Raw genomic sequence first — 41872 nt, 5'->3', positions numbered from 1 at the left:
TTCAGGGAGATTCTTCTTGTGGATAGGGGGAACATTACGGGGAGGCGGATTGTAGCTTGTCAAAGAGTTATCCACAATTTGAGGCCATCCCTGGCTGGAGATGATTTGGCGCATGCGCGAGAGTGCTGGGAGCGCGGCACCGACGCGTGCTAACAAGGCAACGCCTGTGTGGGTAGTGACCGGTGTGCCCTGAAAAAAGAGCCCGCGAATAGCCGCTGTCACCAAAAGGCATTGCCAGCGGCCAACAAGCCTGCGATAATTTTGGGTTTCCCTGAATGTGTTCAGGGTGATTTGACCCGGCCCGCCGTTTTTTCTGCCCCGAGAGTCTGCCGCAGGCGCTGTTTTCACGGCGCGCAATGGGCAGTCTGCAGGGAGCCAGGAGCAGCAGCCCGGAACTGAACCTCAAGGAATAGCACCATGAAACGTACTTATCAGCCCTCCAAGACGCGCCGCGCGCGCACCCACGGTTTCCTCGTCCGCATGAAGACCCGCGGTGGCCGTGCCGTTATCAACGCACGCCGCGCCAAGGGCCGCAAGCGCCTGGCCGTCTAAGGCCGTTACGGTCTACGGCCTGCTCCCCGGTTTGTACCGTCAGGTTCCAAACGGGGTGCTTGCATGCAACGGCTGAAAACCCGTCCACAGTTCCAGGCCGCCATGGCTGGGGGCACCGTCTCACGGACAGCGCACTTTGCGTTGCACCGTTTGGCGCTGGACGTTGACGATGGCGCTGGTGCCAGCCACCACAAAGCACCGACAGGGCCCGACTCCTTGCCTGCAACGCAAGGGGCGCAGGCCCTGTTTGCCGTGCCTGCCGTGTGGCTGGGTGCCATGGTGCCCAAGCGCTGGGCGCGTCGCGCCGTGACGCGCAACAGCATCAAGCGGCAGATTTACACGGTGGGCGCCACCTTTGAAATGCAGCTTTCGCAGGCGGCCCACGTGGTGCGCCTGCGCACGGCGTTTGACCGCAAGCAGTTTGTGAGCGCCACCTCGGACCAACTCAAGCTCGCGGTGCGGGCAGAGTTGCTGCAGCTTTTTGGCCATGCCACACGTCGATCCGGCGCCAGTGCTCCCAGGCCTGCCTTGCAACCGGCCGCCGAAGGGAATACGCCATGATCGTGCAACGCCTGCTGATGGGTGTCGTCAAAGGTTATCGGCTTTTTCTAAGCCCCTGGCTGGGCTCGGCCTGCCGGTTTGAACCCACGTGTTCGGCTTATTCGTTGCAAGCGCTGGAGCAGCATGGTGCTGCTGCAGGCAGTTATCTCACGGTGCGCAGGCTGGTACGCTGCCACCCCTGGTGTGACGGGGGCCAAGACCCAGTCCCGAATCACTTGCCGCGTAGCGCGCGGCTGTTTTCTCGGCTCTCCGATTCCAACACCCAACCATCCTCACCAAAGAAGTCTTCATGAACGACATTCGCCGCACCATCTTGTGGGTGATTTTTGGCTTTTCCATGGTTCTGCTGTGGGACAAGTGGCAATTGCATAACGGCAACAAAGCCACCTTTTTCCCGTCGGCTCCTGCAGTCACCGAGCCGGTGGCTACGGGCGCAGCGCCCAGCACTGCAGGCGCCGCCAGCGTGCCCTCTGCATCGGGTGCGCCCGTTGGAGCCGTGGCCCAAGGCCCCGCTGCCGTGCCAGGTCAGCCTGTGTCTGCAGCCCCGGTGGCGCGTGAGCGCGTCGAGGTGAAGACCGATCTGTACCGCCTGACCTTCGACAGCGAAGGCGGCTCGCTGATCCATGCGGAGTTGCTCAAGCACGCCGACATGACCGACAAGTCGCGCAACTTCCTGTTGCTTGACGAGAGTGCACAGCGCGTCTATGTGGCACAGACCGGGCTGGTCGGTGGCACGTTCCCCACGCACAAGACGGTGATGGCCGTGGTTCCCGGGCCCCGCGAACTCAAGGATGGGCAGGACGAGATCAGCGTGCGTTTCGAGTCCCCTGACCAGGGTGGCGTGAAACTGGTCAAGACCTGGACCATCAAGCGTGGTGCCTACGATATCGCCGTCAAGCACGAGGTCGTGAACACGGGCGCCGCAGCGGTTTCGCCGCAGCTTTACCTGCAGCTGGTACGGGATGGCAACAAGCCGCCCGGAGAGTCGTCGTTTTATTCCACCTTCACGGGCCCTGCGGTTTATACCGAAGCCAAGAAGTACCAGAAGGTCGAGTTCAAGGACGTCGAGAGTGGCAAGGTCGACATTCCCAAGGATTCGCCCAATGGTTATGTGGCGATGGTCCAGCATTACTTTGCCACTGCCTGGTTGCTGGCCGATGGCGTGCACCGCGAGCCCTTTGTTCGCAAGGTAGACAACAACCTGTATTCGGTGGGCATGCTCACGCCGCTGGGGGCCATTGAACCCGGTGCCACCAAGACGGTGGACGCGCGCCTGTTTGCCGGGCCGCAGGTCGAGACCATGATGGAGAAGCTGACCCCCGGTCTGGAACTCGTCAAGGACTACGGCTGGCTCACCATTTTGTCCAAGCCGCTGTACTGGTTGCTGGACCAACTGCACAAGATTCTGGGCAACTGGGGCTGGTCCATCGTGGGCCTGGTGATGCTGCTCAAGATCATGTTCTATTGGCTCAATGCAAAGGCTTACGCCAGCATGGCCAAGATGAAGGCCATCAATCCCAAGATCACGGAGATGCGTGAGCGGCTGAAGGACAAGCCGCAGCAGATGCAGCAGGAGATGATGCGCATCTACCGCGAAGAGAAGGTCAACCCCATGGGTGGTTGCTTCCCTATCGTGATCCAGATCCCGGTGTTCATCGCGCTGTACTGGGTGCTGCTGTCGAGTGTGGAAATGCGCAATGCGCCCTGGATCGGCTGGATTCACGATTTGTCGGCACCGGATCCATTCTTCATCCTGCCCCTGCTGATGACGGCCAGCTCGCTGTTGCAAACCGCCCTGAACCCCGCACCGCCAGACCCGACGCAGGCCAAGATGATGTGGTTCATGCCGCTGATTTTCAGCGTGATGTTCTTCTTCTTCCCGGCCGGCCTGGTGCTGTACTGGCTGACCAACAACCTGTTGTCGATTGCCCAGCAGTGGCTCATCAATACCCGCATGGGCGTGCCGCCGCAGTTCAATCTGCCCAAGTTCAAGTGATTTTCGGTCACTGAACCAGTCCCTCAAAGGCCGCGCAAGCGGCCTTTTTTCTGCCCTCCCTGTAAAGTGCCTGCCCATGCTTTCCCGCCACCACGACCCCATCGTTGCCATTGCCACTGCCCCGGGGCGTGGCGCCGTCGGTATCGTGCGGGTGTCCGGGCGCGCGTTGGGTGGCATCGTGCAGGCGGTGTGTGGCCGGTCTTTGAAGCCACGCGAGGCCACTTACCTGCCCTTTCGTGACGTGCAGGGCCAGGCCATCGACCAGGGGCTGGCGCTGTACTTTCCCGGCCCGCACAGCTACACCGGCGAAGACGTGCTGGAGCTGCAGGCCCATGGCGGGCCGGTGGTGCTGCAGTTGCTGCTGTCACGCTGCCTGGAGGCAGGCGCTGCCATCGACCTGGCCACTGGCCAGGCGTGCCTGCCAGGCCTGCGCGTGGCGCAGCCCGGTGAGTTCACCGAGCGCGCTTTCCTCAACGACAAAATCGATCTGACGCAGGCTGAGGCCATCGCCGACCTCATCGACGCCAGCACCGAAGCGGCAGCCCGCAGTGCGAGTCGCTCGCTGACAGGGGCGTTTTCCAACGAGATCCACGGCCTGCGCGATGCGCTCATTCATTTGCGCATGCTGGTGGAGGCGACGCTGGATTTTCCTGAGGAAGAAATTGACTTCCTGCGCAAGGCAGACGCGCACGGGCAGCTCTCGAATCTGCAGCTGGCCCTGGCGTCTGTCATGCAGCGTGCCCGCCAGGGTGCGTTGCTGCGTGAGGGGATCAAGGTGGTGATTGCGGGGCAGCCCAATGCGGGGAAAAGCTCGCTGCTCAATGCGCTGGCGGGCGCCGAGTTGGCCATCGTGACCCCGGTTGCCGGCACCACCCGCGACAAGGTGCAGCAGACCATTCAGATCGAGGGCGTGCCCTTGCACATCATTGACACCGCCGGGCTGCGTGACAGCGATGACGAGGTGGAACGCATCGGAATCGCCCGGGCCTGGGACGAGATTGCCGCCGCCGACGCGGTGTTGTTCTTGCATGACCTCGCGCGCGCGAATGCTACTGAATATATAGCTGCTGACGCTTATGTAGCAAGCGTAATAGGCCAAAAACTACCTAAATCCATTCCGGTGATTGACGTCTGGAACAAGGTGGACTGTGCAGCAGGCAGCCCGCCACCAGCGGTCGCCATGGCGGGCAGGGCGGAGGAGCGCCCGGCGGTACGTTTGTCTGCCCGCACGGGAGAGGGTTTGGAGGGGCTGCGGCGGATACTGCTCCAGGTGGCAGGTTGGCAATCAGCGCCGGAGGGTATCTATATTGCCCGTGCCCGGCATGTGCAGGCGTTGCAGGCGGTGTCGGCGCATCTGCAGCAAGCAGCCGACCAGCTCCAGGCGAAGGGCCCTGCGCTGGATTTGCTTGCCGAAGAATTGCGGCTGGCCCAGAACGCCTTGAGCGCCATCACCGGAGAGTTCACGTCCGACGATCTGCTGGGTGTCATCTTCTCGAGCTTTTGTATCGGCAAATAACGGCTTTGCAGTGGCTTTGGCCGCGTTTATGTTGTAAACGGACGTAAACGTCGCTTGTGCCCGATCTGTAACAAGGTTATTTTCGCCAGATCATGAATGTTCCAATGCCCGTAGCCTCCAAGGTCAACCTCCAAGGTTTGATCGACGCCATCGCCCAGACCACCGCCGACGACAGCATGACCAATCCGCTGAGCCCGGCACAGTGGGAGGTGTTGTCGTCTTACCTGTTGCCCGTGGTGCTGCCTGCGGGGCAGGTGCTTTTTACCCAGGGGGCCATCGATCGCACGCTGTATATGGTGGAAAGTGGCAGCCTGAGCGTGCATTACCAGGATGAAAAGGAACGTTTGCGCATGGCCATCGTGGGCGCGGGTTCGGTGCTGGGTGAGGGTTCGTTCTTTTCACACCGTGCCCGCAGCGCGACCGTGCAGGCCAGCGCCCCCAGCAAGTTGTGGAGTCTGACAGCGATCCGTTTCACCGAGTTGACCAACCGCCAGCCCGCCATCGCCTTGGGTTTGGCCATGGCCGCCGGGGCCGTATTGGCCAAGCGCCTGGGCAACCGCCGCCGCCGCGTTGCGGCCACCTGACACACGCAGGGGTTCAAATGCCCCTGTGGGCTTGTTCGGAGCGGCATCCGGGGTACTGCGCGGTACACTCAATTTGGATTTTTTCCAGGTGCTCCCGAAGAAAGCAAGCCATGTCCCTGTTCAGCTGGTTCACCCGTAAACCCGCCCCTGCCAAGCCCAGATCGCCAGCCGAACCGTCGGGCCTGCTCAACGCTGACGCCACGGTTCCCTTTCAACCGGGCCGCCAAGGCAAACCGCTGGTGCAGCCGCTGGCACCAGAGCACGCCGCCAACCGTAAAAACGAACGCATGGAGCGGCGCGAACTGCTTTACACTGTGGTGCGCGACGCCATGGTGCGCGCTGGCGTGCTGTCGGCCAGCTACAAGTTCAAGGTGCTCTCGCTGGATCAGCGGGGCCGCCAGTTTTTGGTGATGATGGATTTGGCGCGCGAATATGGCGGTGAAACCGTCCGCTTGAGTGAAATTGAGGCGCTGATCGCCCAGACCGCCAAAACCCGCTACGACATTCTGGTGACGTCCGTCTATTGGCGCATCAACGACCACGTGGCGGTGGGCATTCCTCAAAAAGGCGTGGCGCCTCAGGGTGCGGCGCTGCCGGCCCAGGCATCGGCGGCCTTCGTCAGGCGCCCTCCTCTAGGGACGCCTGTGGCACCGGCGGCCTCGGGGGCTCGGTTGGCCTCCCCTGCCCCTTCGACCTTGCCTTCTGCACGCCCAGCAGCGCCTGTGCCCACAGCGGCGGCAGTCACGCCCAGCCGCCCTGCCGCAGCAGCGCCTATGGCGCCTGCGCCATTGCGCGCACCTTCGGTGGCCGCAGTCTCTGCTGTTGAGGCATCACAACGCCAGGGCGCGCGCTACGAACCCATCGAAGCGGACGAAGTGGCCGCATTCAAGCGTGCGCTTGCCAATGCGGCTGGCTCGTCTACTGCCCCGGTTGCAGCGGCAAAACCCGGTGTTCCTGTGCGCTCGGGGCCATTGTTGTCGCCCACGCCTTCCCCTACGGGATTTGAAGACACGGAGATGCCGGGCTCGGACGGGCCGGCGCCCGACCTGAGCAGCACGCAGTACGGCGAGTTGAATTAGCGCGCCGTTCGGATGGGACGGGGTAAGCCTGGGCCGCCTTGAGGCGTCATGTGGCCCTTCCGGCGCACTGCCGGCTTTTCAGTGGCCTTCAAAATCCACCAGCGTGTAGAGCGGCAAACCCGATTCGCGCAGGCGCTGTGAACCGCCGAGCTCTGGCAGATCCACGATGGCTGCACCTTCGGTGACCGTGGCCCCGAGTTTTTCGAGCAATTTTTTCCCCGCCATCATCGTGCCGCCGGTGGCGATCAGGTCGTCAATCAGCAGCACGCGGTCGCCCGCCTTGACGGCGTCGGTGTGCAGTTCCACGGTGGCGCTGCCATATTCCAGTTCGTAGGTTTCCTCCACCGTCGTAAAGGGCAGCTTGCCCTTTTTGCGGATCGGCACAAAACCTACATTCAGCTCATACGCCACCACAGCCCCCAGGATGAAGCCGCGGGCATCCAGGCCCGCCACCACGTCGGGGCGCAGCGCCTTGTCCATGTAACGGTGCACAAAAGCGTCGATCAGCACGCGAAAGACCTTGGGGTCCTGAAGCAGCGGGGTGATGTCCCGGAACTGAACCCCCGGGGCGGGCCAGCCTGGCACGGTGCGGATGTGTTGGCGCAGGTATTCGTTGACGCTGAGTGATTGCAAGGGCTGGGGCATGGGCGGGATGGGAAAGGAGGCGGTTGGGGCACCGCCTGGCCACCTGCAAGGCGGCACTGCGGGTACGCCTTGTGCGGGCGAAATGCAGGAGTGTAAACAGCCTTCCCCCAGACAGCGGCTCACACGCATACGGCCGTGAGCCAGCCCCATAATGAATCGCTGTTGTCACCAGCAAGCGCTTTTCAGACGGCTCTCGGCCATACTCCTCAAAGACCGGTTATGTCCATCTCAGTCCTGCTCATCGAAAGCGATAGCCACCACGCACAAGCGGTGGTGGATGCGCTGGTAGACCCCTGGTCGCAATGGCGGGTGGATGTGGCGTCGTCGCTGGCACAGGCCCGCGAGCAGTTCGCCCGTAGCCGCCCCGACATCGTCCTGGCAGCACAACGCACCGTGGACGGGTCGGTATTTGGCCTGTTGGATGTGCTCGATGGCGTGCCGGTCATGATCATTGTGCGTTCTGGCGCCGAAACCCACGCCGCCCAGGCCATGCGCAACGGCTTCAATGACTATGCGGTGCAAGACCCCGCGCTGGACTATCTGCACGCCTTGCCCGCGCAAATCGACGCGGTGCTTGAGCGCCACTCCCATGCCCGCGCGCGGGTCACCGCCGAGGCCATGCTCGCCCGGCATCATCGCCTGCTGCAGGCGATCTCTCGCGCGCAAGCCATGTTCATTGCCAGTTCGGTGCCGCGCGCCACCTTCGAGGCGCTGCTGGACGAGTTGATGTCGCTCACGCAGAGCGCGTTTGGCCTGGTGGGCCAGGTGCAGCGGGCTGCGGACGGGCACGCCTACCTGCGCGTGCACGCCATGACCGACATCAGTTGGGACGAAACGTCGCGCGCCCTCTACGCCCGGCACGCCGACGAAGGCATGGTGTTTGACAACCCGCGGTCCCTGGTCGGTGCCGCGCTGGCTTCTGGCGAGCCGGTGATCAGCAACGACGCCAGCCATGATGAACGCGGTGTAGGTGTCCCCCCGGGCCATCCGCCGCTGCGGACCTACCTGGGATTGCCGATCCACGCAGGGGGCGAGCTGGTGGCGATGGTCGGGCTGGCCAATCGTCCAGAAGGCTACACCGAGGCGGAAGTGCAGTTTCTACAACCGCTGCTGAACACCGTGGGGCAACTGGAGCTGGCCCGCCGCGCAGAGCTGGCCCGCCGTGCGGTCGAGGCCGAGCTGGCCCGCACCAGCGCCCTTTTGGCCGACAAGACGCGTGCGCTCGAAGGCACATTGGCCAGCATGTCGCAAGGCATCAGCAATGTGGATGCGCAAGGGCGGATTCGTGTTTACAACCAGCGGTATCTGGAGCTGCTGGACCTGCCCGAAGCATTGCTGGCTACACAGCCCAAGGTGGAGGAGGTGGTCCGGCTCCAGACCGAGCGCGGCGATTTTGGTCCTGAGTTTCAATTCCTGGACCATGCCGCGCGGCCCTATGTGGCGTCCGAATATGCCGCCCATGGTGACCATCTCGACATGCCCGACGTCTACGTGCGGCGAACGCCTGGCGGTCGGTATATCGAGGTGCGCACGCGGCTGCTGGAGGAAGGCGGGCGGGTTCGCACCTTCACCGACGTCACCAATTACCTGACCACCCTCGAAGCCTTGCGCGCGAGTGAGTCCCGGTGGCGCAGCCTCACGCAGCTGTCGTCTGATTGGTACTGGGAGCAAGATGCCCAGTTTCGCTTTGTACGGCTGGACGGCAATCGCCACGACGCTGCGGGCGGGCCGCGTGACGAGATGCCTTATGGGGTGACACTTTGGGAGCTTCCCGGCACCTTTGTGGCCGAGGGCCAGTGGAGGGCACACCGCAGTGCGGTGACAGCGCACGAGGTGTTTCACGATTTTGAAATGAAGCGAACAGGCCGCGCGGGACAACCTTACTGGGTGTCGATCAGTGGGCAGCCGATCTTTGATGCGGAAGGCCGGTTCACAGGTTACCGGGGGGTGGCGCGCGACATCACTGAACGCAAGCAGGCCGAGGCCGAGATCCAGCGGCTGGCGTTCTATGACGAGCTCACGGGCCTGCCCAACCGGCGCTTGTTGATGGACCGGCTGGCGTGCGCTGCGACGCTGAGCGCCCGCGATGGCTCGCATGGCGCGCTGCTGTTTCTCGATCTGGACAACTTCAAAGGCATCAACGACACCTTGGGCCATGAGTGGGGTGACCAGCTTTTGGTGCAGGTTGGCGCCCGCATCAGCGCCAGCGTGCGGGCCACCGACACGGTCGCACGCCTTGGTGGTGATGAATTTGTGGTGGCGCTGCAGGGGCTCCACAGGCTGCAGACCGAGGCCGCCGCAGAGGCCGAGGCCGTAGCTCAGAAAGTGCTGACAGCGCTCAACAGCCCTTATCAGGTGAATGGCTGCGAAATACACAGCACGCCCAGCATCGGCATCACGCTGTTCAGCGATGCGCTGCAGCCGGTGCAGGAATGGCTCAAGCGCGCCGACCTGGCCATGTACCAGGCCAAGGCGCAGGGGCGCAACAGGTTGTGTTTCTTCGACCCCGCCATGCAGGTGGCCGCATCGGCGCGCCTGGCGCTCGAGGGTGACATTCGCCAGGGGCTGCTGCGTGAGGAGTTCCTGCTCCATTACCAGCCGGTGGTGGACGAATCAGGCCTTGTCATGGGCGCCGAGGCGCTGGTGCGGTGGCTCCATCCGCAGCGCGGCATGGTGTCTCCCGCCGATTTCATCCCGCTGGCAGAGCAGACGGGGTTGATCCTCGTCCTGGGACAGCAGGTGCTGTCCATGGCCTGCAGGCAACTGGCGCAATGGGCGGGTGATGCGGCCACATCGTGGTGGAGCCTGGCCGTGAACGTGAGCGCGCAGGAGTTTCGCCAGCCCGACTTTGTGCAAAAGGTGCTTGCTGCGCTGCAGGATTCGGGGGCTGATCCTGGCAGGCTCACGCTGGAGCTCACCGAAAGCCTGCTGCTTCAGGATGTGGAGGACAGCATTCTGAAAATGCAGGCCCTGCGCAAGCTCGGCGTAGGCTTCTCGCTGGACGACTTTGGCACCGGCTACTCGTCGCTGAGTTACCTCAAGCGCCTGCCGCTGGACCAGCTCAAGATTGACCAGAGTTTTGTGCGTGACGTGTTGACCGACCCGCACGATGCCACCATTGCCTGCACCATCATCACGCTGGCCCACAGCCTGGGGTTGGAGGTGGTTGCCGAAGGGGTGGAGACGGACGGCCAGCGTTTGTTCCTGCTGCGCAACGGCTGCCGGAAGTTCCAGGGCTACCTGTTTGGTCGGCCTGGGCTGGTGGAGTTGCTCTGATTGCTATTAAAAATATAGCTGTTTGCGCTTTATGTATAAGCGCTAGAGGCCGATTTCATTGAAATTTTGACGCTGACCTTTGCGCTTTTGCGCTTTTGCGCCTTTGCGCCTTTGCAAAGGCGCGCCCCAGGCAAGAGATGCCCAACAAGGGCCGTGCCAATGCGCCTTCGGGGTGCGCCTTGGGGGAGACGCCCTGCTACCCCCGCAGCAGTTTGTCTTCTGCCAGCGCCAGCGCAGCCGGGTGGCCCGACAACACCAGGGTGTCGCCTTCGGCCAGCATGGCGTCATCCACGGGGGCGGTCATGTGGCCATTGCCCCGGCGCAGGTTCACCACCTGCACGCCCATGGCGGGCAGCGCCAGTTGGCCCAGACGGCGTCCCAGCGATGTGGCGCCGGGTGGCAGGTTCAGGGTGGACAGGCGCTCCTGGTCGCGTTCGTTGACGGTGTCGTCATCTGCGCCATGGAAGTATCCGCGCAGCAGGTTGTAGCGCGCATCGCGCTGGTCCTGCACCAGTCGAATCACCCTGCGCATGGGAACCCCCACCAGTGCCAGCGCGTGGCTTGCCAGCATCAACGAGCCTTCAATGGCTTCGGGTACGACTTCGGTGGCACCCGCCTCCTGCAATTTGTCAAGGTACAGGTCGTCTTGTGTGCGCACCACCACGGGCACGTGGGGCGCGTGCGAGCGCGCATTGGCCAGCACCTTCAAGGCGGCGGGCACGTCGATGTAGGTGATGGCCACGGCGCTGGCGCGCACCAGCCCGGCAGCCATCAAGGCCTGCAGCCGGGTGGCGTCGCCGTACACCACCGAATCGCCGGCCGCCGCCGCTTGGCGCACGCGGTCAGGGTCCAGGTCCAGCGCCATGTAAGGAATATGTTCGTGCTCGAGCATGCGCGCCAGGTTCTGGCCGCATCGGCCATAGCCGCAAATGATCACGTGCTTGTTGGTGTTGATCGATTTGCGGGCAATCGTGGTCATCTGCAACGATTGCTGCAGCCAGTCGCTGGCCACCAGCTTCATCACGATCCGGTTGCTGTACATGATGAGAAACGGTGTGGCCAGCATCGACAGCACCATGGCTGCCAGGATGGGGTTCATCAGCGCAGGCTGTACGAGGCCGTTGTTTTGCGTGAGGGACAGCAGCACAAAGCCAAACTCGCCAGCCTGGGCCAGGTAAAGCCCGGAGCGCAACGCAATGCCCGTGGTGGCACCCATGCCCCGCGCGAGGGCCAAAATGATGACGAGCTTGATCAGCAAGGGCACGGTCAGCAGCAGCAGCACGAGGGCCCAGCGGTCCACCAGGATGTGCCAGTCCAGCATCATGCCGATGGTGATGAAAAACAATCCGAGCAACACATCGTGAAAAGGACGGATGTCGGTGCCCACCTGGTGGCGGTACTCGGTCTCAGACACCAGCACCCCGGCGATGAATGCGCCGAGCGCCAGGCTCAATCCCGCCAGCTCGGTCAGCCAGGCCAGGCCGAGCGTGATCAGCAACAGGTTCAGCATGAAGAGCTCATCGCTCTTGCGCCGCGCCACCTGCGTCAGCCACCAGCGCATGAACCGCTGCCCCCCCGAGAGCAGCAGTCCCACCAGCACCGTGGCCTTGAGCAGCGCCCAACCCAAAGAGGGCAGCAACTGGTCAGGCGAAGAGCCCAGGGCCGGGATCAGCACCAGCAAAGGCACCACGGCCAAGTCCTGAAACAGCAAGATGCCCATGACCCGACGGCCATGTTCACTTTCGAGTTCGGCCCGCTCGGCCATGAGCTTGACCACGATGGCCGTGCTGCTCATCGTCATCACGCCCGAGAGCGCCAGCGCTGTCTGCCAGCCCATGTCCCACACGCCACCCACCCAACGCGCCAGAGCCAAGGCCAGGGCCGACACCACCACCATGGTCAGCACCACCTGCATCAACCCCAGGCCGAACACCTGACGGCGCATGGCCCGTAGCTTGGACAGGCTGAATTCGAGGCCGATGGCAAACATCAGAAACACGACACCAAATTCACCCAGGTGCCGCACACCTTCGGAGTTTTGTGCCAGCGCCAGCGCGTGGGGTCCGATAAGCACCCCTGCCGCCAGATAACCCAACATCGGGGGCAGCTTGAGACTGCGGCATGCCACCACGCCCAGCACTGCGGCCAAAAGGTAAAGCAAGGTAAGTGCGAGAGACGACATAGGTTTGATGCTATCCGACGCTTTGGCAAGGGGGATGGGTTTTTGCACTGCAGCATGTTGGATCCGGGTCTCTGCAAGGCTGGGGCACGCCGGGCCCGCGCAGAGGCGTCCGGTCGATAGAATCCACGCATGACCTCTGCCGCGCTGCCCCCTTTTGACGCCGATAAAGCCTTGCGCCTTGCCCGCGAAACCTTTGAGATCGAGGCCGCGGCGCTGACGGGTTTGGCCGCCCGGATCGATGGCGTGTTTGCCCAGGCCGTGCAAGCGGTGCTGTTGGCACGGGGCCGGGTGGTGGTGATGGGGATGGGCAAGAGCGGTCATGTGGGGCGCAAGATCGCCGCCACACTCGCATCCACCGGTACGCCGGCTTTTTTTGTCCACCCTGCCGAGGCCAGCCATGGCGACCTGGGCATGGTCACTGGGGATGACCTGGTGCTGGGCATCTCCAACAGCGGCGAAAGCGGCGAGCTCACAGCCATCTTGCCGGTGCTCAAGCGCTTGGGCGCGCCGCTGATTGCCATGACGGGCGGCCTGCAGTCCACGCTGGCACGCCATGCCGATCTGGTGCTCGACTGCAGCGTGGCACGCGAAGCCTGTCCCCTGAATCTGGCACCTACCGCCAGCACGACCGCTCAACTGGCCATGGGTGATGCCCTGGCCGTGGCGCTGCTTGATGCGCGGGGCTTTCGGCCCGAAGACTTCGCGCGCTCTCACCCGGGCGGGGCCCTGGGGCGCAAATTGCTCACCCATGTGAGCGATGTCATGCGCACGGGGGCGGAGATTCCCCGGGTGGCGCCCGACGCATCGTTCAGCGACCTCATGCGCGAAATGAGCACCAAGGGCCTGGGTGCGTCGGCCATCGTCGACGCTGCAGGGCAGGTGCTGGGCATTTTTACGGACGGCGATCTGCGCCGGCGCATTGAGGCGGGCGCCGATCTTCGCGGCACCACGGCAGGCCAGGTGATGCATGCCAATCCGCGCCGTATCACCCCGGAAGCCCTTGCGGTGGACGCCGCCGAGATGATGGAAGCCCATGGCATCACCAGCGTGCTGGTGGTGGACGACAGCGGGTTCCTGTCTGGCGTGGTGCATATCGGTGACCTCATGCGTGCCAAGGTGATCTGATGGCTGCCGGTTGTATCTCCCCAGGCGCTGGCGCTGCGCCTGCCTTGCAGATTGCGCCCGAGCTACTGCTGCGCGCCCAGGACGTGCGCGTGGCGTTCTTTGATGTCGATGGCGTGCTGACGGATGGCGGCCTGTACTTCAGCGAATCTGGCGAGACCCTCAAGCGGTTCAACACCCTGGACGGACACGGCCTCAAGCTGTTGCAAAAGGCGGGCATTACCCCCGCAGTGATCACGGGCCGTGATTCCGCGCCTTTGCGGCTGCGCCTGAAGGCCCTGGGGGTGGAGCACGCGGTTTTTGGCACCGAAGACAAACGCCCGGCCGCAGAACAGATACTCCAGACCTTGGGTCTGGAGTGGGCCCAGGCCGCCGCGATGGGCGACGACTGGCCCGATCTGCCGGTCATGCGCCGCAGCGCCTTTGCGTGTGCGCCTGCGAACGCCCAGGTCGAAGTACGCCATGCAGCCCACTTCGTGACACAAGCGCGGGGCGGCGACGGTGCGGCGCGCGAGCTATGCGATCTGCTGCTGGTGGCCACGGGCCGTTATGCCGCTTTCCTGGCGGACTACACCCCATGACCCGCATGATGTCGAGGCCTGGGTGCCGTCGTGCCACGGTGGGCTTTTCGGGAGTTGCCGCTTGAACCGCATGCTCCGCCACGGCTGGGATCAGCTGTCAATCTATCTGCCGGTCGTCCTGATGGGGCTGCTTGCGCTGGGCACATGGTGGTTGGTGCGCAACGCGCCGATGCCCCAGCTGCCGGTGGTCGAGCGCCAGCAGGGGCACCAGCCCGACTATTACATGAAGTCTTTTTCGGTCAAGACGTTCGACGCCACAGGTCGCCTTCAAAGTGAAGTGCAGGGCGACGTAGCCCGGCATTACATCGACACAGACACGCTGGAGATTGACAAGGTACACATGCGCTCGGTCAGCCTCGACGGCCGCGTTACCGTGGCCACGGCCAACCGGGGCCTGAGCAATGCGGATGGCTCAGAGGTGCAATTGTTTGGCAATGCCATCGTCACCCGCGAGTCTGTACCCGCCAAGCCCGGTGCGCCTGGCCTGCCCCGGCTTGAGTTTCGCGGTGAATTCCTGCACGCATTCACCAAAACAGAGCGTGTGCTGTCCAATCAGCCGGTGGACCTGGCGCGGGGTAATGACCGCTTCACGGCCGACACCATGACTTACGACAACCTCGACCAAGTGCTGCAGCTGCGCGGTCGCGTGCGCGGCATCCTCATGCCGCGCAGCACCCAATGACCTTGGGGCAGGCTGCCCATCTGTGGCCGAACAACCCTGTGCTGCACGCCCTATGACCACACCGCTTGTTTTCATCACCGGCGCATCCAGCGGCATCGGCCAGGCGCTTGCCTTGCGGTTTTACCGGGCGGGCTATCGTCTGGCCTTGGTTGCGCGCCGCACCTCAGAAGTAAAAACATGGGCAGAGGCACAAGGTATAAGCGCTACCAGCTATGAAATTTATAGTGCAGATGTCTCGATAACCGACAGCATCGTTGCCGCTGGCCACGCGTGTTTGGCGCGCCAGGGTCTTCCCGATGTGGTGATCGCCAATGCCGGTATCAGCGTTGGCATGGACACGGCCGTGCGGGACGATATCGAGGTGATGGCCCGAACCTTTGCCACCAACAACATCGGCATGGCGGCCACGTTCCAGCCGTTTGTGGAGGAGATGGCCAAACGCCGCAGTGGCACGCTGGTCGGAATCGGCAGTGTGGCCGGCATCCGTGGTCTGCCAGGACATGGTGCTTATTGCGCCAGCAAGGCCGCCGTTGTCAGCTATTGCGAAAGCCTGCGCGGTGAGATGCGGCCCTTTGATGTGCGTGTGGTGACCCTCTTGCCAGGCTATATCGACACGCCACTGACACGCCATAACCGTTACAGCATGCCGTTTCTGATGCAGGCGGTTGATTTTGCGGACCGTGCCTTTACCGCCATCACCGCCGGGGTGAGCTACCGTGTCATTCCCTGGCAAATGGGTGTGGTCGCCAAGCTGCTTCGCCTGGCTCCCAACGCCGTGTTCGACAAATTACTTGCGGGCCGGCCGCGCAAACGCCGACAGACCGACCAGCCTTGAGTTCTTGCGACGGAGACTGTGGCACCGAGCCAATGCGTCCGTCGGTGAAAAATCATGCCCCTGGATCATCGCAACACCCACCATGCATGACCGGGCAGCCACAGAGATTGATCACGCGACGCCCTGTGATGTGGTCGGGCAGTGCGCTGCGCGCGTGAAGAGTGGGGTGACGCGCTGAAATAGCAGCGCACAGCCCATGAAAAAAGCCCCCGAAGGGGCTTTTTTTGTCGAACATTCGTGGGTTGCGTGCGAACGAGGCTCAGTAGCCACCGTTGCCACCACCGTAACCGCCGCCGCTGCGGCCACCGCCGCCACCGCCATTGCGGGAACCCGAACCGTAAGGGCTGCGGAAACCGCCTTCGCTGCGGCCACCGCCGCCTCCATAACCACCGCCGCCGCCTTCGCGGCCACCACCACCCCCGTATCCACCGCCGCCACCTTCACGGCTGCCGCCCCCGTAGCCCCCACCGCCGCCACTGCGACCACCGCCGCCATAGCCGCCGCCACCCCCGCCACCGAATCCACCACTGCGGGGCGGGCGCGGTTCCATCGGGCGGGCTTCGTTGACTACGATGCCACGGCCTCCCAGGGGCTGGCCGTTCATGCCGTTGATCGCGGCCAGCGCTTCTGCATCACTCCCCATTTCCACGAAGCCAAAGCCCTTGGATCGACCCGTGTCGCGCTCCATCATGACCTTGGCACTGGTTACAGCACCGAATTGGCCGAAGGCCTGTTCCAGATCACTGTCGCGCACCGAGTACGGCAGATTGCCAACGTAGAGTTTGTTGCCCATCGAGGGACTCCTCAAAAACACATGAATAAAGCGATGGAGTCCCGAAAACGCAGCCAGCTAATCTCAATGACGCTCTCAGCGAAACTGACGGATCACCGCAAACTTGGAAAGCGGGGAAAACCCCGCCCGCCCACTATGCTCCACACTTTTGCACAAAAAGCAAGCGACTATGCTGGCTGTGGCTTGTATATACGGCGCGGACATAAAAAAAGGAGCCCAAAGGCTCCTTTTTTTCCGCCAGCAGACGATGAGGTCTGCCGATGAGATTTTTTTAGTAGCTGCTACGGCCACCGCCGTAACCACCGCCACCACCGCCGCCGCTACGGCCGCCACCACCGTAGCCGCCACCGCCACCGCCGTAACCGCCGCCACCACCATTGCCGCCGCCGAAGCCGCCGCTACGGGGAGCACGTGGCTCCATGGGGCGAGCTTCGTTGACCACGAGGTCACGGCCGCCGAAGTTGGTGCCATGCACGCCTTGAATGGCGGCTTGGGCTTCAGCATCGCTGCCCATTTCGACAAAGCCGAAACCCTTGGAGCGGCCGGTGTCGCGCTCCATCATGACCTTGGCGCTGCCGACCGAGCCGTACTGGCTGAAGGTCTGTTGCAGATCTTCGTCGCGGAAAGAGTAGGGCAGGTTGCCCACGTAAAGTTTGTTGCCCATGAAGGACTCCTGAAAAAACAAAAAACGCGATGGAGTCCGACGCAATCAACAAACCTGTGACGACTTCAAAGACGCGAAACTGACCATTCACCGCTAAGCTAACTGCTCTCCTGCAAGCAGAAAAGCCAAGTCATTATTAATCACTTTATGGCCCCTGTGGGGGTTTATTTCAGTCCACGAGCGCCTAAAACGGGGCCGTTTTGTGGTTTTAAGGGGAATCTGCGGGCAAACCATCAGATAAAATAGGCCCGTCTTTGGGGAGTAGCCCGCCCGGCAGTGCAATGCGCCGGGGCATGCGTCAACATACTTGGGTTTTTTAAACCTATGGCGTATGCGGCTTTTGAGCTGGGCGAGACCATTGACTGCATGCCGATCCACGTGGCCGGAGTCGGGGTGCAGTCAATGCGTTTTCCACCCATCCGGCCGGATAGGACCCCTCCCCCATGGAAGCTTTCTTCATTTCCACCGCTGTCGTTGCGCTCGCCGAGATGGGCGACAAGACGCAATTGCTGGCGCTCGTGCTTGCGGCACGCTTTCGCAAGCCCTGGCCCATCGTGCTGGGCATCCTGGTCGCCACCTTGGTGAACCACGGCCTGGCTGGGGCCGTCGGTGCGTGGGTCACCACGTTCCTGGGCCCCCAAGTGCTGCGCTGGATCCTGGGTGCCTCCTTCATCGCCATGGCGGTGTGGATGCTGATCCCCGACAAGCTCGACGAAGGCGAGGCCGATGGCACACCCCGTTGGGGCGTGTTTGGCACCACCGTGGTGGCATTTTTCCTGGCCGAAATGGGAGACAAGACCCAGATCGCCACCGTCATGCTGGCTGCCAAATACAACGCCTACCTCTGGGTGGTGGCGGGCACCACGCTGGGCATGATGCTGGCCAATGCGCCGGTGGTCTGGCTGGGCGAGCGCATCACGCGCAAGGTGCCCATCCGGGCGGTGCATCTGGTGTCTGCCGTCATCTTCCTGGTGCTGGGGCTGCTGGCGATTTTTTCGTCGGTGGGTTGATCTAAGCGATGGGACAGGCTGGGCGATCAGGCGCTGCTTTGGTATATTTGCCGAACGCGCCGATTTGCCACAGCTTGCGGGCGCTTTATAAATCCTGCTAAAGACCCGTCCGACACATTTGCCCGGCCTCGTTTTTAGCGATGCCGGGTTTTTTTATGCCGTTTTTTGCCACACCCCAGACCATGCATTTTCCGGAGGTGCTGCCGCTGCAAAGCGGCGCGTCCATCCGCGACTACCAGCTGGCCTACGAGACCTACGGCACGCTCAATGCCGACCGCTCCAACGCCGTGCTCGTGTGCCATGCCCTTAACGCCTCGCACCACGTGGCGGGCGTGTACGCAGGGCAGGACAAGAGCGAGGGCTGGTGGGACAACATGATCGGCCCGGGCAAGCCCGTGGACACCGACCGCTTCTTCGTCATTGGCGTGAACAACCTCGGGTCGTGCTTCGGCTCCACCGGCCCTATGCACACGCATCCGGACACCGGCGAGGTCTATGGCGCGGACTTTCCCGTGGTCACGGTGGAAGACTGGGTCAACGCCCAGGCCCGGCTGCTGGACCGCCTGGGCATCCAGCAACTGGCGGCTGTGCTGGGTGGCAGCCTCGGCGGCATGCAGGCGCTGAGCTGGACGCTGCAGTACCCCGAGCGCATGCGCCACGCCGTGGTCGTGGCCAGCGCGCCCAACCTCACGGCCGAGAACATTGCCTTCAACGAAGTGGCGCGCCGCGCCATCGTGACCGACCCGGACTTCCACGGCGGCCACTTTTACCGCCATGGCGTGATCCCCAAGCGTGGCCTGCGCATTGCCCGCATGATCGGCCACATCACGTACCTGTCCGACGACGTGATGAACGAGAAGTTCGGCCGGCAGCTGCGCGAGGGTCTGGAGCTGAAATACAGCACGCAGGACATCGAATTTCAAATCGAGAGCTACCTGCGTTACCAGGGCGACAAGTTCAGCGACTACTTCGATGCCAATACCTACCTGCTCATCACCCGCGCGCTCGATTACTTCGACCCGGCCCGTACCTACGGCGGCAGTCTCACGCAGGCGCTCGCGCGTGCCACCGCGCGTTTCTTGCTGGTGAGCTTCACCACCGACTGGCGTTTTGCGCCCAAGCGCAGTCGCGAGATCGTCAAGTCCTTGCTGGATAACCGCCGCCGTGTGAGCTACGCCGAGATCGATGCACCCCATGGGCATGATGCCTTTTTGCTCGATGACGCACGTTATATGGGCGTGATGCGCTCTTACTTCGATAGCATTGCAAAGGAGCAGCAACCATGAGCGATCAAGCGGTGATGCAAGCGCTGGCGCGCCTGGTGCCGCCCGGCTCGCGCGTGCTCGACCTGGGCTGCGGCAACGGCGCCATGCTCGACTACCTGCAGCGCGAACGCGGCTGCAGCGGCTATGGCGTGGAGATTGATGACACCAACGTGCTGGCCTGCGTGCAGCGCGGCGTCGACGTGATCCAGCTCAACCTGGACGAAGGTCTGGCGATGTTCGGCGACAACTCGTTCGACGTGGTGCTGCAGATCGACACGCTGCAGCACCTGCGCAATGCCGAAACCATGCTGCGCGAGACCGCGCGTGTGGGCCGCACCGGCGTGGTGGCTTTCCCCAACTTTGCGCACTGGCCCAACCGCCTGTCGATCCTGCGCGGGCGCATGCCCGTCACGCGCCGCCTGCCCTACCAGTGGTACGACACGCCCAACATCCGTGTGGGCACGTACAAGGACTTCGAGGTGCTGGCCACCAAGAACCGGCTGCGCATCCTGGACTCCTTCGGTCTGCAAGACGGCCAGGCCGTGCGCTGGCTGCCCAATGCCCGTGCGGGCACGGCCGTGTTCCATTTCGAAGGGGCCTGATCGCCTCCTGCCAGCACGCGATGAGCAGATAAGCACTGGACTGGAGCGCGCCCGGCATTGCCTGTGCGCCTGCCGTGACATCCGGCTGTCAATCGCGTCGGCTAAGGTGTTCGGACACCCGAAGGAGCCCATTTGAAACGCAACCCGTTGTACGCCGTGACCGTTGCCGCGCTGCTCACCACCTGGGCGCTGGGCGCCGCTGCACAGGCCTGGCCGCCCACCCCCACCGTCATTGCCCACCGGGGCGCATCGGCCCTGCGGCCCGAGCACACGCTCGCGGCCTATCAGCAGGCGATTGACGACGGCGCAGACGTCATCGAGCCCGACCTGGTGATCACCAAGGACGGCGTGCTGGTGGCCCGGCACGAGAACGCCATCGCCATCCTGAATGCCGACGGCTCGGTGAAAGAAGCCACCACCGACGTGGTGGACCGCCCCGAGTTCGCGGGCCGCAAAACCACCAAGACCATCGACGGCAAACCCATCACCGGCTGGTTCACCGAAGACTTCACGCTGGCCGAGCTCAAAACCTTGCGCGCCCGCGAACGCATCCCTGCGCAGCGCCCGGCCAACGTGGCCTACAACGGCCGGTTCGAGGTGCCCACCTTGCAGGAGGTGATCGACCTGGCCAAGGCGGCAACGGCCAAAACCGGGCGCGTGATCGGCATCTACCCAGAAACCAAGCACCCCACCTACTTCCAGTCCATCGGCCAGCCGCTGGAGGCCCCGCTGCTGGCTGTGCTCGAGAAAAACGGCTGGAACCACCAGGCCGCGCCCGTGTTCGTGCAGTCGTTCGAGGTCAGCAACCTGCAGGCGATCCGCAAGCTCAGCAGCGTGCGCCTGGTGCAGCTGGTGGCGCCCTCGGGCCGGCCGTACGACTTTGTGGCGCAGGGCGCGGCCAACACGCGCGGCTATGCCGACCTGATCACCCCCGACGGCCTCAAGCAGGTGGCCACCTACGCCAACGCCATCGGCCCCTTCAAGACGCTGGTGGTGTCGGTGAAGGACGGCCTGCCTGGCGAGCCCACGCCGCTGGTTGCCCATGCCCATGCCGCCGGGCTGGCCCTGCACATCTGGACGCTGCGGCCCGAAAACGCCTTCTTACCCGCAGGCCTGAAGAAGGCGCCTGCCACCGATGGCACCGCGCGGGGCGACAGCGTGGCCGAGATCACGGCCTATTTGCGCGCAGGCATCGACGGCTTCTTCACCGACGACCCCGCCGTGGGCCGTGCCGCGGTGCAGGCCTTCACGGCGAAGGCGATGGCGACGACGAAGTAACTGGCGCCGGGCGCGGCTTGCCCGGTGTGGCGCCCGTGTGATGGGCGAGTTCTCCAATGCGCATGGGGACGTTCAGGTATGAAGTGAATGCTATTAAAACAGTAGCTGCTTGCGCTTATGTATAAAGCGCTAGGGACCCTCTGCACAAATCCCTGCGTAATGTGCTTACGAAGGCTTGAAGCCGAGACAATAAGGCGCATGAAGCAAAGCAGCCTGGGCCTGAGCAATACCACCAAGCGCACACGCAAGCGCGAGTTCCTTGATGCGATGGAGTTGGTGGTGCCCTGGGCCGAGTTGGTCTCGCTCATTGAGCCCTACGCCCCAGAGATCGGACGCCGGGGCCAGCAGCCCTTTGCGGTGCAGACCCTGCTGCGTATCCATTTCATGCAGCAGTGGTTCAAGCTTAGCGACCCAGCCATGGAAGAGGCACTGCACGACGTGCCAGCCTTTCGGGACTTTGCCGGCCTGTCTCACTGGGACGAACACATTCCCAGTGAATCGAGCATCCTGCGTTTTCGGCATCTGCTGGAGCGCCACAAACTGGCCGATCAGATCCTCGCTACGGTCAATGCCCTGCTGCAAGCCAAAGGGCTGCAACTCAAAGCAGGCACGGTGGTGGATGCCACGCTGATTGCGGCGCCGACGTCCACCAAGAATGAAGGCAAGGCACGAGACCCCGAGATGCATCAAAGCAAGAAGGGCAACGAGTGGTACTTTGGCATGAAGGCTCACATTGGCGTGGATGCGGATTCAGGCCTGGTGCACAGCGTGCGCGGCACCAGTGGCAATGTGAACGACGTGATAGAAGCCAACAGCCTGCTGCACGGGCAAGAAACGGATGCCTTTGGCGATGCGGGCTACCAAGGAGTGGACAAGCGGCCCGATGCCAACAAGAACGTGCGCTGGCATGTAGCCATGCGCCCGGGGTTGCGCCGGGCTTTGGACAAAAACAAGCCTGTGGATGCGCTGATCGACCAACTTGAACGCACCAAGGCCAGCATCCGGGCCAAGGTGGAGCACCCGTTCAGAGTGCTCAAGCAGCAGTTCGGGTACGTGAAGGTGCGCTACCGGGGGCTCATGAAGAACACGGCGCAGATCGTCACGCTGTTTGCGTTGGGCAATCTGTGGATGGCAAGGCACAAGTTGCTGGCCTGCATGGGGCAGGTGCGCGTGCAGGGGGCTTAATGCCCCGCGAAACCGGGCAATGGCCCTCGCGCAGCGCCTGCCGGGAGTACCCAATGACCCAACGCGGGCGCTGTCTTAGTTCGGGCATCGCTACGGCACAGCCAGAACCGATTCGTGAAGAGCTTCCCTAGAGGCCAATTTGGCCCCTATTTTCCGTGGATGATGCTTGGGGGTGACTTGGCAAGGGCCGCTGGCCCCATGCTGCGCGATAAGCTGCTGCGCTCTGCTTTCATCTTCTGCCCACCCCCGCCATGCCCCAGTTTGCCGCCAACCTGAGCCTCATGTACACCGAGCTGCCGTTTCTGGACCGCTTTGCCGCTGCGGCGCGCGACCGGTTCACTGCGGTGGAGTTTCAGTTTCCGTATGCCTTTGAGCCCGCCGAGATCGCAGCGCGGCTGAGGGACAACGGCCTGCAGCTGGTGCTGTTCAACGCCCCGCCCAGCGGCACCGATCGCGCCAGCATGGCCAGCGCCTGGGAGCAGCAAGCGCGCGGCACGGCCGCGCTGCCGGGGCGCGAGGCCGAGTTCCGTGCCGGTGTGCACGAGGCCCTGCGTTATGCCGAGGTGCTGCACTGCCCCCGCATCCATGTGCTGTCGGGTGTGTTGCCGCCGGGGGTGGAGCGCGAGTCGCTCAAAGACCTGTGTGTGCGCAATCTGCGCTGGGCGGCGGCCGAGGCGGCAGGCCTGGGGTGCGAGATCCTGATCGAGCCCATCAATCTGCGCGATATGCCGCGCTATTTTCTGAACCGGCAGGATCACGCCCACGAGCTGCTGGACGCCGCAGCGGCCCCCAACCTCAAGGTGCAGATGGATCTGTACCACTGCCAGATCGTGGAGGGCGACGTGGCCACCAAACTGCAGCGCTACCTGCCCACCGGCCGCGTCGCCCATATCCAGATCGCCAGCGTGCCGGGCCGCCACGAGCCGGACCAGGGCGAGCTGAACTACCCGTTTTTGTTCGACACCATCGACGCCCTGGGGTATGCGGGCTGGGTGGGCTGTGAGTACAAACCGGCGGCGGGCACGTCGGACGGGCTGGGTTGGCGCGACCGCGCGCTTGCAGCGCACCTGTGAACCTGTGGACCTCTGAGAGGGGTAGAGGTTGTTGGCGGGCGGTTCCAGTACGCGCGAATGCGTAAGGGAATGCGTGAATAAATGTAACAACACTCTGGCCGTAGAGTGAACAAGGGCGTTCTCACGCTGTGAGAACCTGCTCTTAGACCGGCTCAGCCGGCGTTGTGCATTCACCTCCAGGAGACATTTCCCATGCCCGCAGCCCTTGCCAACAACCGTTCTGTCGCGCGGCAGGTCACGCTGACCGCCATCGCGCTGGTGGCCTTGGTGCTGGTGCTGGTGGGGCTTGCCATCGCCGTGTTGACCGAGCGCAGCACCCGCGCCCTGGTCGCCTCCAGCGTGGGCGACACGGCGCAAAGCGTGGCGCAGTCGCTGGACGCGGCCGACAACACCAACCGCGAGCTGGTGCAGCTGACCATGAAGGGTTTCCAGCGCTACTTCGAGGCCACCATGCAGCTCGACGAAGCCTCGGGCGAGCTGCGCAGCTACGGCGCGCTGGTCAATGAGGACTACGGCTCGGTCGACAAATTCGCCAGCGAGACGGGCGGCATTGCCACCGTGTTCGCCAAGAAAGGCGATGACTTTGTGCGCATCACCACCTCGGTCAAGAACGACAAGGGCGAGCGCCAGATGGGCACGCCGCTCGGCCGCACCGACCCGGCATATGCCACGGTGTCCAAGGGCGAGCCCTACACCGGCGTGACGGTGGTGAACGGCAAGCCTTTCATGGGCCACTACCTGCCCGCCAAGGACGCCTCTGGCAAGGTCATTGCGCTGCTGTTCATCGGCAACGACATCAGCGTGTTCCACGCCATGCTGCAAAAGCAGGTGGCGCAGACGAAGTTTTTCGAGCATGGCGGCACCTACGTCATCAACCCTGGCACCTCGCTGGACCAGGCCGTATTCGTGTACCACCCCACCGCAGGTGGCAAACGCGTGCTGGAGGCCTACCCGCAGGCGCGCCCCTTCTTTGAGTCGCTGGCCGCGTCGCAGGACGGCTTTGTGCGCGAGGCCGCAGACGTGCTGGGCACCGGCGCGGAGAACCCCTGGGCGCTGATGCGCAAGACCAGCGGCGGCTGGTGGGTGGTGGCCGAGGTGGCCGATGGCGAGGCCATGGCCAGCCAGCGGCGCGTCACTTTGGCTGTGTGGGGCCTGATGGCCGTAGCGGTGGTGCTGCTCGCCATCGGCCTGTTCGTCATGCTGCGCCGGGGCGTGAGCCGCCCCTTGCAGGACCTGACCCAGGCCATCACGCTGGTGGCGCAGGGCGACCTGACCGAGGCCTTTCACACCACGCGGCGCGACGAGATCGGTGCGCTGGTGCAGGAGGTGGAGGGCATGCGCCAGCGCTACACGCAGATGCTGCAGCAGGTGCGCACGGCGGTGGACAGCATCACCACCGCCAGCGCCGAGATCGCCACCGGCAACCAGGACCTGTCGGCCCGCACCGAGGCCACGGCGAGCAGCCTGGCCCAGACCGCGCAGAGCATGGAGCACCTCACCTCCACCGTGCGCCAGTCGGCCGACGCCGCGCGCCAGGCCAACCAGCTGGCCAGCACCGCCGCTGCCGTGGCAGCACGCGGCGGCCAGGTAGTGGGCGAGGTGGTGACCACCATGGGCGACATCAACCAAAGCTCGCGCAAGATCGCCGACATCATTGGCGTGATCGATTCGATTGCCTTCCAGACCAACATCCTGGCGCTCAACGCCGCGGTCGAGGCCGCCCGCGCGGGTGAACAAGGCAGGGGCTTTGCCGTGGTGGCCAGCGAAGTGCGCAACCTGGCCGGGCGCAGCGCCGAGGCCGCGCGCGAGATCAAGGCGCTGATTGGCGCCTCGGTGGAGCGCGTGGAATCCGGCGCCCGCCTGGTGCAGAACGCCGGCAGCACCATGGAAGAGATCGTGGGCTCGGTCAAACGGGTGGGCGACATCATTGGCGAGATCACGGCGGCGTCAAGCGAACAATCGGACGGCATTGGCCAGGTCAACACCGCCGTCAACCAGCTTGATCAGATGACGCAGCAGAACGCCGCGCTGGTGGAGGAATCCGCCGCCGCCGCGCAAAGCCTGCGCGAGCAGGCCACACGACTGGCTGGTGCGGTGCAGGTGTTCAAACTCTCACCGGGCGATGGCGATGGCGGGCTTGCGGAGACGGCCTTGCTGGCTGCTCCCCCAGGGCGGGGCTGGGGACGCAGGGCTCACGCCCAGCTGCCATAGCCACGTGTGCGGAATCCACGGTATCTGTGGCACCTGTGGTGACGGCCCTGTGGGGCCCGGTGGCGTTGACATCCTTTGGTTTGCGACAAGGAGGCGTTGGTTTATGCTGGCCTGAAGCTCCTTCGGTCCCTTTTTCTTCTCCAGTCTCTCTTGCATCCTATGGTTGCCCACGTTCCTACCATGCTGGCGATGATCATCGCCGCCTCGCTCATGATGGCCGCCTGTATGGCGGTGGTGGGCTGGGGGCGCCGGCGAGACGGCCTGAGGCGTTGGGCGGCAGCCCTGCTGCTGAACGCCATCGGGCACCTTCTGCTCATGCTGTATGGGCTGGTGCCCAACGGGGTGTCCATTGTGGCGGGCAACCTGCTGCTGTCGTGCGTGATGGTGGGCATGATTGCTGCCATCTACCAGTTTCAGGGGCGGCCGGTGCGGTGGTGGTTGCTGCTGGCGTCACCCCTGCTGGTCACGGTATTTGTCATCGGCTTTGTCGACAACTTCCCGGCGCGTGTCAGCTTCGTGGGTCTGGTCATTGGCCTGCAGGCCGTGTGGGCCTTGAGCGCGGCACTGGCGCGCCGCCACGCCACGGTGGGGCGAGGCCAGTGGCTGCTGGTCGCGGGGCTGGGGCTGGAGGCCGTGGTGCTGGGCGGGCGCGCCGTGGTAGCCATCAGCGCCCATGAGGCAGCCACCAGCATTTTGCAAAGCAGCGTTTTGCAGACGCTGACCTTCATGAGCACGTTCACCGTGGTCTTGGTGAGCTCAATGGGTTTTGTTTTCATGGCGCGCGACCGGGCTGACGAAAACAACCGCGTGATGGCCGCGCTGGATCATCTCACCGGGGTGGCCAACCGGCGTTCGCTGATTGCCGCGCTGGACCGCGATGTGGCCCGCGCCGTGCGCATGCGCGAGTCCATCGCACTGATGATGGTGGACATCGATCACTTCAAGAACGTCAACGACCAATATGGCCATCCCATGGGAGACCGGGTGCTGTGCAGCGTGGTCAATGTGCTGCGCCAGCGCGTGCGCGCGCAGGATCTGGTGGGGCGCTATGGCGGCGAGGAGTTCATGGTGGTGCTTCCCGACACCACGCTGGTGGGCGCCGAGCAATTGGCGCGCGAGCTGTGCAAGGCCGTCGAAGAATCACGCTGTCCGATGGACGGCGTGGAAGGCCCAGGCATTTCGGTCACCGTGAGCATCGGGGTGTTTGGCGGTCGCCTGGATTCAGGCGACAGCTGGGACATGCTGATTGCGGCCGCAGACCGCGCGCTCTACCAGGCCAAGAGCAACGGCCGCAACCGCGTCGAATCGGCGGTCACCCTGCGGCGGCCCGGCACACCCATGGCGGCGCACCACAATCCCGAGACACTGCCGTCGTCTCTTTACTGACCGGTGGCAGGCCGGCAGGCCTTGTGTTGCAATGAGGGGATTGATCCCCATGCCTTCAGGAGAGCTGCCCATGAACGCCCGTGTACCCACCCCCCTTCTTCAGCCCGAACTCGCATTGCAGCGGGTGAGCCAGGCATGGGACGATGACATCGTCCGCCAGCTGACCGACTACATCGCCATTCCCGCCAAATCCCCCACCTTCGCGTCCGACTGGGCCGAGCTGGGTCTGCTGGACACCGTGGTGCGCAACGCTGCCGCCTGGGTCGAGGCGCAGAAGGTGCCGGGGCTTGCCCTGGAGATCGTGCGTCTGCCCGGCCGCACGCCGGTGCTCTTTTTCGAAATCGCCGGCACCCAAGCGGCGGCAGCCTCTGGCGACACCGTGCTCATGTACGGCCATCTGGACAAGCAGCCCGAGTTCTCAGGCTGGCGCAGCGACCTGGGCCCCTGGACGCCCAAATACGAAGACGGCAAGCTCTACGGCCGCGGCGGTGCCGATGACGGCTACGCCGTGTACGCCAGCATCGCCGCCGTGCAGGAGTTGAAGCGCCAGAACGTGCCCCACCCCCGCATCGTGGGCCTGATCGAAACTTGCGAAGAAAGCGGCTCGCGCGACCTGATGCCCTACATCGACGCCCTGCGCCCCCGCCTGGGCGACGTGGGCCTGGTGATCTGCCTGGACAGCGGCGCGGGCAACTACGACCAGCTGTGGCTCACCACCAGCCTGCGCGGCATGGCCAGCGGCACGCTCAAGGTCGAAATCCTCACCGAAGGCATTCACTCGGGCGATGCCTCGGGCCTGGTGCCCTCGTCGTTTCGCATCATGCGGCAGGTGCTTGACCGGCTCGAAGACAGCGCCACCGGCCGCCTGCTGCCCGCCAGTTTTCACTGCGAAGTGCCCGCCGAGCGGCTGGCGCAGGCGCGCGCCACGGCGGCCATCCTGGGGGAAGAGGTCTACAAGCGGTTCCCTTGGGCGCACTACGACTGCGGCGGCTCCGCCACGTTTGCGCTGCCCACCACCACCGACCCGTTGCACGCCCTGCTCAAGCGCACCTGGGAGCCCACGCTGAGCGTGACCGGCGCCGAAGGCTTCCCGGCCCTGCAGGATGCGGGCAACGTGCTGCGGCCTTACTCTGCCTTCAAGCTCAGCCTGCGCCTGCCCCCGCTGGTGGACGCCGCGCAGGCCGTGCAGGAGCTCAAGGCGCTGCTCGAAGACAACGCGCCCTACCAGGCCAAGGTCACCTTCGAGGGCGGCGGTGGCGCCACGGGCTGGAACGCCCCGGCCACAACCCCGTGGTTCGAGCAGGCGCTCAACGAGGCCTCGCAGGCGCACTTTGGCGCGCCCTGCGGCTACATCGGCCAGGGCGGCACCATTCCACTAATGAACATGTTGAGCGAAGGCTTCCCCAAGGCGCAAATGATGGTGTGTGGTGTGCTCGGCCCCAAAAGCAATGCGCACGGCCCCAACGAGTTCCTGCATGTGCCTTACGCCAAGCGGCTCACGGCCTCGGTGGCGCAGGTCATTGCGGCCATGCCCTGACCGGCCTGGCCGATCACACGTCGGCCTCACGTCGGCCACTGATCGGCCGCCGCCATGCGGCAGGGGTTGCAGGCAGGGGGGTGGCGGCAAGCACCTATCATGCGGAAACTTTGCCCTCCCCTGCATGACCGCCCCTGCTGCCTGCGAGACCCTCATGTCCGACCTTCCTGCCGCCATCCTGAGCCCCTTCACTGCGACCGATGGCGAGAACCTTGCCGTGTATGACTGGGCGTTGCCCGAGGAGACTCCGCAGCGCGGCACCGTGCTGCTGGTGCATGGCCTAGGTGAACATGCGAGCCGGTATGCCGCGCTGGCGCACCGCCTCAACGCATGGGGGTTTGCGGTGCGCGCGTATGACCAATATGGCCACGGCGAGTCGTCAGGGCCGCGCGGCGGCTTGACGTCGGACACGCGTTTGCTGGCCGATCTGGCCGATATGGTGGACGCCACCCGCGCGCACGCGCCAGCAGGCTTGCCCTTGGTGGTGCTAGGGCACAGCATGGGTGGACTGGTGGCGGCACGGTTTGTCTCCATGCAACTGCGGCCGGTGGACGCCCTGGTGCTGTCCTCCCCCGCGTTGGACGCGGGGCTCTCCGCAGTACAGAAACTGCTGCTGGCCACGCTGCCGCGCCTGGCACCCAACCTGCGCGTGGGCAACGGCCTGGATGCGCAATACCTGTCGCATGACCCTGTGGTGGTCGCCGCCTACCGGGCCGACCCCCGGTGCCATGACCGCATCAGCGCCCGGCTGGCCCGCTTTATTGCCGATGAAGGCCCGGCCACCGTGGCGCGTGCCGCCCACTGGAGCGTTCCCACGCTGCTCATGTGGGCGGGCAGCGACCGGTTGGTCAACCCGGCAGGCAGCCGCGCATTTGCCAACGCGGCGCCCAAGGCGCTGGTGCAGTCGCACTGTTTCGAGCCGCTGTACCACGAGCTTTTCAATGAAAGCCCCGAACTGGCCGATCCGGTGTTCGACATGCTCGGGCGGTGGCTGCTGCAGCGCTTTCCTGTGCGCTGATAGAAATACCGTTAAAAATGGCTTGTAGCGCTTATGAATAAAGCGCTAACAGCTATCATTTTTGAAAAAATCCACCCAACATGCCGAGCAGTTCGCCGGCATCGCCAAACCCGCCCTCGGGGGCTTGGCCCTGGGGGCTGAGGTGGTCCACCAGGCCGGGTAGCACCTGGGCGAGCTGGCCCGCTGCGGCGCCGGGGCCCACACCCAGTTGCGATGCGATTTCAGACAGCGGGCCACTGCCCAGCACCTGTGAAAGCTGTTCGCCCGAAATGGCGTGGTTGGGTCCGGCGCTCAGCCACGAGCTGAGCACGTTGCCCAGCCCCGCCTGCTGAAATTTGGCCATGAGCCCTGGCAGGCCACCGACCGGGCCGTCGTTGCTGATCAGGGACATCACCACCTGCACCAGCTGGGGGTTTTGTGCGGCCAGGCCCAGCAGGCCGCCGAGCCCACCGCCACCCGTGCCTTCAGCAGCGGCGCCAGCGCTGCCCTGCGAAGCATTGTTGAGGACGGCGCCGAGAACGGAATCGAATAAACCCATGGTGATCTCCTTGAAGCGGTGGGACAGATACTGAGTGAACAACCGGCAAGCGCAGTGTGACGCATCGACAGATGCCGTCTGCGTCTTCACCGGGAAAATATCATGCTATCGGCGATCGCTGTCTTCTTTGCAGCGCCAGCCACGCCAGCGCGATGCCTGTCACGGCAATCGGCACCAGCGAGCCCGCGTTCAGCAAGGTCCAGCCCTGGGTGGTGACCAGCACGCCCGACGAAAACGCACTCAGCGCCAGCGTGGCGAACACGCAGAAGTTGATGGCCGCCTGGGCGCGGTCCTTTTCTTCAGGGCGGTAGGCCGTCATGGCCAGGGTGGTGGATCCGGTGAACAGGAAGTTCCAGCCCACGCCCAGCATGAACAGCGCAATGCCAAAGTGGTGCAGCTCCACCCCCATCAGCGCCACGGCCACGCAGGCGAAGTTGAGCAACACCCCCGTACCCATGATGGGCAACACGCCAAACCGCTTGATGAGGTGGCCGGTGACAAAGCCGGGCGCGAACATGCCGATCACATGCCACTCCAGCACCAGGGCCGAGGCATCGAAATCAAAGCCACACACCTGCATGGCCAGCGGCGTGGCGGCCATCAGCAGGTTCATCACGCCATAGCCCAGCGCGGCGCCCACAATGGCCACGATGAACGCGGGCTGGCGCATCAGCACCGTCAGGGGGCGCCCGTGCTCGCGCTGCCCTGCAGCGTTGAGCACCACAGGCTGCGCCTCGAACCGGATGGCCGACATGCACAGCATGGACAACAGCGCCACGCCGATCAGCGCGATGTAGGCGCCCGCAAACGGCACCGGGAACAAGGTGCGTGTGGCGCTGGCCAGGTTGGGGCCCGCCACGGCGCCCAGCAGGCCACCGGCCAGCACCAGCGACACGGCCTTCTCACGGTAGTCCGGTGCGGCCAGCTCGGCCGCGGCAAAGCGGTACAGGCCACCGTTGGCGCTGTAGTAGCCCGCCACCAGCGTAGCGGTGCACAGCAGCCAGAAGTGGGCGCTGAACGCCGCCCAGGCACACAGCGCGGCCGATGCCACCGCCACGGCCAGTCCGATCTGGAACGACACCTTGCGCCCCCAGCGCATCTGCGTGCGCGCCACCAGCGGCGTGGACAGCGCACCGCCCACCACATAGCCCATCACGGGCAGCGCGGCCATCCAGCCAAAGGGCGCCAGCTGCAGCCCCACCAGGCCGTTGATGGCGATGAAGACAACGTTGTTGGTGAGGAAAAGGCCTTGGCACAGGGCCAGCAGCCACAGGTTCTTGTTCACGGCAGGACGGTGTGTGGGGCGGGCAAGCGGGAGGGCGAGGGAGGAAGAACGGGTTGGCGGCGTAGAGGCAAGTCAATGCCACGCGGCAGTGAGGCGTGGTGTGGTGTGGTGTGCCGGGGAGTTTGGGGCACATCAAAGCCCGACTGCTTTGCTCTGGCATTGTGCACTGCCGTTGATGAAGATCAGCGGATGCGCACGGTGATTTCAGTATGGTGGCAACCAGTGCTTTGGCTCCCCGCCGGGGCCAGCGTTTGAATGTGTGTGATGGAACCCCTGACAACCAAGGAGGCCGCGCCGCCCGTGGCCGCAGCCCCTGCCCTCGAACTCGTCTGCCCCGCCGGCAGCCTGCCCGCGCTGAAGGCGGCGGTGGACAACGGCGCCAATTGTGTCTATCTCGGCCTGCGCGATGCCACCAATGCGCGCAACTTTGCGGGCCTCAACTTCGACGAGGCGGCCATTGCCAGTGGCATCCGGCATGCGCACGAGCGTGGCTGCAAGGTCTTCATGGCGCTCAACACCTACCCGCAGGCCGCCAACCCCGGACCCTGGCGCAGCGCGCTGGACAAGGCGGTGGACCTGGGGGTGGACGCGGTCATCCTGGCCGACCCCGGTCTCATGCACTACGCGGCGCAGCGCCATCCGCAGCTGCGTCTGCACCTGTCGGTGCAAGGCTCGGCCACCAACTACGAGGCCATCAACTTTTACCGCGAGCAGTTCGGCATCGTGCGCGCCGTGTTGCCGCGCGTGCTGTCGATGGAGCAGGTGCGCCAGGTCATCGACCGCACGCCGGTCGAGATCGAGGTCTTCGGTTTTGGCAGTCTGTGTGTGATGGTCGAGGGGCGCTGCGCGCTGTCGTCGTACGTGACGGGCGAGTCGCCCAACACCCATGGCGTGTGTTCACCCGCCAAGGCGGTGCGCTGGCAGGAGACCGCCGACGGCCTGGAGTCGCGCCTGAACGGCATCCTCATCGACCGCTATGCGCCCGGCGAAAACGCGGGCTACCCCACGCTGTGCAAAGGCCGCTTTGACGTGGGGGATGACAAGAACTATTACGCCATCGAAGAGCCCACCAGCCTCAACACCCTGGAGCTGCTGCCCCAGCTGGTCAAGATCGGCGTGCGCGCCATCAAGATCGAGGGGCGCCAGCGCAGCCCGGCCTATGTGGCGCAGGTCACCAAGGTCTGGCGCGAGGCCATCGACCAGTGCCTGGCCAACCCCCACCGCTATGCCCCCAAGACCACCTGGATGGCCAGCCTCGACCAAGTGGCGGAGGGCCAGCAGCACACGCTAGGCGCCTACCACCGCCCCTGGAAATGATGAGCGACTCACAAACCTCTTCTGGCGTCGTTGCCGCGTCTTGTCGTACTGGCCGTACTGCCTGCGACGCAGCGCCTAGCCAGAACCGCTTCGCTGAGGTCTGTGAGCCGCTACTAGCGTCTGGATTCCACGAAAAAAACCCAAACACCACCCCATGAAACTCTCTCTTGGCCCGCTGCTGTATTACTGGCCCCGCGACACGGTGTTCGCCTTCTACGAGGCCATGGCCCGCACGCCGCTCGACGTGGTGTATCTGGGCGAGACCGTGTGCTCGCGCCGCCATGAGCTGCGCCTGGCCGACTGGCTGGACATTGCCCGCATGCTGCAGGACGCGGGCAAGCAGGCCGTGTTGTCCACACAGGTGCTCATCGAATCCGGCTCGGACGTGGGCGTGTTGCACAAGATCACGGCCAATGGCGAATTTTTGGTTGAAGCCAATGACATGGGCGCCGTCCATTGCCTCACCCGCACGCCAGACGGTCAACCCGCAGGCCCGGCCCGTTTTGTGGCTGGCCCGCACCTGAACCTGTACAACGCCCACTCGCTGCAGTGGCTGGCGCAACTGGGCGCGAGCCGCTGGGTCATGCCGCTGGAGATGGCGCACGACGCACTGTCCGCCATCCTGGCGCAGCGCCCCGAAGGCCTGGAGACCGAAGTGTTTGCCTATGGGCGCATGCCGCTGGCGTATTCGGCCCGCTGCTTCACGGCGCGCCACCGCAACCTGCCCAAGGATGACTGCCAGTTCAGTTGCCTCGACCACGCCGATGGTCTGCCGCTGCGCACGCGCGAGAGCGAGGGTTTCCTGGTGCTCAACGGCACGCAGACCCAGTCGGCCCGTGTATACAACCTGGCCAACGAACTGCCCACGATGCGTGCGTTGGGAGTGGATGTGTTGCGCCTGAGCCCCCAGGCCCAGCACATGGAGGACATCATTGCCCGGTTTGACGAGGCCCGCCGCGACGCGGTGACCGCCTCTGATGCACAGGCCGTGCGCACCGATTTTGTGGCGCGCATGGTGCCCCTGATGCCAGACGCGCCGTGTGACGGCTACTGGTTTGGCCGCCCAGGCCTTGACCAGGCGAGCGAGCAGGAGCACGCTCGCGCCATCACGGCCCACGCCTGACCGGCCACGAAGAACGCCCCCCCATGTACCCCGGAGAACGCTTCAACAGCATCAGCCACCTGCTGGGTGTGCTGCTGGCTGCGGCGGGTACGGCGGTGCTGGTGACCCTGGCCGCGCGCTTGGGCGACCCGTGGAAGGTGGTGGCTTTCAGTGTGTATGGCGCCATGCTGGTGGTGCTGTACGGGGCGTCCACCGCGTACCACAGCGTGCGTGGCCGCAAGCCCAAGGCGGTGCTGCGCAAGATCGACCATTGCAGCATTTATCTGCTGATTGCGGGCAGCTACACGCCGTTTGCGCTGGTGTCGCTGCGCGGGCCGTGGGGCTGGTCGCTGCTGGGGGTCGTGTGGGGCCTGGCGCTGCTGGGCATTGCGCAAGAGTTCTGGTGGGCGCGCGGGGCGCGTGTGCTGTCGCTCGTGATCTACATGCTGATGGGCTGGCTGGCGCTGGTGGCCGTGGTGCCGCTGTGGCATGCGCTCACCCCCACTGGTTTTGCCTGGTTGCTGGCGGGCGGTGCCTGCTACACGCTGGGCATCGGGTTCTATGCCACGGACCACCGGGTGCGCCACGGCCATGGGCTGTGGCACCTGTTTGTGCTGGGCGGCAGCATCTGCCACTTTTTCACCGTGTTCTTTTTCGTGCTCTGAGTGCTCCACCATGAATCTTCTGCCTTCTTCGTCTTCCTCGGATCTGCTGGTGGTGCCGGGCCCTGTGGGGGCGTTGCTGTCGCGCCTGCCGGCCTACCCTGGCTCGCTGCTGTTGGTGACAGCGCTCAACCTGGCGCTGGCGCGGCACCTGCCCGCTGACGTGGGCCGCCTGTTGCTGCACAAGAAGATGCGCGTGCAGGTGCGCGATGCGCGCGTGGCGTTCGACTTTGCCTGGACGGGCGAGCGGTTTGCGCCCCATGCCCCGCTGGTTGCACCGGCCGTGGCCGATGTCACGCTGAGCGCCACCGCCCATGACTTTTTGCTGCTGGCCCAGCGCCAGCAAGACCCCGACACGCTGTTCTTCAGCCGCCGCCTGTCGATGCAGGGCGACACCGAGCTGGGCCTGGTGGTGAAGAACGCCCTGGACGCCATTGAATTGCCCGTGCTGGACCCGCGCCAGTGGACGCCCCGCCAGGTGCTGGCCCGTCTTAAACAGCGCATGGAGTCCACACGCCGGTCCGCAGGATGAGCCCATGACCACCGATTCGCGCCCCCCCCACCATCCTCTCGTTTACTCGTGCTCGGGCTGCTCCAGCGCCGCGCAGCTGGCCAACCACGTGGCGCTGCAGCTCGACCGGCGCGGCGTGGCCGAGATGTCGTGCATCGCCGGTGTGGGTGGCGACGTGCCGCACCTCATGAAAACCGTGCGCTCGGGCCGGCCCATCATCGCGCTCGATGGCTGCCCGCTGGTGTGCGTCAAAAGCACGCTGGCGCGCCACGGTATCGCTGCTGACCGGCATTACCAGCTGCAGCAATACGGCGTTAAAAAGCGCGCGCACGAAGACTTCGACCCGGTGCAGGCCGCGCTGGTGCTGGAGCAGGTCGAGGCCGACCAGCAGGCCGAGCCACTGCAACACCCGGCGCTGCGGCCCGCCGCCGTGGAGCCCTCGCATGGCTGATGCCACCCACCTGCGCCGCGTCATCGTGGCCATCTCGGGCGCCAGCGGCGCCGTGTATGGCGCGCGCCTGCTGCAGGTGCTGCAGGGCCAGAGCGGTATCGAGACGCACCTGGTCGTCTCGGACGCGGGCTGGCGCAACCTGCAGCACGAGCTGGACATGGACCGCCCCGCCGTCGAGGCCCTGGCGCACCGCGTGCACGACGTGCACAACGTGGGCGCGGCCATTGCGAGCGGTTCGTTCCAGTGCCACGCGATGGTGGTGGCGCCGTGTTCCATGCGCACGCTGGCCGCCATTGCGCACGGCCTGGCCGACAACCTGCTCACGCGCGCGGCCGACGTGGCCCTCAAGGAACGCCGCCGCCTGGTGCTGATGGTGCGCGAATCGCCGCTGCACCTTACGCACCTGCGCAACATGGTGGCCGTGACCGAGATGGGCGGCATCATCTGCCCGCCGCTGCCCGCCTTCTACCTGCGCCCGCAAACGGTGGGCGAAGTGGTGGACTACAGCGTGGCACGCGCGCTCGACCTCATCGACGTGCCCCACGACCTGGCGCCGCGCTGGCAAGGGCTGGCGCAGGATGCTCCTTAATTGATAGCTGATAGCGCTTGATGGATAAGCGCTATAGGCCAATTTCATTCAAATTCTGGACCTGACATGGCCTATAGCGACCTGCGCGACTTCATGGCCCAGCTCGAAGCCACGGGCGACCTGCGCCGCGTGGCGGAGCCCGTATCGCCCCACCTGGAGATGACCGCGCTGAGCGACCGCGTGCTGCGCGCGGGCGGCTCCGCGCTGCTGTTCGAGCAGCCCACGGGCCACTCCATGCCCGTGCTCACCAACCTGTTTGGCACGACAGCCCGCGTGGCCCGCGCCATGGGCGTGCCCGACCTGCGCGGCGTGCGCGCCCTGGGCGAGCTGCTGGCCACGCTGAAGGAGCCCGAGGCCCCCAAAGGCTTCAAAGACATGCTGGGCATGGGCCAGTTGCTCAAGACCTTGTGGAACATGGCCCCGCACACCGTCGGCCGCAACGCGCCTTGCCAGCAAGAGGTGTGGGAAGGCCCGGATGTCGACCTGGCCCGCCTGCCCGTGCAGCACTGCTGGCCGGGCGATGTGGCCCCGCTCATCACCTGGGGCCTGACCATCACGCGCGGCCCGCGCAAGGCGCGGCAAAACCTGGGCATCTACCGCCAGCAGGTGCTCTCGCGCAACCAGGTCATCGTGCGCTGGCTGGCCCACCGCGGCGGCGCGCTGGACTTTGCCGACCACTGCGCGGCTCACCCCGGTCAGCCCTACCCCGTGGCCGTGGCGCTGGGGGCCGACCCTGCCACGCTGCTAGGCGCCGTCACGCCCGTGCCCGATGCGTTGAGCGAATACCAGTTTGCCGGCCTGCTGCGCGGCGCGCGTACCGAAGTGGTGGCGGCCTTGGGCGTGCCGCTGCAAGTGCCCGCCACCGCCGAGATCGTGCTCGAAGGCCATATCCAGCCCGATGCGAGCCACCCGAGCGGCTGGCAGCACGCGCTGGAAGGGCCCTACGGCGACCACACCGGCTATTACAACGAATGCGCCGAGTTCCCCGTGTTCACCATCGACCGCATCACGCAGCGCCGGGACGCGATCTACCACAGCACCTACACCGGCAAGCCGCCCGACGAGCCCGCCGTGCTGGGCCTGGCGATGAACGAGCTGTTCATTCCGCTCTTGCAAAAGCAGTTCCCCGAGATCGTGGACTTCTACCTGCCCCCCGAAGGCTGCAGTTACCGCATGGCGGTGGTCAGCATCCGCAAGGCCTACGCGGGCCACGCCCGGCGCGTGATGATGGGCGTGTGGAGCCACCTGCGCCAGTTCATGTACACCAAGTTCATCGTGGTGGTCGACGACGACGTGGACGTGCGCGACTGGAAGGAAGTCATCTGGGCCATCACCACCCGCATGGACCCGGTGCGCGACACCATGATGGTGGAGAACACGCCCATCGACTACCTCGACTTCGCCTCGCCCGTGAGCGGCCTGGGCAGCAAGATGGGGATGGATGCCACGAACAAATGGCCGGGGGAAACGCAGCGGGAGTGGGGCCGCCCCATGGCCACGGAGGCTGCCGTGCAGGCGCGCATGGACGCGCTCTTCGCAGCGCTCGGTTTTTAGCGCGCCAAGGCCGCAGGCTCTGCGTCAACGCGGCGTTCCGGTCATTCCGCGCAGGCCACCGCGCACCGCCGGGGGCTTCGCGCACCCCAGTCGCGCAGAAGACAAGCGCGCCCCGCGTTGTTTGCGACGATGCGCAAGCCCCGGCATAGAGGGCCCTGCACCGGCACCCGACAAATGCCGCGATGCAGCACCGCGCACACCACAAGGAGACAACAGCAATGCAGCAGCCCGGCAGCATGATGGATCGGCCGTTACTGGTTTCGGCCATCCTCGAGCACGGTGAGAACCAATACGGCGACCAGCAGATCGTCTCGCGCGACACCGATGGCAGCCTGCACCGCTACCGCTTTGCCGACATGGCCCGGCGCGCCCGGCAGCTCGCCAACGCACTGCAGGCGCTGGGGCTGCGCCCCGGCAGCGTGGTGGGGTCGCTGGCCTGGAACAACCACCGCCACCTGGAGGCGTACTACGCCGTGTCGGGCAGCGGCATGGTCATGCACACCTGCAATCCGCGCCTGCACCCCGAGCAGCTGGCCTACATCGTCAACCATGCCGACGACGAGGTGGTGCTGTTCGACACCACCTTTGCCCCGCTGGTGCGCGCCATTGCGGCGTCGTGCCCCCGCGTGCGGCACTGGGTGGCGCTGTGTGATGCCGAAGCGCTGGGCGCCGTCGACCTGCAAGGGGTGCCTGGGGTCGAGGCCTATGAGACGCTGGTGGCCCGCCAGAGCGACACCTTTGCGTGGCCCGAATGCGACGAAAAGACGGGCGCAGCGCTGTGCTACACCTCGGGCACCACCGGCAACCCCAAGGGCGTGTTGTATTCGCACCGGGCGCTGGTGCTCAGTGCCCTGTCGGCCTGCATGCCGGGCGTGCTCAGCATCAGCGCGCAGGAGACCATCCTGCCCGTGGTGCCCATGTTCCACATCAACGCCTGGTGCTTGCCCTATGCGGCCCTGATTGGCGGGGCCAAGCTCGTGCTGCCGGGGCCGCGCCTGGACGCCGCCAGCCTGTACGAGCTGATGGAGACCGAGCGCGTCACCGTCAGTGCGGGCGTGCCCACGATCTGGATGGGCCTGATCCAGCATGTGGAGCAGCACCAGCTGCGCTTTAGCACCATGCGGCGCACGGGCGTGGGCGGCTCGGCCATGCCCAAGGCGCTGATTGCCAAGTTCAACGACCAGTTTGGCGTGGAGGTGCGCCACGGCTGGGGCATGACCGAGACCACGGCCATTGCCACCATGAGCACGCTGTCGGCAGCCGATGCCGAGCTGTCGCCCGAGGACCGCCACGCGCTGGTCGCCAAGCAGGGCAAGTCGGTGTTCGGCATCGAAATCAAGCTGGTGGATGAAAACGGCGCCACCTTGCCGCGTGATGGCAAGACGCAGGGCGAGCTGATGGTGCGCGGCCAGTGGATTGTGGGCCGCTACCACAAGGCCGAGCGCTCGGCGCTGGCCGATGGCTGGTTCCCCACGGGCGACATCGCCACTATCAATCCGCAGGGCGTGATGCAGATCCGTGACCGCACCAAGGACGTGATCAAGTCGGGCGGCGAGTGGATCAGCTCCATCGACCTGGAGAACGCCGCCGTGGCCCACCCGGCGGTGACCATGGCCGCCGTCATCGGCGTCAAGCACCCCAAGTGGGACGAACGCCCGCTGCTCTTCGTCGTGCGCAAGCCCGGCCAGTCGCTCGACAAGGCGCAGATTCTGGACTTCCTCGCAGAGCGCGTGGCCAAGTGGTGGCTGCCCGACGAAGTGCTGTTTGTCGAAAGCCTGCCGCTGGGCGGCACCGGCAAGGTCCAGAAAAACGAGCTGCGGCAACGCCATGGCGCGGTGTTCGGCGGCGAGTGACGCAGCCACGCGTTGACGGCTTTCGGCTTTCCTTTCTTTCCCACTCACTCACCCCACGGAGACAGACATGAATTTGGTTCCCAGGAAATGGCCCCGCCAATGGTTGAAAGCCGGTGCCTGCGCTGCCGCGCTGGTGATGGCGGCGCACGCTGGCGCGGCCGAGACGGTGAAGATCGGCTTCATCGACCTGCTGTCCGGCCCGTTCGCCCTTACCGGGCAAAGCTCGCTCAACCAGTTGCGCGAGGTGGTGGCACAGGTCAACGCCAAGGCCGGGCCCAACGAGCCCAGGTTCGAGGTGGTGGACTTTGACAACAAGGGCACACCGCAGGAGAGCCTGAATGCGCTCAAGGCCGCCACCGACCGCGGCGTGCGCTACATCACCCAGGGGGGCGGTTCGGGCGTGGCGCTGGCGCTGGTGGATGCGCTCAACAAGCTCGCCGAGCGCGACCCCGAGCGCGCCACCGTGTACCTGAACTACGCCGCCATGGACCCGCAGCTCACCAACGAGCGCTGCAGCTTCTGGCACTTTCGTTTCTATCCGTCGAGCGAGATGAAGATGGAGGCGCTGACCACCTACCTGCAAGGCCGCAAGGATGTGAAGCGCGTGTACCTGATCAACCAGGACTACACCCACGGCCGCCAGGTCTCCAAGGCCGCCAAGGAATACCTGGCCCGCAAGCGGCCTGACATCGAGATCGTGGGCGACGACTTCATCCCCATCGCCCAGACGCGCGACTTTGCCTCGTACGTGGCCAAGATCGCCGCGACCAAGGCAGACACCGTCATCACCTCCAACTGGGGCAGCGACCTGACGCTGCTGTTCAAGTCGTCCCGCGACTACGGGCTCAACATCAACTACTTCACGTTGAATGCCAACAACCCCGGCACCCCCGCGCAGATCGGCGCTTGGGGCGACGGCAAGGTGGGCGTGATCTGGAACTGGGTGCACAACGCGCCCACCCCCGAGCTGGAAAAGATCTACGTGGACTACAAGAAAAAGACGGGCGACGACTTTGTGTTTGCCGCCCATTGGAACAGCGTGCACATGCTGCGCGAGGCCATGCGCAAGGCCCAGTCCACCGACGCCAAGAAGGTCGCCCTGGCCCTGGAAGGCATGACCTACAAGAGCCCCATGGGCGACGTGCGCATGCGCAAGACCGACCACCAGCTCGAAGCGCCGCTGTACCTGGGCATCTGGGCCAAGCAGGGCAGCAAGGGCGTGAAGTACGACGCCGAGAAAACCGGCTACGGCTTCCGTTCCGAAGTGGTCTGGGACTCTTACATCAGTGCCCAGCCCACGTCCTGTCAGATGAAGCGGCCATCCTGAGCCCGGCCCGGGAAAGCCTGTGCAGCCCTGCACACCGTGACGGCTTTGGTGGTGCGCGCATCGCATGAAGACACGAGCAGATCGCCAGGGCGATGGGCACTGGCGCAGTGCTTGCCGCGCAACAGAGCCGTTGAGGCACTTTGGGTGCTTCACTATTCATAGCATTGGATGTCCATAGGGTAAGCGCATGCGGTCAAAACCGCGTGAACTGTTGACCCTCCGCCCGGCCGGATGGGTCTGCAGGCCCGGCCGACAAGGCCGGCTACGGGCGTGCGAAAGCCCTTCTGTTTCTTCCTAGTATCCAAGGCTGGAAAACGGCGATAAGATAGTAATAAGTTACTCACTTTCATGATGAAAAACACCGCCACCGAGGCCGTTCCGCCCAAACACCTGCCTGCCGACGAACGCCGTGCCGTCACCGTCGAGGCCGTGGTGGCGCTGGCAGCCACGCAGAACCCGAGCGAGATCACCACCTCGGCCATTGCCCAGCACATGCACCTCACGCAGGGCGCGTTGTTTCGGCACTTTCCGAACAAGGACGCCATCCTGCAGGCGGTGATGGACTGGGTGGCCGCGCAGCTGCTGGCGCGCATCGACCGCGCGGCCGACGGTGTGGCCTCGCCCCTGGCGGCGCTCAGGGCCATGTTCATGGCGCATGTTGCCTTCGTGGCCGAGCACCCGGGCGTGCCGCGCATCATCTTCAGCGAGCTGCAGCGCGCGGGCGATACGCTCCCCAAGCAGATGGTGCAGACGCTCATCACCAGTTATGGCAAGCGCTTGCAAGGCCTCATTGCGCAAGGCCAGGCGCAGGGCGAGGTACATGCGGGGCTGGATGTGCCGGCGGCAGCCACGCTGTTCATCGGCACCGTCCAGGGCCTGGTGATGCAGTCGCTGATCACCGGCGACATGCAGCGCATGCGCAGCGATGCCACCCGGGTTTTTGCCATCTACCAGCGCGGCATTGCGCCCGCCGATGAAAGCACCCCATGAAGAATGCCACCCATGCTCACCACTTCGTGTGGTCGCCGTCCCTCAAGGGGGCCGTGTTTC

Annotated in this window: 38 protein-coding genes and 1 riboswitch; of the genes, 32 read left to right on the top strand and 6 right to left on the bottom strand. The window is 64.8% G+C overall.

The window, feature by feature from the left end; genetic code table 11:
* Positions 1 to 417 precede the first annotated feature (417 nt).
* The 7 genes from rpmH to KI609_RS22840 all read left to right on the top strand — a co-directional run bounded on the left by rpmH (position 418) and on the right by KI609_RS22840 (position 6288).
* On the top strand, positions 418 to 552 hold the full coding sequence (gene rpmH / locus KI609_RS22870) for a 50S ribosomal protein L34 (protein WP_005798102.1): 135 nt from the start codon (positions 418 to 420) through the stop codon (positions 550 to 552).
* A 63-nt stretch (positions 553 to 615) separates the two neighbouring features.
* The gene (locus KI609_RS22865) at positions 616 to 1113 is read left to right on the top strand and encodes a ribonuclease P protein component (protein WP_226445803.1); all 498 of its coding nucleotides are present in this window, start codon (positions 616 to 618) and stop codon (positions 1111 to 1113) included.
* Entirely contained in the window at positions 1113 to 1406 is a 294-nt protein-coding gene (gene yidD / locus KI609_RS22860; protein WP_226450592.1) for a membrane protein insertion efficiency factor YidD, read from the top strand. The genes KI609_RS22865 and yidD overlap by 1 nt, the downstream gene beginning before the upstream one ends.
* Positions 1403 to 3109 (top strand): membrane protein insertase YidC, encoded by a 1707-nt coding sequence (gene yidC / locus KI609_RS22855; RefSeq protein ID WP_226445802.1) that lies wholly within the window; start codon positions 1403 to 1405, stop codon positions 3107 to 3109. The genes yidD and yidC overlap by 4 nt, the downstream gene beginning before the upstream one ends.
* Positions 3110 to 3185: 76 nt before the next feature.
* Complete coding sequence (gene mnmE / locus KI609_RS22850) at positions 3186 to 4625, top strand: tRNA uridine-5-carboxymethylaminomethyl(34) synthesis GTPase MnmE (protein ID WP_226445801.1); 1440 nt, start codon at positions 3186 to 3188, stop codon at positions 4623 to 4625.
* A gap of 104 nt (positions 4626 to 4729) precedes the next feature.
* The gene (locus tag KI609_RS22845; protein ID WP_413463356.1) at positions 4730 to 5209 is read left to right on the top strand and encodes a Crp/Fnr family transcriptional regulator; all 480 of its coding nucleotides are present in this window, start codon (positions 4730 to 4732) and stop codon (positions 5207 to 5209) included.
* A gap of 110 nt (positions 5210 to 5319) precedes the next feature.
* The gene (locus KI609_RS22840; RefSeq protein ID WP_226445799.1) at positions 5320 to 6288 is read left to right on the top strand and encodes a hypothetical protein; all 969 of its coding nucleotides are present in this window, start codon (positions 5320 to 5322) and stop codon (positions 6286 to 6288) included.
* 78 nt (positions 6289 to 6366) lie between these two features.
* Here the strand turns inward: KI609_RS22840 and KI609_RS22835 are convergent, their stop codons facing one another.
* Positions 6367 to 6921, bottom strand: a complete 555-nt coding sequence (locus KI609_RS22835) for an adenine phosphoribosyltransferase (RefSeq protein WP_226450590.1) — start codon at positions 6919 to 6921, stop codon at positions 6367 to 6369.
* 231 nt (positions 6922 to 7152) lie between these two features.
* Between KI609_RS22835 and KI609_RS22985 the strand changes: the two genes are divergently transcribed.
* A complete protein-coding gene (locus KI609_RS22985) occupies positions 7153 to 10209 on the top strand; it encodes an EAL domain-containing protein (RefSeq protein ID WP_319003120.1) in 3057 nt (1018 codons plus the stop codon).
* Between the two features lie 196 nt (positions 10210 to 10405).
* On the opposite strand, the gene KI609_RS22815 is transcribed toward KI609_RS22985, so the two are convergent.
* Positions 10406 to 12391, bottom strand: coding sequence for a monovalent cation:proton antiporter-2 (CPA2) family protein (locus tag KI609_RS22815; protein ID WP_226445798.1), 1986 nt, complete (start codon positions 12389 to 12391; stop codon positions 10406 to 10408).
* Between the two features lie 129 nt (positions 12392 to 12520).
* On the opposite strand from KI609_RS22815, the gene KI609_RS22810 reads away from it, so the two are divergent.
* From KI609_RS22810 to KI609_RS22795, 4 genes are all read left to right on the top strand, one after another.
* Positions 12521 to 13516 (top strand): KpsF/GutQ family sugar-phosphate isomerase, encoded by a 996-nt coding sequence (locus KI609_RS22810; protein ID WP_226445797.1) that lies wholly within the window; start codon positions 12521 to 12523, stop codon positions 13514 to 13516.
* On the top strand, positions 13516 to 14094 hold the full coding sequence (locus tag KI609_RS22805) for a KdsC family phosphatase (RefSeq protein WP_226445796.1): 579 nt from the start codon (positions 13516 to 13518) through the stop codon (positions 14092 to 14094). The genes KI609_RS22810 and KI609_RS22805 overlap by 1 nt, the downstream gene beginning before the upstream one ends.
* A gap of 70 nt (positions 14095 to 14164) precedes the next feature.
* Entirely contained in the window at positions 14165 to 14776 is a 612-nt protein-coding gene (gene lptC / locus KI609_RS22800) for an LPS export ABC transporter periplasmic protein LptC (protein WP_413463449.1), read from the top strand.
* A 52-nt stretch (positions 14777 to 14828) separates the two neighbouring features.
* Positions 14829 to 15611 carry an SDR family oxidoreductase gene (locus KI609_RS22795; RefSeq protein WP_226445794.1) on the top strand — a complete coding sequence of 261 codons (783 nt, stop codon included), beginning with the start codon at positions 14829 to 14831 and terminating at the stop codon, positions 15609 to 15611.
* Positions 15612 to 15870: 259 nt separating this feature from the next.
* On the opposite strand, the gene KI609_RS22790 is transcribed toward KI609_RS22795, so the two are convergent.
* Entirely contained in the window at positions 15871 to 16404 is a 534-nt protein-coding gene (locus tag KI609_RS22790) for an RNA recognition motif domain-containing protein (RefSeq protein ID WP_226445793.1), read from the bottom strand.
* Between the two features lie 271 nt (positions 16405 to 16675).
* On the bottom strand, positions 16676 to 17068 hold the full coding sequence (locus tag KI609_RS22785; protein ID WP_226445792.1) for an RNA recognition motif domain-containing protein: 393 nt from the start codon (positions 17066 to 17068) through the stop codon (positions 16676 to 16678).
* Positions 17069 to 17312: 244 nt separating this feature from the next.
* A riboswitch (yybP-ykoY riboswitch) is annotated at positions 17313 to 17496 on the top strand.
* Between the two features lie 15 nt (positions 17497 to 17511).
* Here KI609_RS22785 and KI609_RS22780 point away from each other — a divergent pair.
* The 10 genes from KI609_RS22780 to KI609_RS22735 all read left to right on the top strand — a co-directional run bounded on the left by KI609_RS22780 (position 17512) and on the right by KI609_RS22735 (position 29633).
* A complete protein-coding gene (locus tag KI609_RS22780; RefSeq protein WP_226445791.1) occupies positions 17512 to 18078 on the top strand; it encodes a TMEM165/GDT1 family protein in 567 nt (188 codons plus the stop codon).
* 155 nt (positions 18079 to 18233) lie between these two features.
* Complete coding sequence (metX, locus tag KI609_RS22775; RefSeq protein ID WP_226445790.1) at positions 18234 to 19364, top strand: homoserine O-succinyltransferase MetX; 1131 nt, start codon at positions 18234 to 18236, stop codon at positions 19362 to 19364.
* Positions 19361 to 19945 carry a methionine biosynthesis protein MetW gene (gene metW, locus KI609_RS22770; protein ID WP_226445789.1) on the top strand — a complete coding sequence of 195 codons (585 nt, stop codon included), beginning with the start codon at positions 19361 to 19363 and terminating at the stop codon, positions 19943 to 19945. The genes metX and metW overlap by 4 nt, the downstream gene beginning before the upstream one ends.
* Positions 19946 to 20077: 132 nt before the next feature.
* The gene (locus KI609_RS22765; RefSeq protein ID WP_413463355.1) at positions 20078 to 21223 is read left to right on the top strand and encodes a glycerophosphodiester phosphodiesterase; all 1146 of its coding nucleotides are present in this window, start codon (positions 20078 to 20080) and stop codon (positions 21221 to 21223) included.
* Between the two features lie 198 nt (positions 21224 to 21421).
* On the top strand, positions 21422 to 22408 hold the full coding sequence (locus KI609_RS22760; RefSeq protein WP_226443853.1) for an IS5 family transposase: 987 nt from the start codon (positions 21422 to 21424) through the stop codon (positions 22406 to 22408).
* A 251-nt stretch (positions 22409 to 22659) separates the two neighbouring features.
* Entirely contained in the window at positions 22660 to 23481 is an 822-nt protein-coding gene (gene otnI, locus KI609_RS22755) for a 2-oxo-tetronate isomerase (RefSeq protein ID WP_226445788.1), read from the top strand.
* 192 nt (positions 23482 to 23673) lie between these two features.
* Positions 23674 to 25692 carry a methyl-accepting chemotaxis protein gene (locus KI609_RS22750; RefSeq protein WP_226445787.1) on the top strand — a complete coding sequence of 673 codons (2019 nt, stop codon included), beginning with the start codon at positions 23674 to 23676 and terminating at the stop codon, positions 25690 to 25692.
* 159 nt (positions 25693 to 25851) lie between these two features.
* On the top strand, positions 25852 to 27078 hold the full coding sequence (locus KI609_RS22745; protein WP_226445786.1) for a sensor domain-containing diguanylate cyclase: 1227 nt from the start codon (positions 25852 to 25854) through the stop codon (positions 27076 to 27078).
* A gap of 70 nt (positions 27079 to 27148) precedes the next feature.
* Positions 27149 to 28615 carry a M20 family metallopeptidase gene (locus KI609_RS22740; RefSeq protein ID WP_226445785.1) on the top strand — a complete coding sequence of 489 codons (1467 nt, stop codon included), beginning with the start codon at positions 27149 to 27151 and terminating at the stop codon, positions 28613 to 28615.
* 154 nt (positions 28616 to 28769) lie between these two features.
* Positions 28770 to 29633 carry an alpha/beta hydrolase gene (locus KI609_RS22735; protein ID WP_226450584.1) on the top strand — a complete coding sequence of 288 codons (864 nt, stop codon included), beginning with the start codon at positions 28770 to 28772 and terminating at the stop codon, positions 29631 to 29633.
* Between the two features lie 55 nt (positions 29634 to 29688).
* Here the strand turns inward: KI609_RS22735 and KI609_RS22730 are convergent, their stop codons facing one another.
* Together KI609_RS22730 and KI609_RS22725 are read right to left on the bottom strand one after the other, a co-directional pair.
* On the bottom strand, positions 29689 to 30171 hold the full coding sequence (locus KI609_RS22730) for a YidB family protein (protein ID WP_226445784.1): 483 nt from the start codon (positions 30169 to 30171) through the stop codon (positions 29689 to 29691).
* 100 nt (positions 30172 to 30271) lie between these two features.
* Complete coding sequence (locus KI609_RS22725) at positions 30272 to 31456, bottom strand: MFS transporter (RefSeq protein ID WP_226445783.1); 1185 nt, start codon at positions 31454 to 31456, stop codon at positions 30272 to 30274.
* Between the two features lie 264 nt (positions 31457 to 31720).
* Between KI609_RS22725 and ubiU the strand changes: the two genes are divergently transcribed.
* The 10 genes from ubiU to KI609_RS22675 all read left to right on the top strand — a co-directional run bounded on the left by ubiU (position 31721) and on the right by KI609_RS22675 (position 41812).
* On the top strand, positions 31721 to 32773 hold the full coding sequence (ubiU, locus tag KI609_RS22720; protein ID WP_226445782.1) for a ubiquinone anaerobic biosynthesis protein UbiU: 1053 nt from the start codon (positions 31721 to 31723) through the stop codon (positions 32771 to 32773).
* A gap of 154 nt (positions 32774 to 32927) precedes the next feature.
* On the top strand, positions 32928 to 33896 hold the full coding sequence (locus KI609_RS22715) for a U32 family peptidase (RefSeq protein ID WP_226445781.1): 969 nt from the start codon (positions 32928 to 32930) through the stop codon (positions 33894 to 33896).
* Between the two features lie 23 nt (positions 33897 to 33919).
* Positions 33920 to 34540: a PAQR family membrane homeostasis protein TrhA gene (gene trhA / locus KI609_RS22710; protein ID WP_226445780.1), complete on the top strand. Its 621-nt coding sequence runs from the start codon at positions 33920 to 33922 to the stop codon at positions 34538 to 34540.
* Positions 34541 to 34550: 10 nt separating this feature from the next.
* A complete protein-coding gene (gene ubiT, locus KI609_RS22705; protein WP_226445779.1) occupies positions 34551 to 35069 on the top strand; it encodes a ubiquinone anaerobic biosynthesis accessory factor UbiT in 519 nt (172 codons plus the stop codon).
* A gap of 4 nt (positions 35070 to 35073) precedes the next feature.
* Positions 35074 to 35499 (top strand): putative zinc-binding protein, encoded by a 426-nt coding sequence (locus KI609_RS22700; RefSeq protein ID WP_226445778.1) that lies wholly within the window; start codon positions 35074 to 35076, stop codon positions 35497 to 35499.
* The gene (locus tag KI609_RS22695; protein WP_319003119.1) at positions 35492 to 36088 is read left to right on the top strand and encodes a UbiX family flavin prenyltransferase; all 597 of its coding nucleotides are present in this window, start codon (positions 35492 to 35494) and stop codon (positions 36086 to 36088) included. The genes KI609_RS22700 and KI609_RS22695 overlap by 8 nt, the downstream gene beginning before the upstream one ends.
* A gap of 66 nt (positions 36089 to 36154) precedes the next feature.
* Positions 36155 to 37642, top strand: a complete 1488-nt coding sequence (gene ubiD / locus KI609_RS22690) for a 4-hydroxy-3-polyprenylbenzoate decarboxylase (protein WP_226445777.1) — start codon at positions 36155 to 36157, stop codon at positions 37640 to 37642.
* Positions 37643 to 37860: 218 nt separating this feature from the next.
* The gene (locus KI609_RS22685) at positions 37861 to 39495 is read left to right on the top strand and encodes a long-chain-fatty-acid--CoA ligase (RefSeq protein ID WP_226445776.1); all 1635 of its coding nucleotides are present in this window, start codon (positions 37861 to 37863) and stop codon (positions 39493 to 39495) included.
* A 67-nt stretch (positions 39496 to 39562) separates the two neighbouring features.
* A complete protein-coding gene (locus KI609_RS22680; protein ID WP_226445775.1) occupies positions 39563 to 40822 on the top strand; it encodes a branched-chain amino acid ABC transporter substrate-binding protein in 1260 nt (419 codons plus the stop codon).
* Positions 40823 to 41170: 348 nt separating this feature from the next.
* Positions 41171 to 41812, top strand: a complete 642-nt coding sequence (locus KI609_RS22675) for a TetR/AcrR family transcriptional regulator (protein ID WP_226445774.1) — start codon at positions 41171 to 41173, stop codon at positions 41810 to 41812.
* The last annotated feature ends 60 nt before the right edge of the window (positions 41813 to 41872 follow it).

Origin of the sequence: Acidovorax radicis (genome assembly GCF_020510705.1) — a bacterium.
Lineage (GTDB): Bacteria > Pseudomonadota > Gammaproteobacteria > Burkholderiales > Burkholderiaceae_C > Acidovorax > Acidovorax radicis_A.
This window is presented reverse-complemented; position numbering and strand designations above follow the sequence as displayed.

What these genes read in the sequence shown, in the direction of transcription:
- trhA (WP_226445780.1), top strand. Translation starts at nt 33,920, where the DNA reads ATGTACCCCGGAGAACGCTTCAACAGCATCAGCCACCTGCTGGGTGTG.
- KI609_RS22715 (WP_226445781.1), top strand. Translation starts at nt 32,928, where the DNA reads ATGAAACTCTCTCTTGGCCCGCTGCTGTATTACTGGCCCCGCGACACG.
- KI609_RS22675 (WP_226445774.1), top strand. Translation starts at nt 41,171, where the DNA reads ATGATGAAAAACACCGCCACCGAGGCCGTTCCGCCCAAACACCTGCCT.
- KI609_RS22760 (WP_226443853.1), top strand. Translation starts at nt 21,422, where the DNA reads ATGAAGCAAAGCAGCCTGGGCCTGAGCAATACCACCAAGCGCACACGC.
- ubiT (WP_226445779.1), top strand. Translation starts at nt 34,551, where the DNA reads ATGAATCTTCTGCCTTCTTCGTCTTCCTCGGATCTGCTGGTGGTGCCG.
- KI609_RS22735 (WP_226450584.1), top strand. Translation starts at nt 28,770, where the DNA reads ATGTCCGACCTTCCTGCCGCCATCCTGAGCCCCTTCACTGCGACCGAT.
- KI609_RS22790 (WP_226445793.1), bottom strand. Translation starts at nt 16,404, where the DNA reads ATGGGCAACAAACTCTACGTTGGCAATCTGCCGTACTCGGTGCGCGAC.
- KI609_RS22750 (WP_226445787.1), top strand. Translation starts at nt 23,674, where the DNA reads ATGCCCGCAGCCCTTGCCAACAACCGTTCTGTCGCGCGGCAGGTCACG.
- KI609_RS22780 (WP_226445791.1), top strand. Translation starts at nt 17,512, where the DNA reads ATGGAAGCTTTCTTCATTTCCACCGCTGTCGTTGCGCTCGCCGAGATG.
- KI609_RS22795 (WP_226445794.1), top strand. Translation starts at nt 14,829, where the DNA reads ATGACCACACCGCTTGTTTTCATCACCGGCGCATCCAGCGGCATCGGC.
- ubiD (WP_226445777.1), top strand. Translation starts at nt 36,155, where the DNA reads ATGGCCTATAGCGACCTGCGCGACTTCATGGCCCAGCTCGAAGCCACG.
- KI609_RS22685 (WP_226445776.1), top strand. Translation starts at nt 37,861, where the DNA reads ATGCAGCAGCCCGGCAGCATGATGGATCGGCCGTTACTGGTTTCGGCC.
- KI609_RS22865 (WP_226445803.1), top strand. Translation starts at nt 616, where the DNA reads ATGCAACGGCTGAAAACCCGTCCACAGTTCCAGGCCGCCATGGCTGGG.
- KI609_RS22985 (WP_319003120.1), top strand. Translation starts at nt 7,153, where the DNA reads ATGTCCATCTCAGTCCTGCTCATCGAAAGCGATAGCCACCACGCACAA.
- mnmE (WP_226445801.1), top strand. Translation starts at nt 3,186, where the DNA reads ATGCTTTCCCGCCACCACGACCCCATCGTTGCCATTGCCACTGCCCCG.
- KI609_RS22815 (WP_226445798.1), bottom strand. Translation starts at nt 12,391, where the DNA reads ATGTCGTCTCTCGCACTTACCTTGCTTTACCTTTTGGCCGCAGTGCTG.
- rpmH (WP_005798102.1), top strand. Translation starts at nt 418, where the DNA reads ATGAAACGTACTTATCAGCCCTCCAAGACGCGCCGCGCGCGCACCCAC.
- lptC (WP_413463449.1), top strand. Translation starts at nt 14,165, where the DNA reads ATGCTCCGCCACGGCTGGGATCAGCTGTCAATCTATCTGCCGGTCGTC.
- metX (WP_226445790.1), top strand. Translation starts at nt 18,234, where the DNA reads ATGCCGTTTTTTGCCACACCCCAGACCATGCATTTTCCGGAGGTGCTG.
- KI609_RS22805 (WP_226445796.1), top strand. Translation starts at nt 13,516, where the DNA reads ATGGCTGCCGGTTGTATCTCCCCAGGCGCTGGCGCTGCGCCTGCCTTG.
- KI609_RS22695 (WP_319003119.1), top strand. Translation starts at nt 35,492, where the DNA reads ATGGCTGATGCCACCCACCTGCGCCGCGTCATCGTGGCCATCTCGGGC.
- KI609_RS22785 (WP_226445792.1), bottom strand. Translation starts at nt 17,068, where the DNA reads ATGGGCAACAAACTTTACGTGGGCAACCTGCCCTACTCTTTCCGCGAC.
- KI609_RS22810 (WP_226445797.1), top strand. Translation starts at nt 12,521, where the DNA reads ATGACCTCTGCCGCGCTGCCCCCTTTTGACGCCGATAAAGCCTTGCGC.
- KI609_RS22680 (WP_226445775.1), top strand. Translation starts at nt 39,563, where the DNA reads ATGAATTTGGTTCCCAGGAAATGGCCCCGCCAATGGTTGAAAGCCGGT.
- KI609_RS22730 (WP_226445784.1), bottom strand. Translation starts at nt 30,171, where the DNA reads ATGGGTTTATTCGATTCCGTTCTCGGCGCCGTCCTCAACAATGCTTCG.
- metW (WP_226445789.1), top strand. Translation starts at nt 19,361, where the DNA reads ATGAGCGATCAAGCGGTGATGCAAGCGCTGGCGCGCCTGGTGCCGCCC.
- ubiU (WP_226445782.1), top strand. Translation starts at nt 31,721, where the DNA reads ATGGAACCCCTGACAACCAAGGAGGCCGCGCCGCCCGTGGCCGCAGCC.
- KI609_RS22745 (WP_226445786.1), top strand. Translation starts at nt 25,852, where the DNA reads ATGGTTGCCCACGTTCCTACCATGCTGGCGATGATCATCGCCGCCTCG.
- yidC (WP_226445802.1), top strand. Translation starts at nt 1,403, where the DNA reads ATGAACGACATTCGCCGCACCATCTTGTGGGTGATTTTTGGCTTTTCC.
- KI609_RS22740 (WP_226445785.1), top strand. Translation starts at nt 27,149, where the DNA reads ATGAACGCCCGTGTACCCACCCCCCTTCTTCAGCCCGAACTCGCATTG.
- KI609_RS22845 (WP_413463356.1), top strand. Translation starts at nt 4,730, where the DNA reads ATGCCCGTAGCCTCCAAGGTCAACCTCCAAGGTTTGATCGACGCCATC.
- otnI (WP_226445788.1), top strand. Translation starts at nt 22,660, where the DNA reads ATGCCCCAGTTTGCCGCCAACCTGAGCCTCATGTACACCGAGCTGCCG.
- KI609_RS22700 (WP_226445778.1), top strand. Translation starts at nt 35,074, where the DNA reads ATGACCACCGATTCGCGCCCCCCCCACCATCCTCTCGTTTACTCGTGC.
- KI609_RS22840 (WP_226445799.1), top strand. Translation starts at nt 5,320, where the DNA reads ATGTCCCTGTTCAGCTGGTTCACCCGTAAACCCGCCCCTGCCAAGCCC.